Origin of the sequence: Rosenbergiella metrosideri, assembly GCF_022602565.1 — a bacterium.
Lineage (GTDB): Bacteria > Pseudomonadota > Gammaproteobacteria > Enterobacterales > Enterobacteriaceae > Rosenbergiella > Rosenbergiella metrosideri.
Window position 1 is genome coordinate 401,264 of record NZ_JALBCV010000001.1, and the last position, 57,156, is coordinate 458,419.

At 50.2% G+C, this 57,156-nt stretch carries 61 protein-coding genes (2 of these 61 only partly in view); 21 read left to right on the forward strand and 40 right to left on the reverse strand.

Annotation, left to right across the window (positions count from 1 at the left end):
- The 18 genes from nagZ to yceD form a co-directional block, all read right to left on the reverse strand.
- Positions 1–185 carry the start of a beta-N-acetylhexosaminidase gene (nagZ, locus tag MKR94_RS01995; RefSeq protein WP_422047490.1) on the reverse strand. The gene continues 841 nt to the left of window position 1, outside the view, so the window shows 185 of its 1,026 coding nt (coding positions 1–185); it begins with the start codon at positions 183–185; its stop codon lies off the left edge, out of view.
- 46 nt (positions 186–231) lie between these two features.
- Entirely contained in the window at positions 232–1,008 is a 777-nt protein-coding gene (gene thiK, locus MKR94_RS02000) for a thiamine kinase (protein WP_241645215.1), read from the reverse strand.
- On the reverse strand, positions 989–1,612 hold the full coding sequence (gene lpoB, locus MKR94_RS02005) for a penicillin-binding protein activator LpoB (protein WP_241645216.1): 624 nt from the start codon (positions 1,610–1,612) through the stop codon (positions 989–991). Before lpoB ends, thiK begins: the two co-directional genes overlap by 20 nt.
- 10 nt (positions 1,613–1,622) lie before the next feature.
- Positions 1,623–1,988 carry a YcfL family putative periplasmic lipoprotein gene (locus MKR94_RS02010; protein WP_241645217.1) on the reverse strand — a complete coding sequence of 122 codons (366 nt, stop codon included), beginning with the start codon at positions 1,986–1,988 and terminating at the stop codon, positions 1,623–1,625.
- A 17-nt stretch (positions 1,989–2,005) separates the two neighbouring features.
- Entirely contained in the window at positions 2,006–2,356 is a 351-nt protein-coding gene (gene hinT, locus MKR94_RS02015) for a purine nucleoside phosphoramidase (protein WP_241645218.1), read from the reverse strand.
- 47 nt (positions 2,357–2,403) lie between these two features.
- A complete protein-coding gene (locus MKR94_RS02020; protein WP_241645219.1) occupies positions 2,404–3,204 on the reverse strand; it encodes a YchF/TatD family DNA exonuclease in 801 nt (266 codons plus the stop codon).
- Between the two features lie 21 nt (positions 3,205–3,225).
- Entirely contained in the window at positions 3,226–4,203 is a 978-nt protein-coding gene (locus MKR94_RS02025; protein WP_241645220.1) for a DNA polymerase III subunit delta' C-terminal domain-containing protein, read from the reverse strand.
- Entirely contained in the window at positions 4,203–4,835 is a 633-nt protein-coding gene (tmk, locus tag MKR94_RS02030; RefSeq protein ID WP_241645221.1) for a dTMP kinase, read from the reverse strand. Before tmk ends, MKR94_RS02025 begins: the two co-directional genes overlap by 1 nt.
- On the reverse strand, positions 4,825–5,850 hold the full coding sequence (mltG, locus tag MKR94_RS02035; RefSeq protein ID WP_241645222.1) for an endolytic transglycosylase MltG: 1,026 nt from the start codon (positions 5,848–5,850) through the stop codon (positions 4,825–4,827). The genes tmk and mltG overlap by 11 nt, the downstream gene beginning before the upstream one ends.
- Positions 5,851–5,853: 3 nt before the next feature.
- Complete coding sequence (gene pabC, locus MKR94_RS02040; protein ID WP_241645223.1) at positions 5,854–6,663, reverse strand: aminodeoxychorismate lyase; 810 nt, start codon at positions 6,661–6,663, stop codon at positions 5,854–5,856.
- A gap of 64 nt (positions 6,664–6,727) precedes the next feature.
- Entirely contained in the window at positions 6,728–7,966 is a 1,239-nt protein-coding gene (gene fabF, locus MKR94_RS02045; protein WP_241645224.1) for a beta-ketoacyl-ACP synthase II, read from the reverse strand.
- 84 nt (positions 7,967–8,050) lie between these two features.
- Positions 8,051–8,287, reverse strand: coding sequence for an acyl carrier protein (acpP, locus tag MKR94_RS02050; protein ID WP_028685983.1), 237 nt, complete (start codon positions 8,285–8,287; stop codon positions 8,051–8,053).
- 148 nt (positions 8,288–8,435) lie between these two features.
- The gene (gene fabG / locus MKR94_RS02055; RefSeq protein WP_062812019.1) at positions 8,436–9,170 is read right to left on the reverse strand and encodes a 3-oxoacyl-ACP reductase FabG; all 735 of its coding nucleotides are present in this window, start codon (positions 9,168–9,170) and stop codon (positions 8,436–8,438) included.
- Between the two features lie 10 nt (positions 9,171–9,180).
- On the reverse strand, positions 9,181–10,113 hold the full coding sequence (fabD, locus tag MKR94_RS02060) for an ACP S-malonyltransferase (protein WP_241645225.1): 933 nt from the start codon (positions 10,111–10,113) through the stop codon (positions 9,181–9,183).
- Between the two features lie 16 nt (positions 10,114–10,129).
- Positions 10,130–11,083: a beta-ketoacyl-ACP synthase III gene (locus tag MKR94_RS02065; RefSeq protein ID WP_241645226.1), complete on the reverse strand. Its 954-nt coding sequence runs from the start codon at positions 11,081–11,083 to the stop codon at positions 10,130–10,132.
- Positions 11,084–12,097: a phosphate acyltransferase PlsX gene (gene plsX / locus MKR94_RS02070; protein ID WP_241645227.1), complete on the reverse strand. Its 1,014-nt coding sequence runs from the start codon at positions 12,095–12,097 to the stop codon at positions 11,084–11,086.
- A 26-nt stretch (positions 12,098–12,123) separates the two neighbouring features.
- Complete coding sequence (gene rpmF / locus MKR94_RS02075) at positions 12,124–12,294, reverse strand: 50S ribosomal protein L32 (protein WP_048911991.1); 171 nt, start codon at positions 12,292–12,294, stop codon at positions 12,124–12,126.
- 14 nt (positions 12,295–12,308) lie between these two features.
- Positions 12,309–12,830: a 23S rRNA accumulation protein YceD gene (gene yceD, locus MKR94_RS02080; RefSeq protein WP_241645228.1), complete on the reverse strand. Its 522-nt coding sequence runs from the start codon at positions 12,828–12,830 to the stop codon at positions 12,309–12,311.
- A gap of 142 nt (positions 12,831–12,972) precedes the next feature.
- Here yceD and MKR94_RS02085 point away from each other — a divergent pair, with 142 nt between their 5' ends.
- Positions 12,973–13,560, forward strand: coding sequence for a Maf family protein (locus MKR94_RS02085; protein WP_241645229.1), 588 nt, complete (start codon positions 12,973–12,975; stop codon positions 13,558–13,560).
- A 13-nt stretch (positions 13,561–13,573) separates the two neighbouring features.
- Here MKR94_RS02085 and rluC read toward each other — a convergent pair whose 3' ends face one another.
- Positions 13,574–14,533, reverse strand: coding sequence for a 23S rRNA pseudouridine(955/2504/2580) synthase RluC (rluC, locus tag MKR94_RS02090; RefSeq protein WP_241645230.1), 960 nt, complete (start codon positions 14,531–14,533; stop codon positions 13,574–13,576).
- Between the two features lie 546 nt (positions 14,534–15,079).
- Here rluC and rne point away from each other — a divergent pair.
- Positions 15,080–18,034, forward strand: coding sequence for a ribonuclease E (rne, locus tag MKR94_RS02095; protein WP_241645231.1), 2,955 nt, complete (start codon positions 15,080–15,082; stop codon positions 18,032–18,034).
- Between the two features lie 50 nt (positions 18,035–18,084).
- Here the strand turns inward: rne and flgL are convergent, their stop codons facing one another.
- The 11 genes from flgL to flgB all read right to left on the reverse strand — a co-directional run bounded on the left by flgL (position 18,085) and on the right by flgB (position 27,859).
- Entirely contained in the window at positions 18,085–19,047 is a 963-nt protein-coding gene (gene flgL / locus MKR94_RS02100; RefSeq protein ID WP_241645232.1) for a flagellar hook-associated protein FlgL, read from the reverse strand.
- 21 nt (positions 19,048–19,068) lie between these two features.
- Positions 19,069–20,703, reverse strand: a complete 1,635-nt coding sequence (flgK, locus tag MKR94_RS02105; protein ID WP_241645233.1) for a flagellar hook-associated protein FlgK — start codon at positions 20,701–20,703, stop codon at positions 19,069–19,071.
- A gap of 96 nt (positions 20,704–20,799) precedes the next feature.
- The gene (gene flgJ / locus MKR94_RS02110) at positions 20,800–21,708 is read right to left on the reverse strand and encodes a flagellar assembly peptidoglycan hydrolase FlgJ (protein WP_241645234.1); all 909 of its coding nucleotides are present in this window, start codon (positions 21,706–21,708) and stop codon (positions 20,800–20,802) included.
- On the reverse strand, positions 21,708–22,808 hold the full coding sequence (locus MKR94_RS02115) for a flagellar basal body P-ring protein FlgI (RefSeq protein WP_422047484.1): 1,101 nt from the start codon (positions 22,806–22,808) through the stop codon (positions 21,708–21,710). Before MKR94_RS02115 ends, flgJ begins: the two co-directional genes overlap by 1 nt.
- 12 nt (positions 22,809–22,820) lie before the next feature.
- Positions 22,821–23,510 carry a flagellar basal body L-ring protein FlgH gene (locus MKR94_RS02120; RefSeq protein ID WP_241645303.1) on the reverse strand — a complete coding sequence of 230 codons (690 nt, stop codon included), beginning with the start codon at positions 23,508–23,510 and terminating at the stop codon, positions 22,821–22,823.
- A gap of 53 nt (positions 23,511–23,563) precedes the next feature.
- Positions 23,564–24,346, reverse strand: coding sequence for a flagellar basal-body rod protein FlgG (gene flgG / locus MKR94_RS02125; RefSeq protein ID WP_048911981.1), 783 nt, complete (start codon positions 24,344–24,346; stop codon positions 23,564–23,566).
- Positions 24,347–24,358: 12 nt separating this feature from the next.
- The gene (locus MKR94_RS02130) at positions 24,359–25,120 is read right to left on the reverse strand and encodes a flagellar basal body rod protein FlgF (protein ID WP_241645235.1); all 762 of its coding nucleotides are present in this window, start codon (positions 25,118–25,120) and stop codon (positions 24,359–24,361) included.
- A 15-nt stretch (positions 25,121–25,135) separates the two neighbouring features.
- Entirely contained in the window at positions 25,136–26,338 is a 1,203-nt protein-coding gene (gene flgE / locus MKR94_RS02135; protein WP_241645236.1) for a flagellar hook protein FlgE, read from the reverse strand.
- Between the two features lie 16 nt (positions 26,339–26,354).
- Positions 26,355–27,023, reverse strand: a complete 669-nt coding sequence (gene flgD / locus MKR94_RS02140; RefSeq protein WP_241645237.1) for a flagellar hook assembly protein FlgD — start codon at positions 27,021–27,023, stop codon at positions 26,355–26,357.
- Between the two features lie 13 nt (positions 27,024–27,036).
- A complete protein-coding gene (flgC, locus tag MKR94_RS02145) occupies positions 27,037–27,435 on the reverse strand; it encodes a flagellar basal body rod protein FlgC (protein ID WP_241645238.1) in 399 nt (132 codons plus the stop codon).
- Positions 27,436–27,448: 13 nt separating this feature from the next.
- Positions 27,449–27,859, reverse strand: a complete 411-nt coding sequence (gene flgB / locus MKR94_RS02150) for a flagellar basal body rod protein FlgB (protein WP_241645239.1) — start codon at positions 27,857–27,859, stop codon at positions 27,449–27,451.
- A 149-nt stretch (positions 27,860–28,008) separates the two neighbouring features.
- On the opposite strand from flgB, the gene flgA reads away from it, so the two are divergent.
- The 3 genes from flgA (at position 28,009) to MKR94_RS02165 (ending at position 29,465) form a co-directional block, all read left to right on the forward strand.
- Entirely contained in the window at positions 28,009–28,653 is a 645-nt protein-coding gene (flgA, locus tag MKR94_RS02155) for a flagellar basal body P-ring formation chaperone FlgA (protein ID WP_241645240.1), read from the forward strand.
- A 91-nt stretch (positions 28,654–28,744) separates the two neighbouring features.
- On the forward strand, positions 28,745–29,047 hold the full coding sequence (gene flgM, locus MKR94_RS02160; protein ID WP_241645241.1) for a flagellar biosynthesis anti-sigma factor FlgM: 303 nt from the start codon (positions 28,745–28,747) through the stop codon (positions 29,045–29,047).
- The gene (locus MKR94_RS02165) at positions 29,037–29,465 is read left to right on the forward strand and encodes a flagella synthesis protein FlgN (RefSeq protein ID WP_241645242.1); all 429 of its coding nucleotides are present in this window, start codon (positions 29,037–29,039) and stop codon (positions 29,463–29,465) included. The genes flgM and MKR94_RS02165 overlap by 11 nt, the downstream gene beginning before the upstream one ends.
- A 2-nt stretch (positions 29,466–29,467) precedes the next feature.
- Here MKR94_RS02165 and murJ read toward each other — a convergent pair whose 3' ends face one another.
- Positions 29,468–31,006 (reverse strand): murein biosynthesis integral membrane protein MurJ, encoded by a 1,539-nt coding sequence (murJ, locus tag MKR94_RS02170; protein ID WP_241645243.1) that lies wholly within the window; start codon positions 31,004–31,006, stop codon positions 29,468–29,470.
- A 115-nt stretch (positions 31,007–31,121) separates the two neighbouring features.
- Positions 31,122–31,694: a ribosomal protein S5-alanine N-acetyltransferase gene (gene rimJ / locus MKR94_RS02175; protein WP_241645244.1), complete on the reverse strand. Its 573-nt coding sequence runs from the start codon at positions 31,692–31,694 to the stop codon at positions 31,122–31,124.
- Positions 31,695–31,847: 153 nt separating this feature from the next.
- On the opposite strand from rimJ, the gene grxB reads away from it, so the two are divergent.
- The 6 genes from grxB to acpA all read left to right on the forward strand — a co-directional run bounded on the left by grxB (position 31,848) and on the right by acpA (position 37,840).
- A complete protein-coding gene (gene grxB, locus MKR94_RS02180; RefSeq protein WP_241645245.1) occupies positions 31,848–32,495 on the forward strand; it encodes a glutaredoxin 2 in 648 nt (215 codons plus the stop codon).
- A gap of 12 nt (positions 32,496–32,507) precedes the next feature.
- On the forward strand, positions 32,508–33,068 hold the full coding sequence (locus tag MKR94_RS02185; protein WP_241645246.1) for a lipoprotein: 561 nt from the start codon (positions 32,508–32,510) through the stop codon (positions 33,066–33,068).
- A gap of 389 nt (positions 33,069–33,457) precedes the next feature.
- Positions 33,458–34,507, forward strand: a complete 1,050-nt coding sequence (gene pyrC / locus MKR94_RS02190; protein ID WP_241645247.1) for a dihydroorotase — start codon at positions 33,458–33,460, stop codon at positions 34,505–34,507.
- 104 nt (positions 34,508–34,611) lie between these two features.
- A complete protein-coding gene (bssS, locus tag MKR94_RS02195; protein WP_048911964.1) occupies positions 34,612–34,863 on the forward strand; it encodes a biofilm formation regulator BssS in 252 nt (83 codons plus the stop codon).
- An 84-nt stretch (positions 34,864–34,947) separates the two neighbouring features.
- Positions 34,948–36,069, forward strand: a complete 1,122-nt coding sequence (gene solA, locus MKR94_RS02200) for an N-methyl-L-tryptophan oxidase (protein WP_241645248.1) — start codon at positions 34,948–34,950, stop codon at positions 36,067–36,069.
- 82 nt (positions 36,070–36,151) lie between these two features.
- Positions 36,152–37,840 (forward strand): acid phosphatase, encoded by a 1,689-nt coding sequence (gene acpA / locus MKR94_RS02205; RefSeq protein WP_241645249.1) that lies wholly within the window; start codon positions 36,152–36,154, stop codon positions 37,838–37,840.
- A gap of 42 nt (positions 37,841–37,882) precedes the next feature.
- Here the strand turns inward: acpA and trhO are convergent, their stop codons facing one another.
- Positions 37,883–38,941: an oxygen-dependent tRNA uridine(34) hydroxylase TrhO gene (gene trhO / locus MKR94_RS02210; protein WP_241645250.1), complete on the reverse strand. Its 1,059-nt coding sequence runs from the start codon at positions 38,939–38,941 to the stop codon at positions 37,883–37,885.
- Positions 38,942–39,127: 186 nt separating this feature from the next.
- Here trhO and MKR94_RS02215 point away from each other — a divergent pair, with 186 nt between their 5' ends.
- Positions 39,128–39,523 carry a MysB family protein gene (locus MKR94_RS02215; RefSeq protein WP_214216034.1) on the forward strand — a complete coding sequence of 132 codons (396 nt, stop codon included), beginning with the start codon at positions 39,128–39,130 and terminating at the stop codon, positions 39,521–39,523.
- On the opposite strand, the gene MKR94_RS02220 is transcribed toward MKR94_RS02215, so the two are convergent.
- The 3 genes from MKR94_RS02220 to MKR94_RS02230 are packed head-to-tail and all read right to left on the reverse strand — an operon-like array spanning position 39,524 to position 43,912.
- Positions 39,524–39,754, reverse strand: coding sequence for a YceK/YidQ family lipoprotein (locus MKR94_RS02220; protein WP_048911944.1), 231 nt, complete (start codon positions 39,752–39,754; stop codon positions 39,524–39,526).
- A gap of 44 nt (positions 39,755–39,798) precedes the next feature.
- Entirely contained in the window at positions 39,799–42,354 is a 2,556-nt protein-coding gene (gene mdoH / locus MKR94_RS02225) for a glucans biosynthesis glucosyltransferase MdoH (RefSeq protein WP_241645251.1), read from the reverse strand.
- The gene (locus MKR94_RS02230; protein WP_241645252.1) at positions 42,347–43,912 is read right to left on the reverse strand and encodes a glucan biosynthesis protein G; all 1,566 of its coding nucleotides are present in this window, start codon (positions 43,910–43,912) and stop codon (positions 42,347–42,349) included. The genes mdoH and MKR94_RS02230 overlap by 8 nt, the downstream gene beginning before the upstream one ends.
- A gap of 219 nt (positions 43,913–44,131) precedes the next feature.
- Here MKR94_RS02230 and mdoC point away from each other — a divergent pair, with 219 nt between their 5' ends.
- The 5 genes from mdoC (at position 44,132) to MKR94_RS02255 (ending at position 50,576) form a co-directional block, all read left to right on the forward strand.
- A complete protein-coding gene (gene mdoC / locus MKR94_RS02235) occupies positions 44,132–45,256 on the forward strand; it encodes a glucans biosynthesis protein MdoC (RefSeq protein WP_241645304.1) in 1,125 nt (374 codons plus the stop codon).
- A 24-nt stretch (positions 45,257–45,280) separates the two neighbouring features.
- Positions 45,281–46,765: a SulP family inorganic anion transporter gene (locus tag MKR94_RS02240; RefSeq protein WP_422047485.1), complete on the forward strand. Its 1,485-nt coding sequence runs from the start codon at positions 45,281–45,283 to the stop codon at positions 46,763–46,765.
- Positions 46,766–46,891: 126 nt separating this feature from the next.
- On the forward strand, positions 46,892–47,455 hold the full coding sequence (locus MKR94_RS02245; RefSeq protein WP_241645253.1) for a sorbitol dehydrogenase family protein: 564 nt from the start codon (positions 46,892–46,894) through the stop codon (positions 47,453–47,455).
- A 41-nt stretch (positions 47,456–47,496) separates the two neighbouring features.
- Entirely contained in the window at positions 47,497–49,152 is a 1,656-nt protein-coding gene (locus MKR94_RS02250; RefSeq protein WP_241645254.1) for a GMC family oxidoreductase, read from the forward strand.
- 41 nt (positions 49,153–49,193) lie between these two features.
- Entirely contained in the window at positions 49,194–50,576 is a 1,383-nt protein-coding gene (locus MKR94_RS02255) for a cytochrome c (protein ID WP_241645306.1), read from the forward strand.
- Between the two features lie 39 nt (positions 50,577–50,615).
- Here MKR94_RS02255 and MKR94_RS02260 read toward each other — a convergent pair whose 3' ends face one another.
- The 3 genes from MKR94_RS02260 to MKR94_RS02270 form a co-directional block, all read right to left on the reverse strand.
- Positions 50,616–51,776, reverse strand: coding sequence for an MFS transporter (locus tag MKR94_RS02260; RefSeq protein WP_241645255.1), 1,161 nt, complete (start codon positions 51,774–51,776; stop codon positions 50,616–50,618).
- Positions 51,777–51,898: 122 nt separating this feature from the next.
- Complete coding sequence (locus MKR94_RS02265; RefSeq protein WP_241645256.1) at positions 51,899–52,516, reverse strand: 2OG-Fe(II) oxygenase; 618 nt, start codon at positions 52,514–52,516, stop codon at positions 51,899–51,901.
- Positions 52,517–52,586: 70 nt separating this feature from the next.
- On the reverse strand, positions 52,587–54,074 hold the full coding sequence (locus MKR94_RS02270) for an NCS1 family nucleobase:cation symporter-1 (protein ID WP_241645257.1): 1,488 nt from the start codon (positions 54,072–54,074) through the stop codon (positions 52,587–52,589).
- Positions 54,075–54,307: 233 nt separating this feature from the next.
- On the opposite strand from MKR94_RS02270, the gene MKR94_RS02275 reads away from it, so the two are divergent.
- Positions 54,308–55,060, forward strand: a complete 753-nt coding sequence (locus MKR94_RS02275; RefSeq protein ID WP_241645258.1) for an aspartate/glutamate racemase family protein — start codon at positions 54,308–54,310, stop codon at positions 55,058–55,060.
- A gap of 101 nt (positions 55,061–55,161) precedes the next feature.
- On the opposite strand, the gene MKR94_RS02280 is transcribed toward MKR94_RS02275, so the two are convergent.
- Positions 55,162–55,305, reverse strand: coding sequence for a hypothetical protein (locus MKR94_RS02280; protein WP_241645259.1), 144 nt, complete (start codon positions 55,303–55,305; stop codon positions 55,162–55,164).
- A gap of 62 nt (positions 55,306–55,367) precedes the next feature.
- Between MKR94_RS02280 and MKR94_RS02285 the strand changes: the two genes are divergently transcribed.
- From MKR94_RS02285 to MKR94_RS02295, 3 genes are all read left to right on the forward strand, one after another.
- Complete coding sequence (locus tag MKR94_RS02285) at positions 55,368–55,529, forward strand: hypothetical protein (protein ID WP_241645260.1); 162 nt, start codon at positions 55,368–55,370, stop codon at positions 55,527–55,529.
- A gap of 68 nt (positions 55,530–55,597) precedes the next feature.
- Positions 55,598–56,098, forward strand: coding sequence for a DinB family protein (locus MKR94_RS02290; protein ID WP_241645261.1), 501 nt, complete (start codon positions 55,598–55,600; stop codon positions 56,096–56,098).
- A 237-nt stretch (positions 56,099–56,335) separates the two neighbouring features.
- On the forward strand, positions 56,336–57,156 hold the 5' portion of the coding sequence (locus MKR94_RS02295) for an FUSC family protein (RefSeq protein WP_241645262.1). The gene runs 1,144 nt beyond the window's last position; 821 of the gene's 1,965 nt are visible here — the first part of the coding sequence; its start codon is at positions 56,336–56,338; the stop codon falls past the right edge of the window.

Below are 57,156 nucleotides of genomic sequence, written 5' to 3' on the forward strand. Positions count from 1 at the left end.
CCCCCCTCTTGGTCCACCGCGACCACCAGGCGTGTATGTGAGGCTTCACGGATCTGTTGAACGAGATGCGCCAATTGCTCAGGGTCGTGGTAGTTGCGCGCAAACAGGATCACCCCCCCGGTTAATGGGTGTTGCAGTAATTCGCGCTCTTCCGCATCAAGCTCATATTGCTCGACGTCCAACATTAGGGGGCCAGGGGTACTTGTCATGTTTTGTCCTATCGTACTCAATTCAAGAAGGTAAAAGGTATCGCCAGCTCTCTGCCGCTTGCTTTGTCATCGCGGCACATTGGGTTTGTTCGGCCCGCAATTGGAACCAACTGGCTTGTAACAGTAACAACCAGGGTCGCCAGCGTTTGACCTGCGACCGTAAATGCGTGCTCTCCAGCGCAAAGGCATGGGCATAAGCCTCTATCCATGCCTCATAGTGATCGGCATTCTGTAAACACAGGGTGGCGAGTTCCAGCGCAATATCGCCATCCGCGCTGTACTCCCAATCGATTAATCTCAAGCCTTTATCGCTCTGAATGATATTCCCCGGATGGAGGTCCATATGGAGGGGAACGAGACGAAGTGGCTGTGGCTCGCCAAGGCGTTGCAATCGTTTTAATTCCCGTAACCAACGGGGATGACGCTGCCGACAAAGTTGCCAATAGCGCTGCAGTAACGACCATAGCGGCAAACGATAGCCGAATAATGGTTGCTGATGCAGACGGATAATCAGTTGCAATAGCTCAGGATTCTGCGCAGTAAACCGCTCTTCCGCCAGTGGTTCACCCTTAATCCATTCCACCGTCAGACGTCCTGACTGAAAGCCTTTAGGCCTTGGAGCAAGTTGGCTAGGACGGAGCTGACGAAGAATTCGACCTTCACGCTGTCGATTCACAAAAGGGAGCGGTTGTGTGGGTGTAAAGCGGTAGACGTCATTTTGGCTGTCTAGGTCACGCCAGCTATTGCCAGAAAGCCCCGGCAATAGCTGGTAATGAACGTTAGTAATTGGCTTTGCCACTGCCTGTCCAGATAATTTCGCCTGTGTTCACTAACATTAACTGCATTTGTACGCGCGCCGCTTTTACATCGCCGCGAGTTGTGGTGTACAGGACGTATTGCGCATTCAGATTACGCGCAAGACCGATCGCTTTACCGCGAGAGTTCAAGCTATCGTTCGGTGAAATACCTAAGGTCTTCTTCGCTTGCGCCAGCTGCTCAGCTGTCACTAAGCTAAAAGAGGACCCGGATAAGGCTTGATTCAGTGCACTATTAGCGTTATCGCTTTGAATCGAACCATTGGTGCTGTTTTTAATACGGTCAACTAATAACACGCTACCGGAGGCAATCCCTTTAGTACTCACCATTTTGCTTACCAAAGGTTGTACCGTTGCAGGCCAATCGATCGAAGTCAGCTTAGGGGCTTCCGGTACAGGTTGCGGTTGCGTCACCGGTGGCGGGTTCTGTACCGGCGGCGTGTTCTGCCCAGACTTAGTCGTTAAGGGGGGCTGGGTGCTGCCATTACCTTGTTCTACTGGAGCCGGTTTTTGCGATTGATTCAAGACACAACCACTGAGTAAACAAGCGAAGAGTAGTGAGCTGCTATATTTTAAGTATTTAGTCACGGTAATGCCCTCAGAGAGAAATATAGATACGAACCTGACGCGCATTCACGCTGCCAGAGGAAGAAAGGAGTTCGGTCGAACTGTGCGCAGGAACACGCATGAATTGCCGCTTCGTATCGTGTGGGATATCCAATCCTTGTTCATCATACCAAAAATAGTGGTAATGAATGGTGACGGGAACATCACGGTCGTTATAAACGCGCGTGGTTGCCGCGGGCGCTTGATCGCCGTTAATCACCGGCGCATCGGCAGTAATGCCTGCGGAAAGTACCTCAGACCCCATTACCAACGGCTGTGAAATAGTAATGGCGGGCGGTTTACTGCTACAGCCGACCATTCCGATGACAGAGAGAGCTAACACACAAAAAAAGCGCATGGTTCGACTCCGATTGATTAGCGTGTCAGCATCGGTCCGAGGGGTTTTCCACCTACCAGATGCATATGGATATGATAGACCTCTTGGCCGCCATGTTGATTACAATTGATAATCAGACGGTAACCATCTTGTGCAATACCCTCTTCTCTCGCTAGCTTAGCCGCTACCGTCATCATGCGTCCTAACGCGAGTTCATGTTCCGTCTTAACATCGTTAACGGTGGGAATAAGAATGTTAGGGATAATTAAGATATGACTCGGCGCTTGCGGGGAGATATCACGAAACGCCGTCACTAATTCGTCTTGATACAATTTTTGTGCGGGAATTTCGTCGCGAATAATCTTACTGAAAATCGTCTCTTCTGCCATGGTCAATCATTCCTTTAGGTCATCTCGCCGCAACGCAGCGAGTTATATTACAATAGCGTTAAGCGCTCAGGGGCAATATTAAATAATTTAGCAAAGTTTTCCGTAGTTTGCTCAGCGACTTGCTCAATACTGAGACCTTTGACCACCGCCAAATATTCGGCAACATCACGGGTATACGCCGGTTGATTCGCTTTACCACGATACGGCACCGGGGCTAAGTAGGGAGAGTCTGTCTCAACTAAGATTCTATCCATCGGCACATAACGCGCGGCTTCACGGATCTGCTCCGCGTTCTTGAAGGTTAAAATCCCGGAAAAAGAGATATACATCCCCAAGTCTAACACTCTTTTTGCCGTCTCACGGTCTTCGGTGAAACAGTGCAGCACGCCACCACAGCGATCGACATGATTTTCTGCCAATAAGTTGATCGTATCTTCGCGCGCATCACGGGTGTGCACAATTACGGGCTTGTTAAGCTGACAGGCTACGTGTAGATGGTCACGAAACGCTTGTTGCTGAATCGCCCACAGCTCTGGCGTCTTATGGTAGAAATAATCCAGCCCGGTTTCTCCTAAGGCCACCACGTTCGGATCACTCGCATAAGCATGAAGGCGCTCGATATCCCAATCATCGTCAAGATTGAGAGGATGAACACCGCAGGAGAGCACGATCTGTGAGTGGTCAGCAGTAAGCTGTTGTAAGGCAGGAAAGGCGCTAAGCGTGGTGGAGACCGCCAACATAAACTGGACGTCACGCGCCTGAGCGTTACCGATCACTTCAGCCAGGTTCTGATGTTCTTTCTTGTAATCTAAGCCATCAACATGGCAGTGCGAATCCACTAAAAACATAATTCTCTCTATCACTTAATATTAATTATCTAACAGCGTTTCCCACGCCACTAACAGGTCGCTAATCACTAACTCGGTGTTGACTTGCGGGGTTTGCGTCAATAATGCATAGCAGTCACGACACCGCACAATCATCTGCTGCAAGCGATGTTCATCCATGAGCGTCGTTAAATAGTGACTGGCCTCATACCCGTCGACATGCGTTAACCATGCCTGACTGCCACGCTGTAATTTTAGCGCATCGAGCAAAAAAGCCATCAGCCAATAGATTTTTTCACTACTCGGCTCATCGACTAACAGGGGAAGCAACTGCATCGGTTGTCGCGGCAACGCATTGCGTAACGCTTGCGCTAATTGACTTCGCTTTTGCCAACGCGGGGCGTTTAGTAACGTAAGCGCTTGTGCCGGTGCCCCGCCGCTTAAGCGTAGCGCCGTTAATAATGTTTGCTCAGGTAATTGGCTTTCACGCGCTAGCCAAGCTAATCCTTGCGACTCTTCGGGAGCACGAAGAGGGGTTACCACACAGCGACTACGTAGGGTCGCAGGCAATTGACTTAAGTGTGGCGTGGTGAATAAAAACCAACAGTTTGCTGGCGGCTCTTCGACCGTTTTAAGTAAGGCGTTAACCGCCGACTCGGACAACCGCTGGGCCCCATCAATCCATACCACCCGCGCCCCCCCTTGCTGCGGCGAATGCCACACTTTCTCGCAGGCTTCACGGATCACATCAATACCAATAATCTGTTTACCTTTTTCGGCAGCGATCGGATACCAGTCAGGATGGTTATTCGCCAACATAAGCTGGCAACCGTGGCAGTGACCACAGGCTTTATGTCCTTGAGGCGTTTCACATAATAACCAGCGTGCAACGCCCCATACCAAGGCTTCCGCACCCATGCCTTCATGAGCATGCACTATCTGTGCAGGATAGGCCTGTTGCGTCTGATGCTGTCCAATCAGCTGCTTATAATAGGGCGTTAACCACGGAAACCACTGCATTACTGCTGTTCCTTAAGCCAGCGGCGCAAAGTATCTTGTACCGCTTGCTGTACTTGCTGCTGGGGCTGTGTGGCATCAATCGTCAAGATGCTGCTATCACTCGCCGCGAGCGCCCTGTAACGCTGATGAGCACGATGAAAGAAAGCTAATGACTCTTGCTCAATGCGATCCAGCTGCCCTCGCGCACGGGCACGAGATAGGCCGATTTCCGGGGTGACATCAAGATACAACGTCATATCTGGGGCGAAATCGCCTAAGACCGACTGTTTGATCGTCTGCATCATCACGGTATCAAGCCCCCGCCCACCGCCTTGATAGGCTTGTGAGGAGAGATCATGGCGATCCCCTACCACCCAAGCGCCTCGTGCTAAGGCTGGTTTGATAACGGTCTCGACCAGTTGTACTCGTGCCGCATAGAGTAACAGCAGTTCGGCATTGGCGGTAATGCTTTCCCCTTCGATCCCCTCTTTGACTATCTGCCGTAAGGCTTCGGCTAGCGGTGTACCGCCGGGTTCGCGGGTAAAGACAATATCGGTAATGCCGTGCGCGTGTAATTCGCTCACGACTTTATCGCGAACAGTGGTTTTCCCTGCGCCTTCTAAACCTTCAATCACAATGAATTTACTTTTCACTGGTTTTACGCTCATTTTCAACTTTGCGCCACGCTTTGACGGCTTGATTATGATTGGCGAGGGTCGAGGTGAAGGTGTGCCCTCCCTGACCATTCGCAACAAAATAGAGTAAATCACTTTTTTCTGGATGCGCGGCGGCTTCCAGCGAAGCGCGGCTGGGGATAGCAATCGGCCCAGGGGGTAATCCCGGAATAACATAGGTGTTGTAAGCGGTTGGCTTTTCTAAATCACTGCGCGTTAAAACCCCGTTATAGGCACTGCCCAAACCATAGATCACCGTCGGATCAGTCTGCAGGCGCATCCCTTTGCGCAGACGATTGACAAACACCGAGGCCACTTTACTGCGTTCCGCCGATACCGCGGTCTCTTTTTCAATAATAGAGGCCATGGTCACCAGTTGGTTGAGATCTTGATAAGGCAGACCGGCCTCACGTTGTTGCCAGACGGACTGTTGAAGTTTCACCATGCGCTGGCGTGCCTGTTTCAACAAGCTGAGATCGGATCGTTTCGCGGTATAGTAGTAAGTGTCAGGGTAGAAGCCTCCCTCTAACTCGGAAGCTTGAATTCCCAGCGCTTTCGCCACAGTGGTTAACTGGTCATCGGCAAGTTGATGAGTGATCCACGGCGCATTACGTAACGTCTTTAACCACTCTTCAATTCGTTGACCTTCGACGAAACGGACGGGGAATTGCGCTTCTTTGCCGCTGGCTAATAGGGCCAGAAGTTGACGTACCGTCATTCCCGGCGTTAAACGATAGGTACCGGCTTTAAATTTCGATAACTGCGGTTCGACCTTCAATAACCAACCAAACCATGGGCCACGCGGCACAATGTGTTGAGATTCGAGTTGTTGCTCTAACACTAGGCGCCCCGACCCGGCGGGCAAGGTATAAATCGTTTCTTGCTGGATTAATAACGGATGCGCAGCAAAGCGCTTGACCTGCCAGAGGCCAGCGGTTGCCAAGATCACACACAAAATAACTAAGCCTAATAGGCCCTTACTTTTTTTCTGCATAACTTAACTCGCAGTAAATCCTAATTTAATCAGTGTTGCCATCGCCTCACCGGGTTGATATTGCCACTGGTCAATACGGATGACGGGAAGCACGGGCATTAACGCATTACAGATAATGACTTCGTCAGCCTGTTCAAGCGCGGTCGGCGCTTGTCTGACGTGGCTGCAATGGTACCCTTCCGCCTGCAAGGCTTCAATCACTAAGCCTTTCATTATTCCTTCAACGCCACTGTGGGTCAGCGCTGGGGTGTAAAGCTGTCGGCCTTTACGCCACAGAATATTCGCGGCACAACATTCCACCACATTACCTTGAGAATCGAGTACCAAGGCCTCTTGCGCGGCTTGGCGGTCAAGATGCTGCTTGATTAACACCTGCTCTAAACGATTAAGATGTTTGATCCCAGCTAGATAAGGATTCATCCCTAAAGCTATTGGGCTAGTGATGAGGGAGACGCCATGCTGTTGCCACGCAGCATAATGCGAGGGATAAGGTGCTAAAGTCAGAATACGTTGCGTCGCTGTACAGCCTTCAGCACTGTAGCCCCTTCCCCCGCTGCCACGGGTCAAGAGGATCTTCAGCACCCCTAAGTCACTTTGCGATGCCAATGCAGTAATTTCTTGCGTTAACTCATGCCACGCATCAAACGCAATACCCAAGCGCTGGCTATCACGCGCCAATCGCGCCAGATGGTGTGCTAAGTGACGTACCTGACCTGCAACCACCTGTGCTGTGGTAAAACAGCCATCACCGAATTGTAATCCACGATCGAGACTAGAGAGTTGGGATGTGTTAACGCCATTGATTAGCTGCATACAATAGGCCCTAGCGTTGGCAAAAAAAAAGCCCGTCAGACGGGCTTTTTGATGGAGTCAGCATTTAGATCTTACGGAAGATCAATGAACCATTTGTTCCACCGAACCCAAATGAGTTACAAAGTGAATACTCAAGGCCAGAAACCTGACGTGCAGTGTGCGGAACGAAATCGAGATCACAGCCCACATCTGGATTATCCAGATTCAAAGTAGGCGGGATCGCTTGATCACGTAAAGCCAGAATAGAGTAGATCGATTCGACAGCTCCTGCTGCACCCAGCAGATGTCCAGTCATCGATTTTGTCGAACTGACCAACACGTTAGTATCTTGACCAAATACTGATTTAACGGCTTGGCACTCGGCTAAATCACCCGCTGGGGTTGAAGTGCCGTGCGCATTCACATAGCCAATCTGATCAGCGTTCAGTTGTGCATCATTCAACGCATTACGCATTGCTTGTGCTGCCCCTTCCCCATTTTCGGGTGGGGAAGTCATGTGATAGGCATCGCTACTCATCCCAAAACCGACCAATTCAGCATAAATTTTTGCGCCACGGGCTTTCGCGTGTTCGTACTCTTCGAGCACCAACACGCCTGCCCCATCGCCCAACACGAAACCATCACGATCTTTGTCCCAAGGACGACTCGCCGCCTGAGGATTATCGTTGTGTGTTGAGAGCGCACGGGCCGCGCCGAAACCGCCGACACCAAGAGGAGTACTCCCCTTTTCTGCTCCACCGGCTAACATCACGTCAGCATCGTTGTAAGCAATCATACGTGCTGCATGACCAATATTATGAACACCGGACGTACACGCCGTCGCAATGCAGATGCTAGGACCTTTCAGACCGTACATGATGGTGAGATGACCTGCCACCATATTGACGATAGTACTAGGGACAAAGAATGGACTGATTTTACGCGGTCCACCTTTAGTCAAGGCTGCATGGTTCTCTTCAATCAGACCAAGTCCACCAATGCCCGAACCAATGGCGGCACCAATACGGTGGGCATTTTGTTCGGTAACGGTAATTCCAGAGTCTTGCAATGCTTGAACACCCGCCACAATACCGTATTGGATAAACATATCCATTTTACGTTGTTCTTTACGCGAGATGATCTCATCACAATTAAAATCTTTTACTGTTCCTGCGAAACGCGTTGCATAAGAACTAGTATCAAAATGGTCAATCAGGTTGATGCCGCTCTGACCGGCTAGGAGAGAATTCCAGGTAGACTCTACTGTATTGCCGACAGGAGACAACATGCCAAGACCGGTCACAACTACACGACGCTTAGACACGTTCGTCCTCCAGGGAGGGGTATAATTATTCTTCGTGGGACGGAATAAATTTCAGGCGGTCGAGTGACCGCCTGAAGGTGTTCATTAGCCCTGATGGCTATTGATGTAGTCGATCGCTGCCTGTACGGTAGTGATTTTCTCAGCTTCTTCGTCTGGAATCTCAGTATCAAACTCTTCTTCCAGAGCCATTACCAGCTCAACGGTGTCAAGAGAATCAGCACCCAGGTCTTCTACGAAAGAAGCAGAGTTGATCACTTCATCTTCTTTAACACCCAGCTGCTCAGCAATGATTTTCTTAACGCGTTGTTCGATATCGCTCATACTATTTAATTTCCTATCAAAACTCGCTAATGCGACGGTTTTCGTAGTTTATAAAATGTTTAAAAAGATGCAACTACTTCCCTGCTTTTCTGACGACAAATTAGTATTTTTTGTACAATAAATCGCAAAAATAATAATTTGAAGCAGATCAGACCATGTACATCCCGCCATTAACGTGCAAAGTTTCACCAGTGATGTAACTTGCTTCGTCAGAGGCTAAGAAGGCCACAGCGTTAGCAATTTCCTGAGGCTCCCCTAAACGGGCAGCAGGAACTTCTGCCAAAATACCAGATCGTTGCTCTTCATTCAGTGCTCGCGTCATGTCGGTTTCGATGAAACCAGGAGCCACAACGTTCACAGTAATACCACGTGACGCAACTTCTCGCGCCAGTGATTTGCTAAAGCCAATTAAACCCGCCTTTGCAGCAGCGTAGTTTGCTTGGCCCGCATTACCCATTGTTCCGACAACCGAACCAATGGTAATGATTCTTCCCATGCGCTTTTTCATCATGGCACGTAAGACGGCCTTAGATAGTCTAAAAACAGAAGTGAGGTTCGTGTCAAGAATATCCTGCCACTCATCATCCTTCATGCGCATTAATAGGTTATCACGAGTTACCCCTGCATTATTAACTAAAATATCAATTTCGCCAAATTCTGCACGGATTTGTTGTAATACTGCATCGATAGATGCCGCATCAGTCACATTGAGAACCAATCCTTTGCCCTTATCCCCAAGGTAGGCGCTGATTGCTTCAGCACCATTGTCGCTGGTCGCCGTACCGATAACTGTTGCGCCACCGGCGACTAATTTCTCAGCAATAGAACGACCAATTCCACGACTAGCACCCGTAACGAGGGCGATCTTACCATTGAAGTTCATGTTTTTCCTCTTATTCTTTAATCAATGCTGCGCTGAATGCAGCTGGATCGTTAATCGCTGACGATGTTAACGTATCAACAATTCTTTTTGTCAGCCCAGTCAGGACTTTACCTGGCCCTACTTCCACGAGCTGTGTCACGCCTTGTGCGGCGATGTATTGCACGCTTTCGGTCCAACGTACTGGACTGTACAGTTGGCGCACTAATGCCTCACGAATTGCTTCTGCATCCGCTTCACATTTTACATCAACATTGTTGACCACAGAAATTTTAGGCTCGCTGAAAGTGATCTCCCGCAAAGCAACCGCTAATTTATCTGCAGCAGGCTTCATAAGCGCGCAGTGGGACGGGACACTTACCGGCAGCGGCAAGGCTCTTTTCGCACCAGCCGCTTTACAAGCTGCACCTGCACGCTCCACCGCCTCTTTGTTGCCCGCGATAACCACTTGGCCTGGGGAGTTAAAGTTAACAGGGGAAACAACTTGCCCTTGAGCACTCTCTTCGCAGGCTTGACGAATGGCAGCATCGTCAAGGCCAATAATCGCTTGCATCGCACCTGTACCTTCTGGCACAGCTTCTTGCATCAATTTGCCACGCAGTTCCACTAAACGGATCGCGTCAGCAAAGCTAATTACGCCCGCGCAGACCAACGCCGAGTATTCCCCTAAGCTGTGTCCAGCCAACAACGCAGGCTGTGCGCCGCCCTGTTGTTGCCATAAGCGGAATAATGCGACAGAGGCCGCCAGTAACGCTGGCTGAGTTTGCCAGGTTTTATTCAGCTCCTCAGCGGGACCTTGCTGAACCAGTTGCCAGAGGTCGTAGCCTAGAGCTTCTGAGGCTTGCGCATAAGTGGCTTCAATAATCGGCTGCTCAGCGGCTAATTCCGCCAGCATACCCACTGTCTGTGAACCTTGACCGGGAAAAACAAAAGCAAACTGTGTCATAAAAAATACCTGTCAATCAAAAACGAACGAGGGCAGAGCCCCAAGTGAAACCACCACCAAAGGCTTCTAATAAAATCAGTTGCCCCCGTTGAATTCGCCCATCGCGCACTGCTTCGTCGAGTGCGGTCGGAACAGAGGCCGCAGAGGTATTCCCATGACGGTCAAGGGTGACAACGACTTTATCCATTCCCATATGGAGCTTTTTAGCAGTAGCGCTGATAATACGTAGGTTGGCTTGGTGAGGCACTAACCAATCAAGCTCTGAACGATCAATGCCATTCGCTTCCAATGTTTCTTCGACAATGTGAGCGAGTTCAGTCACTGCAACCTTAAACACCTCATTACCCGCCATCGTTAAAAACGACGGTTGATCTTGATGTGCACGGTCTTGGTAACCGAGTGTCAGGAGTTTGCCATAACTGCCATCAGCGTGCAGATGGGTTGAGATAATCCCTTCACTTTCACTCTGTCCAAGTAACACTGCGCCAGCCCCATCACCGAACAAAATCACAGTACCCCGATCGGTCGGATCGAGCGTTCGGGTTAACGCATCTGAACCAATGACCAGCGCGTATTTGACTGCGCCATTCTTGATATATTGGTCTGCGACACTCAGTGCATAGGTGAATCCGGCACAGGCGGCGGCTAAGTCAAAGGCAGGACAGTCGGCGATCGCTAACAGTTGTTGGATCATACAGGCTGAACTTGGAAAAGCATGGCTTGATGAGGTGGTCGCGACGATAATTAATCCGATATCATCTTTATCGACACCTGCCATCTCGATGGCTTTTTGCGCAGCATGGAAACCCATCGTTGCCACATTTTCATCGGGACCTGCAACGCGACGTTCACGGATGCCAGTACGAGTGACAATCCATTCGTCGGTCGTCTCTACCATTTTTTCTAAATCTGCATTGGTGCGGATTTGTTCAGGTAGATAGCTACCCGTACCCATAATTTTGCTAAACATTTATGTTCTGTCACTCCTGGCTACTACAGTGGCTAATTGGCGGGCGACTCGCTGCGAGAGTTGCCGCTGCACCGTCAATATCGACTGCTCAATTGCCGCTAAAAAAGCTTGCTGATTCGCTGCCCCATGGCTCTTAATGACCACGCCCGACAACCCTAATAAAAATGCACCATTATACTTGTCTGGATCAATCTTACTGGTATTTGGTGAAAGCAGTGTTCGGATAAGTCGCCGCCAGATTGACTGGCCACGCCCTGCACGTTGAAGAAAATATCTGACTGCGCCTTCTAACGTCTTCAATGCCACATTGCCACTGAATCCATCACAGACCAAGACATCCGCTTGACCTATTAGTAATTCACTTCCTTCTAAGAAGCCAGTATAACGGATCCCGCTCTGTTGCCGTAATAATTTCGCGGCTTGACGGATAGATTCTTTCCCTTTGCTCTCTTCTTGACCAACATTGAGTAATGCGACCCGTGGCTCAGAGATGGCTAACATTTGTTGGGCAACGACTGTGCCCATCAACGCAAACTGTACTAACATTTCGCTGTCTGCTTCGACATTGGCACCAATATCTAGGATGACAGTCTGCCCATTTAACGCATTGGGTAACAGGGTCATTAAGGCTGGACGACGGATTTGTGGCAGAGGTTTGAGCAGTAATAATGCAATCCCCATCAGCGCGCCGGTATCTCCCGCACTGAGGCAAGCCTGCGCCTTCTGCTCTTTGACTAACTCGAGCGCGAGCCGCATGGAGCTATTTTTACTTTGGCGGATAGCCGATGAGGGTTTGACATCACTGGTGATAACAGACTCGGCGGCAATACAATGCAAACGTTCGAGCACAGAAGAATCTGCTTTAACAAGTAATGGCTGGAGTATGTCGGGGAGCCCGACGAGATAAATCTCTAAGAAGGGGTAGATGCCCAGTGCCTGCAGAACTGCAGGCACTGTCACGTGGGGACCGAAGTCCCCGCCCATGGCATCAACAGCCAGGGTCACACGTGTCAAAGTAATACCTAGCTTCGCGGCCAGAATTACTTAGCAATTACCTTGCGACCACGGTAGTAACCGTCAGCAGTCACATGGTGACGCAGATGCGTTTCGCCAGAAACTTTATCTACGGACAGAGCAGACGTAGTCAGTGCATCGTGTGAACGGCGCATGCCACGCTTGGAACGGGTTGGTTTATTCTGTTGTACGGCCATGGACCTTACTCCTATTACTTACGCTTTAAACTTGCTAATACGGCAAATGGATTCGGTTTTTCTGCCTCTGCAGGCAAATCGCCAAATACCATGTCCGCGTCGGACACTTCACAGTGTTCAGAATCATGTACCGGAACGACAGGTAATGCGAGGATAAGTTCATCTTCGATCACCGCAAGCAAATTGACTTCGCCAAACTCATCGACTTCAACCGGCTCATAATCTTCTGGTAACGCTTCCGCCTGCTCGTCATTGCGAACAGGGCTGAAGAGGTATTTTACGTGGACAGGATGGGTGAACGTGTCATTACAGCGCTGGCAGCATAACGTCACCGTTACGTCAGCAGTCCCCTCAAGGACGGCTAAGCGCTGGCTATCAATGCCGAACGACATGATACACGACACATCGGTGTCCACACTCACCACTGAATCGGCTAAACGTTGTAACGCGTCCGCAACATAGACTCCCTGATAATCAAGGCGTTTTTGTGCAGTACGTTGCAGATCCAGAGTAAGAGGTAATTTTACTATTTGCATAGGGCGCGCATATTAACTTTGTAATGATGAAGAGTCAAAGAAAAAGGCCATTGCCCCGCATCTTTAACCGAGAAATTCGCAACCAGTGCGGCAGATAGTTTAAGATGAGTTGACCTAATTCGCTATAGATTATGAAAAAAATATGCCATATAACCTCGTACTCGCCTCATCATCGCCATTTCGTCAGGCTGTTTTAGATAAATTAGGCCTGCCCTTCTTCAGTGCCGCACCGGATATCGACGAATCTGCTATCCCCAATGAATCGATCGAAGAGCAAGTCTTGCGCTTAGCCCGTGAAAAAGCCTCCGCACTGATTGACCAGTACCCAGACAGTATAATCATTGGCTGTGACCAGCTGGGAAGTTTAGCGGAACGCGTACTCGGTAAGCCGCATACGCCTGAGCAAGCCTTTGCGCAATTACGTGTATCGTCGGGAAAATGTGTGACCTTCCACACAGGATTAGCGGTATATGACGGCGTAAATAATCAGTGGCATCAACGTTTGGAAATCTATCAAGTGTTCTTTAGAGAACTGACCGACGACGAAATTTGGGGCTATATCCACAAAGAGCAGCCTTTACAGTGCGCAGGAAGTTTCAAGTCGGAGGGATTGGGGATCACGTTGTTTGAGAAAATGGCGGGAGATGATCCCAACACATTGGTCGGGTTACCCTTGATTGCGCTATCAGCTATTTTGAGAAAAATAGGCATTAATCCTTTAACCGATTAATGCCCGACGCGGTTTAAGCGTTTTTCTTCTGACGTAAGGTATTCAAGCAGTGTTGAAGCCCTGAATCCAACGGGGCTTCAACCCTTAAGGTTTCACCTGTTGCCGGATGAGTAAAGGTCAGCGCTGCCGCATGGAGGAAGAGACGTGACAGTCCGGTGCTCGCTAATTGTTGATCAAACACGGCTACACCGTAACGATCATCAAAGGCAATAGGATGCCCTGCATGCAGAGTGTGCACCCGAATTTGGTGAGTTCGACCGGTAACCGGACTCGCTTTCACCAGCGTCGCAAAGCCAAAGCGCTCTTCAACCTTGAAGCGTGTCTCAGAAGGTTTCCCTTCGCTGCTGACTTTCACCACCCGCTCACCACTTTGTAAAATATTTTTCAATAGTGGCGCTTTAACGGATTTAAGATGTGATGGCCATTCGCCACGCACTAAGGCAAGATAATCCTTCTGCATGGTCTTATCGCGGAGCTGCTCGTGGAGAGAGCGTAACGCAGAGCGTTTTTTAGCGACCAGCAGAATACCCGAGGTGTCACGATCTAATCGATGAACCAACTCTAAAAAGCGCGCTTCGGGTCGTAACGCCCGTAACCCCTCGATTACACCAAAACTCAGGCCACTGCCACCGTGTACCGCGGTACCAGACGGCTTATTCAATACCAAAATGGCCTCGTCTTCATACAAAATCGCGTCATCCAACTGTGCGACACGGGCTAACTTAGGCGAGACTTCCGGCGCATCGCTTTTAGACGTTCGAATCGGCGGGATACGCAGTACATCCCCGGCAATAAGCTTGTATTCCGGTTTTACTCTTTTCTTATTCACGCGAACCTCACCTTTACGTAAGATTCGATAAATCATGCTCTTCGGAACCCCTTTTAAAAAGGTTCGTAAAAAGTTATCAATTCGCTGTCCGTCGTGTTCCGACGTGATGGCAATCAGCTGTACGCCATTATGTTCTGTTTTCATGCGAATAAGTGTAAAGAGAGTCAAGATTTATCGCCACTCTTTTATTATGCTGACGCGTGCTAATCTCGGGCACCATGCTCTCTTTTTAACCAGCTATTTTCCGGTTTGCCCCTTAAATTGCTTAAATAATAAATAAAGTGATCAACAACGCGAAAGTCACCTTGCTATATGAAGGGGAGCAATGGAATAATGCTGGGGCTGAACGATTGCAGAACTTTGCATCGTAAAGCGACTTAGTTGAATTTTTATCTGAAAAGACAACACGCTGCAATGGCATAAGACGTTTAGTCGATTCAGATAGTTAGCGGGCTGCGGACTGCAGCCTGAACGAGATGGGATATTGCCCTCTGCCCTTAATTCGGGAAGAGATGATCTCTACGGAATTGTGAAACTGATTAGTAACACTTCCCCGACGTTATGCGCTTCTTAAGCGATCGACAGCCGTGAGGCTGACGTGATTGCCTACAGACACGAAGCCATCGGATAACTCGCTCATCGCAGTAATGCCCGCAGCTTTTCAAAAATGATAATGACGAGAACATGTAAATGAAAAGAATGCTCATTAACGCAACTCAGCAGGAGGAGTTGCGTGTTGCACTGGTAGATGGACAAAAACTCTATGACTTGGATATTGAAAGTCCGGGTCATGAACAAAAGAAAGCGAACATTTATAAAGGTAAAATCACTCGTATTGAACCCAGTTTAGAAGCCGCTTTTGTCGACTATGGTGCTGAACGCCATGGTTTTCTCCCCCTAAAAGAAATCTCCCGCGAATACTTCCCTGATAATTACTCCGGCCACGGGCGTCCAAACATCAAAGATGTTTTACGCGAAGGTCAAGAAGTGATTGTTCAGATCGATAAAGAAGAACGCGGGAATAAAGGCGCCGCCTTAACAACCTTTATCAGTTTAGCGGGAAGCTATTTGGTCCTCATGCCAAATAACCCGCGCGCAGGCGGTATTTCTCGCCGTATTGAAGGCGATGACCGCAGCGAATTAAAAGAAGCCCTCTCCTCTCTCGATATCCCTAATGGTATGGGTCTGATTGTTCGGACCGCAGGCGTTGGCAAATCAGCAGAATCACTACAGTGGGATTTAAATTTCCGACTGAAGCACTGGGAAGCGATCCAAAAGGCAGCGAGCAGCCGCCCAGCACCGTTCCTTATCCACCAAGAAAGTAATGTGATTGTCCGTGCCTTCCGCGACTACTTGCGTCAAGATATCGGTGAGATCCTTATCGATAACCCAAGTGTTCTGGAATTAGCCCGTCAACACATTGCTGCGTTGGGTCGTCCTGATTTCACCAGTAAAATCAAATTATACTCCGGTGAAATTCCGCTCTTTAGCCACTACCAAATCGAATCGCAGATTGAGTCCGCGTTCCAACGTGAGGTCCGTCTTCCTTCCGGCGGTTCTATCGTTATCGATACCACCGAAGCGTTAACCGCTATCGACATTAACTCCGCGCGTTCAACCCGTGGTGGCGATATCGAAGAAACCGCCTTCAACACCAACCTCGAAGCTGCGGATGAAATCGCCCGTCAATTACGCTTGCGTGATTTAGGTGGCCTGATCGTTATCGACTTTATCGACATGACGCCAGCCCGCCATCAGCGCGCAGTCGAGAATAAATTACGTGATGCCGTTCGCCAAGACCGTGCACGTATTCAAATTAGCCATATCTCACGCTTTGGTTTGCTTGAGATGTCGCGTCAGCGTCTAAGTCCATCACTGGGCGAATCGAGTCACCATGTTTGTCCACGCTGTAGTGGCACCGGAACCATCCGTGATAACGAATCTTTAGCGCTCTCTATCCTGCGTCTCATCGAAGAAGAAGCGTTAAAAGATAACACCAAAGAAGTGCATGCTATCGTGCCGGTTCAAGTCGCGTCTTACTTACTTAACGAGAAGCGTTCGGCAGTCAATGCCATTGAGACGCGTCAAGGTGGCGTAAAAACCGTTATCGTTCCTGACGACAAAATGCAAACGCCACACTACTCAGTGCTGCGTGTACGTAAAGGTGAAGAGACTCACACGCTCAGCTACCATTTACCGAAACTGCATGAAACAGAGATGGCGCTGCCCTCGGAAGAAGAGACCGCTGAGCGTCGTCGTCCAGAGCAACCTGCACTGGCCGCCTTTGTTATGCCTGATGCACCCCCGGTTGTCAGCGAAACGCAAGCCACCCCTGCAGCAGAAAAAACCGCGGGCTGTTTCTTTAGCCGCTTAGTGAAAGGCATTAAAGCCTTCTTTGCAGGTTCAGACAATGCAGAAAAGCCAGCGACAGAAACCTCTGCCGCCGCGCCAACTGCTTCGACTGCGTCTCAGTCACAAGATAGACAACGCCAATCGGATCGCCGTAATAATCAACGCCGTAATAACAATCGTTATGACCGCAATGATAAGAACGACCGTTCTGGCCGTCAGAATCAAAAAGAGAGCAGCAACCCCGCACAACAAGACGATACGCGTCGTCAGCCAGCGCGTCACTCAGCAAACAACAGCGAAAACACGCCTCGTCAAGAACGCGCACCGCGTCAAGACAATGCTGTCAGTGATGAAGTCCGTCAACAGCGCGAGCAACAACGCCGTGAACAACGTGCTGAGCGTCAGCGTCGTCGTCAAGAAGAGCGTCGCCAGCAACAAGAAGCGCGTAAGCAAGAAACGGCCCCTGAGCAGCAAGCTGAAACGCCTGTTAGCGAAGAAGCGCCACGTGAAGCGAAGGTGATGCCACGTCGTCAGCCTCGTGCGCTGCAACAAAAAGTGCGGGTGGCTGATACGGATACCGCTGCGCCAATCGCCGCGCCACAGGCTGAGCCAACGGGTGACGTCGCTGAAACCTCTACGGCTCGTCAGGCTACGGAGAATCAGGATAACGTTGCACCGCGCCGCTCACGTCGTTCACCACGCCATCTGCGAGTCAGTGGTCAACGCCGTCGCCGCTATCGTGACGACCGTTATCCGCAACAAACCCCAATGGCTGTCACCACCGCTGCTGCGGCACCGGAAATGGCCTCAGGTAAAGTCTGGGTACGTTATGATCTGCCAGTGACTGCTGTCGAGTCAGTCGCAGAGACACCAGTTGACACCGACATCGAGCAGGCCGCTACGCTGCCGATCACCGATGCTGTTCAGGTTGAAACCCCTGTGACGCCTGTTGCACCAACACCTGCCGAGACTGAAACAGCAACAGTGGTTGCTGAACCTGAACCGGTCGTAACAGTTGAACCCGCTCCTGTACAAGATGAGCCTGCGGTGTCACAGCCTGAAGTGGTCGAAACTCAGCCTCTGGTTACGGAACCTGTTATCCCAACAGCAGTTACCGCAGGCCGCCTGGTCGCAACCTCACCTGTCACCAAAGCCGAGGCCCCAGCTTGGGTAGCCGAGCCAGTGAAACAGAGTGATTGGGTACGTCCGGCTTATCATTTCACCGGTAAAGGTGCGGCAGGTGGGCATGCTGCACGTCACCATGCTAGCGCGGACGTGACCAAAGCAAGCTAAGTTAGCGCAAAATAAAACACCCGCGAATTTCGCGGGTGTTTTATTATCTATCACTTATTCATCTGAAACAGCGAGAGTTTAGACATCTGTGTATAGGCGGTATAACTTGCCTGTAACGCCGTCTCTTTCATTTGGTATTCCGAAATGGTCTGTGTCACATCAGCATCCACTAATTGACTCAATTGCCCTTGTGCAAGAATACTCTGGCTAGCACTAATCGAACCTAAGCTTTCCAACTCCTGTAGCTGAGTCCCATTTTCCGACTGCAGCGTCAGAATATTATTTAAGCTATTGTTCAGGCCTCGGTTGGCCGAATTCATCGCCTCCTGAAAATCTTTCATAGCCGAATCATCCGCATCTTGCAGCGGCGTTTTAAGCGCTGCAATAGCCTTATCGATTATCGAAAAGAGATCGGTATCGCCTAAACTGCCATCAGGTTCTAATTTTGGATTAGGGGACGCTGACTGAAAAACTTGCTTACCGGTGTGAGTCAGGGTCATCACCCGCTGATTATCCACTTGCTGCTTAATCGGTTGGTCGCCGCCTTGATAAGTTACCCCTTGAGCGTCCTCGACAAAGGGTGGCTGAGCAGTGTTATAACCAGCAAACAGATAACGCCCACTACTGTCTTGGCTATTAGCAATAGTTAACAGTTGGTTGCGTACACCTTCTAGCTTAACTGCCACCGACTGCCTATCATCATCGTTAAGTGTACCCGTTGCACCATACACAATATCGCTGATCGCCGCTTGAATATTGTCACTAATCGAGGAGAGTGCGGTGGCTTCTGTGTTCATGGTGGTTTGCGCAAATTGCTGCGCCATACTATAACGCTGCTCGGTGCGTTGATGCTGCTGGATCCCTAAAGCTTGCGAAGCGGCAACCGGATCATCGGAGGGTGAAACTACCCGCTTCCCTGAGGATAATCGCTGTCCTGCCGCTAACCAGTCCGCTTGCGCCCGGCTTATTCCCTGCGTTTGTTGTTGGAAAATGAAGGTGGTACTTAATCGCATATTACTGACTCCCTCTCTGTACTAGCTCCGCACGCTGATTAAGGCATCGAATAGCGCACTGGCCGTATTCAACACTTGTGTATTGGCAATGTAATACTGTTGATATTGGGTGAGGTTGGCATATTCCTCATCCAGATTAACCCCCGAGACGGCTTGCTGACGTGCGGTAAGCTGAGTAATGATATTGTCCGATAAGTTCACGGCATTACCATAAGCTTGCGTTTGTGTCCCAACAAAACTGACTGCAGAGCTCCAGGTTTGACTGAAGGTTTGCGTGCCGCCGACCCATTTTTGCGACTGTAAGTCGAGCATCTTCTGAATATTACGATTGTCGCTTTCGCCCGACAGATCCTCTGCCGCAGCTAATTTATTCGGGTCGCTAAAATTTAATGAAAACTGATGGGTTAACTGATTAACAGGCTGGAGGAGGAAACGGTCCTGTTCGCTCGGGCTGCCGCTGACAGTGATCGAGAGTCCTTCGAAATTGAGCGTCGTCCCGTCTGCCGAGGCTTCGACTGGGACGGAGGTATTATCGCTCAATCGAGTCACCTGCCAGCTACCTTGTTGAAAGACCAGCTGATAATCGGAGGCTTGCACCTGTTGAGCATCGGTGAATACCGCACTCATCGAGGCCGTCCCGGTATTCAACACATTTTGCTTAACACCCGGCTGGCCGATACTGAACATCGCTTCCCCTTGCTGACCGTTCAAGTCATAGCCTTGCTCCTGCACACTGTTGATCGCGGTAGCGAACGCTAAGGTTAATTGCCCAAGTCGATTCTGCAACTGATTGAGCTCATCGTGGCGAAAAGCGAGAAGCCCCCCTACCTTACCGGTCTTAAACAGCTTTTCTGGCAGCTCCACTTGACCAGCCAGCTTATCTTGATACCCCAACGTTAGCTGCTCAGGATTGGCGTTCGAGGGCATCGCCTCTAGCGCATAATTTTTGCTGCCACTGACGAGTGTAAAGCCATTGGCAATACTAACGGTCATATTGCCATCCTGCATCGCCACCGTCACCCCCACCTGATCGTTAAGCTCCCGCACTAATTGGTCACGCTGATCGAGCAGATTATTTGGGGCATCACCATTCTGCGATAATTGTGAGATACGTTGGTTTAGGGTCGCAATTTGCTGGGTATAGCAGTTAATAGCAGAGACGGTACTCTGTAATTGCGAATTGATATCGCGCTGTTGCTGGTCGAGCATCGTCTGCGTGCTCGTAAACTGATTAGTGAGCGCTGCAGCTTGCGACATCACCGCTTGACGGGCAGCAGGGTCTGCAGCATTGTTCACCACATTTTGTAAGGTATCGAAGAAGGTTTCTAGCCCGTCATTTAAGGTGCCGCCTTCCAGCGTCATCTGTTTATCAATGGCAGAGAGCTGTGTGTAATGCGCGGACTGCGCGCTACTCTTAGCACTGGCATTGCGCAGTTGACTATCGATTAATGCATCGTATTGCCGTTGAACACCGTTCACAATCGCCCCATTTCCATACCAACTGTTACCACTAAAGGTGTTTTGTGCCTCAGAAATCACCGTAATCTGACGGTTATATCCCGCAATGGTATAACTACTGATATTACTCGCGGTGCTGGTTAACAGTTGCTGGGCGGCACTTAATCCACTCATCGCAGAATTAATTAAACTCGACATAACTTTTCCTTACCCTGATAAACTTGCCAATGTCTTAGCCTGATAACGCTCCAACCTGTTTATCGGCACAAGATAAAAGAGACTTTATAAAGACAATTAAAATAATTCGTTTAGGTTGAGTGTGGCGGTAGGGTGCTGACTGGGTAGACTCTGATTGAGCTGGCGGATAATGGCGATAAGCTTTTGGGCGTAGTGCGGATCCGTGGCGTAGCCTGCTTGCTGTAACGCGTAGGCCCCTTGCTCGGCGCTACGTGCAGAAGTCACTGCCTGATAACGAGGATTGTTTGCCAAGAGATCGCCATAATCCTTTAACGCCTCTTGCCATGAATGATAGACGCGAAACGGCTCGGTAGTTTTTTCTGCCTGACCTCGACGATACTCTGTAGTGAGGGTCGCCGTTGTCGGCCCCTGCCAGCGCCCACCGGCTTTAATACCGAACAGGTTATGACTGGGTTGCCCCCGCTCGGTGGTGATTTGTCGCTGTCCCCAGCCAGACTCTAACGCTGCTTGAGCCAGGATCAGTTTCTCCGGGATACCAGTTTCTTTGCTCACAATTTTCACATGTGGCAATAATCGTTGAATAAATTGCTGCATAGGTTGAGCTAACTGCATAACGCGATCAACTTTTCGTTCCACCAGCTGTGAAAGCCGTTGGAAAAATTGTCGGTCATTATCAAATGGCATCGCACGTTGCCCGGCCTCCGTACTCGGCGGTGTCACAGGCTGCATCTGCTTTTCAATCAATGCCGCTAATCCTAACGGACTAGCGGGTGCCATCTGGGTGATCTGTTGATCATAGAGCGAGGTAAATAGTCGTTGCGAGTCGCTCCCCAGTAAATCCCCTCCGGGCAGGCTTTGCCGCATACTTTTTAGCATCATCTGTAGGAAGATACCTTCCACTTGTCGCGCTACCGTAGCGATATTATCTTGCGGCGACTGCTTCACCGCCCCACGTAAGGTGTTCAACTCATTGACATCCCACCCCGTTGCAATCGACATATCCATTAGAGGATCTCCAATTCAGCATTCAGGCAGCCGGCACTATCCATCGCTTGTAAAATAGACATCAGCTCCGTTGGGGTAGCACCAAGCGTATTCAGCGCAGCCACCACATCATTCAACGATGCGCTGGTATTCACTTTCTGTAGCACTCCCCCCTGCTCACGTAACGAAATATTCGTTTGCGGGGTGACGACCGTTTCTCCCCCGGCCAATGGTGTATCCGGTTGATTAACCTTTGCTTGATTATCAACGGTGACCGACAGATTACCCTGAGCGACGGCACAGCGTTCGATACTCACTTGCTGATTCATAATGACTGAACCGGTTCGCGCATTAATCACAATTTTCGCGCGGGCAGACGGTAGCGTAATGGGTAAATTTAGCAGTTTGGCTAATAGCTGAACTTGGGATGCTTGGGTGGGTGAGACACGCACCGCAACGCTGCCCGCATCCAATGGCTCAGCGGCAGAATACCCACTATATTGATTGATCACATCGGCCACCCGCTGGGCGAGGGAAAAATCGTTACGCGACAGTTGTAAGACCAGTTGATTTTTATCACCAAAATTATTCGGCAATTCCCGCTCGACGGTCGCACCGCCAGTGATCCGCCCACCATTAAGCTGGTTAACCTGCACACTGCTACCACCGGCTTGTGCACCTGCCCCGCCGATCACTACATTGCCTTGCGCGAGGGCATAAACCTGATTATCCACCCCTTTCAGCGGCGTCAATAACAGCGTACCGCCGCGCAGACTTTTCGCATTCCCCATCGAGGACACCACGACATCGACAGTTTGGCCTTGTCGCGCGAAGGCGGGTAGCTTCGCTGTAACCATCACAGCGGCCACATTTTTTAGCTGAATATTGGTCCCCGCAGGCAGTGTAATTCCGAGCTGTGACAACATATTACTCATCGACTGTGTGGTAAAAGGGGTTTGCGTAGTTTGGTCGCCCGTCCCATCAAGGCCCACCACTAATCCATAACCAATCAGGGCATTTTCCCTGACCCCTTGCACTTGGGTGACATCTCGGATATGCAGCGTTTGCGCAAGCGAGGTGGAACTCCAGCACAGTAATCCAATCATGATGATGATTCGCATCCTAAGACTCCCTTACATCGGTGCGATTGTTAAGAAGAAACGCTGTAGCCATCCCATTTGTTGGGCATCATTGATATAGCCGTTACCCACATACTCGATGCGCGCATCGGCAACTGAAGTGGAAAGTACCGCATTATCGGCATTGATGGTGCGCGGATTGACAACGCCAGAGAAACGGATAAATTCGGTTCCCTGATTAATCTCAATCTGCTTCTCACCAACCACCTTTAAATTACCGTTTGCCAGTACGGCTGAGACCGAGACGGTGATTGTTCCGGTGAAGGTATTATTCGCCGAGGCGCCCCCTTTACCGCTGAAATCATTACCGCCTGAACCATCGAAGTTAGCTTTATCGCCGCCCAATAAGCCATTCAACGACCGTGGCACCACACTCAGCCCAAACTGGCTACTGCCTTTTCGTGAGACATTACTGCTAGAACTTTTACTGGCGCTCACATTTTCCCGCAGGATAATAGTTAAGGTATCGCCAATCGCGCGGGGTCTACGATCTTCAAACAGCGGTTGATAGCCGAAATTCATTGGCGCAACAGCTTGAAAGATTGACCCATTCATTACGGGTTGCGGCAGTACGGCAGGTTTGGCTGAGGTATCCCCCTTTACTAACGGAGTATGAGGAATGAGGGCGCAGCCGCTGAGGGCACTCATAGTTGACCACATCAAACCTGTATAAAACCAGCGCATTTTCACCGTTATCTCCTGTCTTATGTTGGGCGTACCGACACGCCCATGGCGGGTTAGAGTTGCGTGAGTCGTTGTAACATCTGGTCTGAGGTACTGATGGCTTTACTGTTAATCTCGTAAGCACGTTGCGTTTGGATCATGGTGACCAACTCCTCAGCAACATTGACATTCGAGGTTTCAACATAACCTTGATAGAGTGAGCCTGCCCCATTTTGGCCCGGCGTACTCTCGGTCGCCGCACCGGAAGCTTGAGTTTCTTGATACAAGTTTTCCCCTTTACTCTCTAACCCGGCATCGTTAATAAAGGTATTTAAGGTCAATTGCCCAACTTGTGCCGGTTGTGTCTGCCCAGCCTGCGTCACACTGACGATGCCATCTTTCGATATAGTGATGCTCAGCGCATCGGCCGGAATGGTGATCCCAGGCTGTACCGGATAACCCGCATTAGTCACGAGTTGGCCATTCTGATCAACTTGAAACGAACCATCGCGGGTGTAAGCCGAACTCCCGTCCGGCAGTAAGACTTGGAAATAGCCTTGACCATTGATGGCGACATCTTTCGCATTATCTGTTTTCGATAAATTCCCCTGAGAGTGCAGACGCTCAGTGGTAACGGGACGAACCCCAGTACCAATCTGTAAACCGGAAGGCAACGTATTTTGCTCTGATGCCTGAGTCCCTGGCTGGCGTAAAGTTTGATAGAGCAAGTCTTCAAATACCGCTCGTGAGCGTTTAAAGCCATTGGTTGAAACGTTGGCAAGGTTATTAGAAATGACATCCATATTTGTTTGCTGGGCATCAAGCCCAGTTTTAGCAATCCATAAAGAACGGATCATGGTCTTTCCTTATCAACTCGTAATGGATAATAATTGGTTAGCCTTTTGCTCATTCTGATCAGCGTGACTAATCTCTTTCATTTGCATTTCGAAACGGCGAGCATGATTAATCATCTCCACCATCGATTGCACAGGATTGACATTGCTCTCCTCTAACACGCCCGGCATCACTTTACCCAAAGGATTAACCGGTAAGCGTGCATCGCCAAATTGGGCAATGGCCTTTGCCGTTGGCCTAAAAAGCCCATCATCCCCCCGCATCACCAGTGACGGCTCGCCTTGTGCAATCTTTAATCGCCCAATCGCCACTGTGGCATTTGGCTGATCGCCAGCATTCAATGCGGTGAGGGTCCCATCCGTTGCGAGGGTTAATTGCGCATGCTCAGGGATGGCAATCGGCCCACCTTCGCCGACCACAGGATGGCCATTTAGGGTCAGGATCCCCTCCGGTGAGATCTGCATATTGCCATTACGCGTGTAGGCCTCGGTGCCATCGGGTAACGTGACGGCAAGCCAGTCATTGGCTTGCAGCGCAACATCGAGTGTCCGTTCCGTGTAATTGAAGCGACCAGCAGACAGATCCGCTGCCGGCGTGGAGGCCGTCACAAAGCTGCGTGTTGCGAGTGAGGCGCCCTCCACTGGTACCGCGCGAAAATTTGCCAGTTGCGCTTTAAAGCCGGGCGTCGACACATTGGCTAAATTATTCGAGGTCACCGCTTGTAAGGCGAGGGTTTGGCTCGCTCCGCTCATCGCGGTATAGATCATCCTATCCATGAATGGCGCGATCCTTTATCGTAAGTTAACCAAGGTATTGAGGATTTGATCTTGCGTTTTTATCGTCTGGGCATTGGATTGATAATTACGTTGCGCAACAATCATATTGACCAGCTCTTTACTCAGATCGACATTTGATGCCTCGAGCGCGCCAGCCGTCATGGTGCCAAAATTACCGCTGCCTGGTGTGCCGATAGCCGGTTGGCCTGAGGATGAACTTTCGCTCCACAGATTGTTTCCCATCGGTTGTAAGCCTTCACTGTTGGTGAAGCTACTGAGGACAATCTGCCCCATCGCCTGCGTGCGTTGGTTCGAATAGCTGCCGATGATCGTACCGTCGTCATTAATAGTAAATCCGGTCAAATCACCCGGCGCATAGCCATCTTGTTTTGGATTACCAAATTGTGTCTCACCCGTGTTCTGCTGGCTGCTGCCAGAAAAATCTAAGGTCAATGCTTGATTGGCTGCCGCCCCATTGCTGCCTTGAATAGTGATTGACTGCATGGCATCGCTCGTCAACTGACCGTTCTCATCAAAACTCATCGTAAAATCGGCGGAAGCTTCACCGGTTGAACTGTCGATGGGATAGACTTGCCATTGATTGTTGGCGGTTTTTACAAAGTAGAGATCGAGTTGGTGGTCATTCCCTTGGCTGTCGTAAACGGTCATACTGCTCTTCGCGTTATAACTGTTCACCTCTTTGGCATCGAACGGCGTCATCGTCGGTAACGCGTCTGAAGAGTTTAGATTGGCCTGCAAAGATCCCTGAGTCGTGGCTTTGGCAGGAAGCTGAGTCGTCGGGATCATAATCGGCACCGGATCCGCGCCCGTTTGCACCGTGGCAGGGGAGCCCGTTACCGGATAGCCCGTCACTTGTAGACCTTCGGTATTTACTAGGTAACCGTCGGCGTTACGCTGCAACTGGCCATTACGGGAGTAATAAATCGAGCCATTACTGTCTTCTAAGCGAAAAAAACCATTTCCCGACAAGGCAACATCGAGGTTACGACCTGTCGCATTGATAGCACCATCGCCAAAATTCTGGATAACCGCAGAGACTTTGGTTCCCAGCCCGGTTTGGCTACCGGCAAACATATCGGCAAAGGCTGCAGTTGAACTCTTAAAGCCACTGGTTGCCGAGTTAGCAATATTATTCCCTATTACATCCAAGTTGCTCGAGGCTGCATTCAATCCACTGACTGCTTGCGAAAAAGACATACTTATCTCCTAATAGTTAAAGAATTTGCTTAATTTGATCGAGGGTCGCGGTACCGTAGGCGCCTAAATTAAGCACTGCGCCGTTGGCAGTAGGGTTGACGCCATAGACCATGGCATAGGTTAATGACGAGGTATGAATCGCTCCTGTATCGTTGGCGGCATCGATACTCACGCTATATTTTCCTGCGGGGGCGGCACTCTCATCTTCAAGCGTGCCGTCCCACTGGAAAGTATGAGTCCCCGCTCCCATAGCCCCAAGATCGAGCTGCGCAATAACATTACCGCTACTGTCTTTAATGGTGGCGGTCACCGACGTCGCGGCAGTATCCGTTACGAATCCGAAAGGTGTCGTCGCTTCTTCTCCCACCAAAATGGCATCGCCAGGTACCATTACGCCATGACCGATGAGTAACGTATTTTGTACCGATTGGTTGGTATTAATTTGTCCAGAGATCGAGGAGAGCGTGGTATTTAAGTTCTCGATCCCCGCCAGGGTATTAATCTGGGCTAACTGGGTGGTTAACTGGCTGTTATCCATCGGATTAGTGGGATCTTGATTTTTCAATTGCGCAATAAGCAGCGTGAGAAATTGGTTTTGTAAATCGGCGCTCGAGTTTCCCGTCGCTGAGGCTGTTGCCGTCGCGCTGGCGCTTAGTCGATTGGCGCTACTGATTTCAGATAACATGCGTCTCGCCTCCTTATTGGCCCAGTGTCAGAGTCTTTAACATCAGGCTTTTGACGGTATTTAATACCTCAACATTGGCTTGATAGCTGCGTGAGGCAGAGATGCTATTTACTGTTTCGGCAACGACATTAATGTTAGGCATTTTGACGTATCCTTTATCATCGGCGAGCGGGTTCTCTGGCTGGTAAACCTGCTTAAATGGCGTGGGATCATCGATAATCCCGGAGACTTTTACACCACCGATACCGCTGGCGTTCATCGGTTCGGTTTTGAAAATTACCTGTTTGGCGACATAAGGCTGCCCCTCGGGGCCCGTCACACTGTCAGCGTTGGCCAAATTACTGGCGCTAACATTAAGGCGCTGCGACTGAGCACGTAACGCCGAACCTGAGATATCGAAGATTGAGAGCATGTTACGGGGTTCCTTATCCTTGGATGGCACTGCTCAGCCATTTGATTTGATTAGAGAGGTAGGTGAGGTCCGTTTGGTATTTCACACTATTTTCTGAGAATGCCACCCGCTCTCTATCCATATCCACGGTATTACCGTCCGCGGAAGGTTGATCGGGAACGCGATACATCAGGTTAATAGGCTGAGAGGGTTGTCTTTTTCCAGCAATGTGACCTGCCGAGGTTAAGCGTAATGGCACGCCCTCGATCCGGGCTGCTGCACCGGATACCGCACGCTTTAGCGTAGCGGCGAAGGGAATATCACGCGCTTGATAGCCAGGCGTATCGGCATTGGCAATATTACCGGCCAATATGCTTTGTCGCTGGGTACGTAACGCGAGCGCTTGACTCGCAAAGTCGAGAGTTTGGTCGAGGCGGTCCATCATAACGTTATCCTTGCTGACTGAATATTACGCAGAATACGTTAATCATTTCAGAACAAATCGTTTGAATAGCCGATAAAACGCCGAGTAATTCCACGCTTGGTGATCGCCGGCCAGGGTTACACTTGTCTCATTTATTGGGGAGGTAAGGCATGAAAGCGCTCTGGATCATAGTAGGTTTGTTCATGGCGACTTGCGCCCACGCCACCCCCTTAGCTGACCAGTTAGTGACTTTCTTCGCCCAACGAGAACCTGACTATGCCAAGGCGCTACACGTGGATATTCTGCAATCACCCTCAACGCCGCTCACCTGCGCCGCTCCTCGCTTTAAGCTACCCAGTAATAGCCGTCGATGGGGTGCCCTGACGCTGACGGCTCGCTGTGATCGGCAGGTCGCTGTGTTACGCGTTAGAGTAAAAGTGATAGGAACATTTTACCGTAGTCAACGCCCGATTAAACAAGGCGCGTGGGTCACCAAAGAGGATATTACGACTGAGGTGGGGCGCCTTGATACACTGCCCGCAAATAGCTGGTTGACCCCCTTACCCTTGCCGTTAATCGCCTTGCAACGGATCGCTTCTGGTAGGGTGCTGACGAAGAACCAATTTCGCCAACCTTGGGTCGTCAAGCAAGGTGAAACGGTTCCGATAACGTTAACGGGCAAAGGGTTTCAAATTGCGGGACGTGGCACTGCATTAGACAATGCCGCAGTCAATCAGTCCCTGAGAATACGACTGGATAACGGCCAATGGTTGACCGCCACCGTGAACGAACACAAAGAGATTATCGTGAAATAATCACCGAATAAAACTTATCAAGTTTTTCGTTATCTCGCCGATAAACAGAGTGAGCACCTCTTATTATGCTTTTTTTTTACAAGGACAGCGTATGACAATCGAAAAAATGCCAGGTATTACGGGGATAGGCAATGATCTGGTCCAAGGACAAACGCGCACACGCACCCTGTCCGCCGGCCAGCAGTCGCCCCCAACCCTGACCGCCGATAATCAAGCTGATAGCGTCGATTTGAGTCACTCTCTCTCACGCTTTACGCAGATCAGCTATAACGATATCGATAATCAAAAAGTGCAGCGATTACGTCAAGCCATCGCTGAAGGCACTTATCAGGTGGATGCCGGTAAGATTGCCGATAAACTACTGGCCGCCGCTAAGGGAGACTATGATGCCTGATCGTTACGGTAATCTTAGCGCCGTGCTGAACAGTCTGTATCATGTGCTAGCCTCGCTAGGTCATCTAATGAAGGAAGAGCAGCAACAACTGATGGCGGCTACACCGAATAGCCGTCGTTTGATCAGCTTGAGCGAAGATAAGCAGGCACTGTTGGTGACCTTGACCTTTGTGGAACAGCGACGGTCCGAGTCAGAGCGCGCGTCAGCATTAGCGCCACCCTATTCGGAGCACCCGCCACTGGCCGCAATGTGGCAGCGTATTGAGCCGCTGGCACAGCAGCTTGCCGAACAGAATCAACACACAGCGTTAATGCTGAACCAGCAGCTGGCGTGGACCGAACAGGTGCTCAACGTCCTCCAACCACTGCAAGCCCAGCATTTTTATGGACCGGATGGTCATCCGGTCATCAATCGATAGGATCAGCAGACACTGCGACGGGAGAAATCCTTCACACGAAAACCCAGCAGCAGCAGCGTGGCAAAAAAACTGATACCGCCCGCAGCACAGACCGCTGCCAGACGCAGTAACCGCTCAAACATTAGGCCTTGGCCCCATGCTGGCATATACAGCAGCACACCATACAGTACGGCGGCCATCACCCCCACGGCGACGATCAAGCGGGCTAAAAAGATGCCCCAGCCTGCTTGCGGAATGAAGAATTTTTTCTTGCGCAGTTGCCAATAGAGTAACGCTGCATTGAGGCAGGCGGCCAAACCGATAGAGAGCGACAAGCCCGCATGTTTCAGTGGCCCAATAAAGGCTAAGTTCATAACCTGCGTCATAATCAGTGTCATGATCGCAATCTTCACTGGCGTTTTAATATCCTGACGCGAATAAAAACCAGGCGCTAGTACCTTCACCACAATTAAGCCAACCAAGCCAATAGAGTAAGCAACCAGTGCGCGTTGGGTCATCGCGGCATCAAAGGCAGAAAACTTCCCATATTGAAACAGTGCGGAGGTCAAAGGACCTGCAAGAATACCGAGTGCCACCGCACTCGGCAGTGCCAGTAATAGACAGAGACGTAAGCCCCAATCCATTAAGCGGGAATACTCATCGAAATTACCGCTCGAAAAACTCCGCGACAGTGACGGTAACAAAATTGTCCCTAAGGCCACCCCCAGTACGCCCGAGGGAAACTCCATCAAACGGTCGGCGTAATACATCCACGAGACGGAACCGGAAACCAAAAACGAGGCAAAAATAGTATTGATGATCAGCGAGATTTGGCTGACGGATACCCCTAAAATCGCTGGCCCCATTTGACGTAAGACCCGCCAGACGCCAGCATCCCGTAAATTAATTCGCGGTAGCACTAACATACCAATTTTTTTCAGGTGTGGGAGCTGATAGCCTAACTGTAAGATCCCGCCGACCACTACCGCCCACGCTAGCGCCATCACCGGTGGATGGAAAAAGTGTGATCCAATCAGCGCAAAGCCAATCATACTGATGTTCAGTAACGTGGGCGCAAAGGCTGGGACCGAAAAGCGGTTCCAAGTATTGAGGATAGCGCCCAGTAAGGAGGCGATCGAGATTAACAAGATATACGGAAAGGTAACCCGTAATAACGCGGTGGTCAGTGAAAATTTATCGGCCGTATCGGCAAAGCCAGGAGCGGTCACATAAATCACCCAAGGCGCAGCGATAATCCCGGCAACGGTCACCAGTGCAAGAACGAGCGTTAATAACCCTGCCACATAGGAGACGAAAATTCGTGTCGCCTCCTCACCCTCTTTACTCTTATATTCGGCGAGGATAGGAACAAAGGCTTGCGAGAATGCGCCCTCAGCAAAAATTCGACGCAATAGATTCGGTAATTTAAAAGCAACAAAAAAGGCATCGGTCGCCATCCCAGCACCGAAAACACGCGCCACAATGGCATCGCGCGCAAAACCTAGCACCCGCGAGAACAGTGTCATGGAGCTCACGGCCGCTAATGATTTAAGTAAATTCATAAAAGAAAAACATCCTGAATAATCGACAATTTAGGGTGACCCACTCGGATAATGTTGGCTAGTGTACTGTCATTCCTAGAAATAATCAGTTCCGATTGTTACAACCGATGACCACCTAGCCAGTCGGGGTGATCAACGCCGTGAGAATATGGTCTTCCCATCGTCCGTTTATCTTTAGATAATCGCGGGCATATCCCTCTTTTTCGAAACCTAACCGCTGTAATAGTGCCCCACTACGCTGGTTACGAGGCATATAGTTGGCCATAATCCGATGGAGTTGCTGCTGTTTTTGTAGATAGGGAATGATGGTGGACAAGCCCTCAAACATCAGCCCCTTACCTTGCTGCGAGGCGGCGAGTGAATAGCCGAGATAACAAGCCTGAAAACAGCCGCGGATCACCTGGCTAAAATTGGCGACGCCCCATACTTGTTGCTGGTTGGGGTCCATTAATAAAAAGTAAAAGGCTTCGCCCTGCTTTTGTTGCATCCCCATCACCTGAAGACGCGCTTCCCAGCCGCGATGCTGGAAGTAACTTTCGTCGCGTAACGGCTCCCACGGTACTAAGAAGTCGCGATTTTCTTGATAATAATCGGTCAATAACCAACTGTCGCGGTCTGCAACGGTTCTGATATGCATTGAAGAAGAATTCAGTGATATTCTCGGGCTAGATGAACGATAGCCAAACATAATGTCTCCAAGGAAACCCACTTTGCGCTGATTATTTGCTAATTGTCGCAACGAGTAAAGTGGCACGCCTCATTTCGCTGTTTGGCAGAACCCACCGGCTGGCGTACAATTATTGTCACTAGTAGATTGATTCCCTTAAGAATAGGACTGACTATGCATCTTTATGTTTATGACCACTGCCCGTTCTGTGTGAAAGCGCGGATGATTTTCGGTTTAGATCAGCAACCGGTTGAAGTCTCTTTCTTATTGAATGATGATGAAGAGACGCCCAATAAGCTGATTGGGAAAAAAATGTTACCTATTTTGGTAAAAGACGATAATAGTGCGATGGGCGAAAGTTTGGACATCGTCAACTATATCGAGTCGCTTTCCGCGACGCCTCGCCTATCCAGTCAGACCTCTGAAAAATTGGCTCAGTGGCTCACGGAGGTAGGGACTTATATCAATAAACTGCTGTTGCCTATTATGCCAACTACCGACTTTGCGGAGTTCACCACCTCCTCTGCTCGCGACTACTACTCGGCAAAAAAACAGGCTTATATTGGCGACTTCGGCCCCTTGCGCGAACAACGTGCCGATTTCGTTGCAAAAATTAATCATGATTTAACGCGCTTGGTCGAAATTATCCAGTCGCCGCACGCGGTCAACGGCACGCTCTCCTATGATGATATTCATCTCTTCCCGTTACTACGTAACTTGACCTTGGTCGAAGAGATTGATTGGCCTACGCCCGTCGCCGCCCTACGTGATTCGCTTTCGACTCAATCCGGTGTTCCCTTATTATTCGATTTAGCCCAGTAGAGGTTTATTGCCATGCGTAAGTGTCTTACCCTTATGGTGTTCTGTTGCAGCCTGGTGTTAGCTGGCTGTGATCACTTGGCATCCTATACGCTAAGTGAACAGGAAATTAACCAGAGCCTGAGCAAGCATGCAGCATTTGACAAAGATATTGGTATCAATGGATTAGCCAATGCGCATATCACCCTAAATACCTTACACGCTGAAATAGGTCGCGCGGCGGCGAACCAAGTGGTGCTATCAGGACATGCCACAGTCGATTTTGCTTCGCTATTTGGTAAACAAAACGCCGATCTCCAGCTGAAAATGAGCGCAGTGCCGGTCTTCAATCGTCAGCAAGGTGCGGTCTACCTGCACGATCTCACTATTCTTGATGCACAGGCTCAGCCGCAAAAAGTTCAAGGTATCGTCGACGGTCTCAAACCGATATTGGCAACCTCTCTGCGTGATTACTTTACCCAACAACCAGCATGGGTATTAAGCAGCGATCGTTCAAAAGCCGAAGCTCTCGCTAAGAAATATGCGACGGGTATTGAAGTGAAACCGGGGGAGATAGTGATCCCTCTCGCGCCTTAACTGCAATAAATGCCTGCCCAGCCGGGTAGGCATTCCCTCTTCTCCACCCTTTTTGAGAGCGTTTCAAGGCGATAACCCCCGTTTCCATTGCCTCCGCGCGACTTATTCTTTACCACGTTATCCCCTTTCTTGCTTAATCAACGCGCGTAAGGTTAGACGAAGCCTATCAGAACGACTTTTTATACCGGGATAATAACTTTTACCGATTAACATCACCTATGGAGACGACTATCGTGCCGTCACGCTCGTTCACTCTACGCTATTTCCCTCTGACGTCGGAGTAACTCACCGCATTTGAAAAAAAAGAGTGCAATCTGTGGCGCTGCCCATTATCCTTGGTTCCCGGCCTGAACGCCCTAATTGTTGATACTTTAGCCGGAGCCTTGCTGATGAAATCCCCTGTAAACACGCTTACCCTTCGTCGTCCTGATGATTGGCATATCCATCTGCGTGATGATGCTATGCTGAACACTGTCCTGCCTTACACCAGTGCGCATTTTGGTCGAGCCATTGTGATGCCGAATCTGGTACCGCCTGTGACCACCGTTCACGCTGCAGAACAGTATCGTCAACGAATTTTAGCCGCACTGCCCGCTAAGCATCACTTTACCCCTTTAATGACGTGTTATCTGACAGATAGCCTATCTGCTGACGAAATTGAACGGGGCTTTACGCAGGGTGTCTTTACCGCAGCAAAACTGTATCCGGCCCATGCGACGACTAACTCCAGTCACGGCGTGACCAGCATCGATCATATCGCTGCAGTGCTCGAACGTATGGAAGCCCTCGGCATGCCATTATTGATCCACGGCGAAGTCACCGCTGCCCATGTCGATATTTTTGACCGTGAAGCGCAATTCATCGATCAAGTGTTGATTCCGTTACGTCAACGCTACCCTGCGCTACGTGTCGTAATGGAACATATTACCACCCGTGATGCGGCGCAGTATGTACAGGAAGGCAATGAGCTATTGGCCGCAACTGTGACCCCACAGCACTTGATGTTTAACCGTAACCATATGCTGAGCGGTGGGATTCGTCCGCACCTCTACTGCTTACCGATTCTCAAGCGCAACATCCACCAGCAAGCTTTGCGCGATGTGGTCTCAACCGGGCATTCACGTTTTTTCCTTGGCACAGATACTGCGCCGCACGTGCAGTCTCGTAAGGAATCAAGCTGCGGATGCGCCGGCGTTTTCAATGCACCCACCGCCCTAGCCGCCTATACCAGTGTATTCGATGAGCTTGGCGCCCTAGAACATCTTGAAGCATTCTGTTCTATTAATGGCCCTACCTTCTATCGACTACCGGTCAGCGAGCAAACCATCACCTTGCAGCGTCAAGCGTGGACCGTACCTGAACAGATCGCGTTAGGAAATGAACAGCTTATTCCATTCTTAGCGGGCGAAACGCTACAATGGCAGGTCCTCGCTGAATAATCAGCAAGGCGTAAAATCCATGCTATACTTTATCCTCCTGTGTAACGAAACAGGGAACTTGTGACCTCAGTCTTCACTTATGTTTGACGATTATGGAGGTTAAGATGGATAAAGAAAATAATGTGATCCAAACACATCCGTTAGTCGGTTGGGATATCAGTACCGTAGAAGACTATGATGCGATGATGATTCGTCTGCATTCGGTCTCTTCGGACCAACAAACAGAAGAAAACGCCGACATCGGTCCAGCTTATTGGATCACGACGGATGTGGCTAGGCAGTTTATTTCTCTACTCGAAGCGGGTATTGCTCGTATTGAAGAGTCAGAGAGCCAGCCAATCAGGGCAAAGCATTAATCATCCAAGGCACCTTAGGGTGCCTTTTTTTGTCTCCTGCCGCTCGACTCTGCTATGCTGCAAAGAAAATAGCGGAGCAATGCAATGATTTACGATGTCATTATTGTCGGAAGCGGGTCAGTCGGCGCTGCAGCGGGCTGCTACGCGACCATTAACAACCTCAACGTCTTAATGATCGATGCCCATCACCCTCCCCACCAGCAGGGCTCACACCATGGTAAGACGCGTTTAATCCGCTATGCCTATGCCGAAGGCGACCAGTATGTACCGCTACTTCAACGTAGTAAGGTACTTTGGGAGGCGTTAGAAAAAACTGCCGCCACCACGCTTTTTCGACGCAGTGGCGTACTATCTCTCGCGCCAATCGATAGCCCACTGGTTCCACAATTACTTGACAGTGCTAAGACCTGGTCAATCGATGTCGAAGCGCTCAGCGCCGAAGATATTATGCAACGCTGGGAAACCTTCGTTATCCCAGCGGAATACCACGGCGTAATCGATAAAGACGCCGGGTACCTTTACAGCGAAAAAGCGGTTGAACACTGGATCCGCCTTGCGCAAGAGCAAGGCTGCGCACAGCTGTTTAATTGCCCGGTAGAGTCGATAAGCCACTATGATGATCTCTATCGCGTGACCACCGCCGACGGAGACTATACTGCACGAAAGATTATCGTTACGGCTGGCAGTTGGGCGAAAAAGCTGCTTCCCGAGTTGCCGATCACCCCGGTACGCAAGGTCATGGCTTGGTTCCAATCCGATGGCCGCTTTAGCCACCAGACCCACTTCCCAGCGTTCACCGCTCAGTTAACCGATGGCAGCCAATATTACGGTTTTCCTGCTGAGGATGATCAGCTAAAAGTGGCGCGGCACGATGGCGGCCAACCGCTTAACGATGCTACAGAGTGCCTGCCCTTCGGTCACTCTCCGTCCGATGGCAGCGAATGCTTCAGCTTCCTAAAGCAATTTTTACCGGGTCAGAGCGCGTGCCTATTCGGACAAGCCTGCAGCTACGATAACTCGCCAGATGGTCACTTCATTATCGACTACCTTGGAGAGGATAAAACCGGGTTGGTCATCAGTGGCTTGAGTGGCCATGGGTTTAAATGCGCCCCGGCACTGGGCGAAATCGCGTGTCAGTTCGCACTGGGCAATGATATTGAAACAGTCATCTCTCCTTTCCGCTTAAGCCGCTTCGCAAAAAGTTAATCCGCCTTCATTGATGTCATCAAAGCGTCACGCTTAATCCGTATCGTGACGCTAACTTTTCTTGTTAGCACAAGGACATCGCATGAAGTCGAAGAATCAAAACGCCCCCACTCCTGAAAATCCACAACGTCGTCGACTACTGGCGGGAGCCTCTGCACTGGGGGTCAGCTCTACCCTCCTCCCCCTCGGTAGCGCCAAGGCTAGCCAACCGCAAGGGGCGTCTGCACGTCCGCTACATGAGTATTCCGCACCAAAACAGACGGCGCTGCTGCGTGAACACGTTAAAAATATTGTCGTCATTTACGCCGAAAACCGCAGCTTTAATAATCTGTTTGCAAACTTTCCTGGCAGTCAACAACCCCTTAATCAACTCAGTGAACAGGCCACGCGCCAAGTTGATCGGGACGGATCGCCACTCCCGCATTTACCGCCAATTTGGAAAGGGATGGTACCGGATCCTCAAATCGTCAATCATAAGCGTTACCAAATTGATCAGCAGGCGGAGTATCTGACTAATCTGCCCAATAAACCTTTCGCCTTGCAGGGTGATGATCAGGAAGCGCTGCCACAAGGGGTAATCACCCGCGATTTATGGCATGTGTTCTACCAAAATCAGATGCAGATTAACGGTGGTAAAAATGATCGCTTTGTCGCTTGGGCCGATTCTGGTGCCTTGACCATGGGCTATTATGCCAACAGTGCCTACACTATGCGCTTATGGCAGCTGGCGCGCGAATACACGCTCTGTGACAACTTCTTCCAAGGTGCATTCGGCGGATCGTTTCTCAATCACCAATATCTGGCCTGCGCGCAAGCCCCTTTCTACCCAGAGGTTAAGACATCCCCTGCCAAAGGATTAATCGCTGAATTGATGAGCGATGACCCTACAGACACACGGTTAAAACCGCTGGCTGACTCGCCCGCCAGTGCCTTAACCGGCATCCCAAAATTCGGGCCGAGTCAAATTACCCCAGATGGCTACGCCGTAAACACTATGCAACCGCCGTTCTGGCCCTCTGCCAGCCGCGATCCACAGCGTCCCGATTATGCCGATGCCAGTAAGGCCAACGTACTGCCCGCGCAAAAGCACCCTCATATTGGCGATAAGTTAACGGCAAAGGGGATTGATTGGGCATGGTATGCCGGTGGCTGGCAATTTGCGATTGACGACCAGAAAGACAGCACGGATTTCCCTCCTCGTCCTGATTTCCAGCTGCATCATCAACCGTTCAACTATTTTGAGAACCTTGGCCCGACTCATCCGGCCGCCAGAAAGCAACATTTACGCGATGGTGGATTGGGTGATTCCCCGACCACTAACCATTTTCTGGCCGATATACAAGCGGGTACATTACCGCCAGTAACCTTCTATAAACCGCAAGGCAACCTGAATATGCATGCGGGGTACTCTGATGTCGAAGCCGGGGACCGTCATATTGCGCATATTATTGACCAATTACAGCGTGGTCCGCAGTGGAAAAATACGGTAGTGGTGATCACTTTTGATGAAAATGGTGGCTGGTGGGATCCTGTCGCCCCACCGAAAGGGGATAGATGGGGACCGGGTTCACGTATCCCGGCGTTGGTGATTTCACCTTTTGCACGGCGCGGACATGTGGACAATACGCAATACGATACCGGATCGATCTTGCGGTTTATCAGTCGCGTACACGACCTACCGTTACTGAACGGCTTAACCGCACGCGATCACGCATTGATGGCACACGGCCATCAAAAAATGGGCGACCTAACGGCCGCCCTGCAATTTTAGTGATCGTCCGACGTAAAAGCCCCTGCTCAGCAGGGGCAACCCTTAGGCGTCGTCTTTATTGATTGGCGTTGGCAGGGTCATCCGTAATAATCCTCGCGACTTATTGAAGATTTTATTACTGGTTTCACGACCTGCACGGCGCTGGCGTTGCTCTTCAGGGGTCAACGCTGACTCTTCCAAGCATTCAGGGCTACAACAGCCACGGTATTTCACTGCGCACTCATCACATTGAATAAACAGGAGATGACAACCATCGTTTAGGCAATTGACGTGGGTATCGCAAGAAGCCCCGCACTGGTGACAATGGGCCAAGACATCATCGGAGATACGCTCACCCATCCGCTCATCAAAGACAAAGTTTTTTCCTTTAAAACGTACCGGTAGTCCTTGCTCACGTGCTTTACGGGTATATTCAATAATCCCGCCCTCAATATGATAAATATTACCGAAGCCTTGGTGTTTCATGTACGCACTCGCTTTCTCGCAACGGATACCACCGGTGCAATACATGACGATCTTCTTCTCTTTTTGCTCTGCCAGCATCTCGACGGCCATCGGCAATTGATCGCGGAACGTATCGGCGGGGATTTCCATTGCGTTGTCGAAATGGCCCACCTCGAACTCATAATGGTTACGCATATCGACAAAGACAGCCTCGGGGTCGTCAAGCATAGCGTTAACTTCATCGGCCTTCAGGTAAGCGCCGACATCACTGGCATCGAAACTTGGATCGTCAATACCGTCCGCCACGATGCGCTCACGAACCTTCATCCGCAATACCCAGAAAGACTTCCCGTCATCATCCAGAGCGATATTCATCCGTAAGCCATTGAGCGCAGGATCGAAGTCGAAAATTTGCTGCTTCATTGCCTCAAATCGGCTAGCAGGGACACTGATCTGTGCGTTAATCCCTTCCGCCGCGATATAGACTCGCCCAAACACTTTTAGGTTGAGGAATGCTTGATAAAGCCGGTCGCGAAACGCCTGCGGATCATTGATGGTGAAATACTTATAGAACGAGACAGTGGTGCGCGGCTCGGTCTCCTCCATTAAACGCTGTTTTAACTCTTTATTCGAGACAAGGTTATGTAACACTGGCATGGTGTTCGTCCTGTTTAGGGGGATTGAAAAGGTGCCTATGATACCCGATAGCCTCATGCTTCCCAAGAGCCTATCCGCACTTCATTCAGGAAAAACTGAAAAGTAATAAAAATATGCTGTGGGTCCCTCAGGCTAAAAAATATGTTCTATGCTTCATCTATTCCCACAGTGATTGAGGTTACGACAATGGATTTATTCACCACCTTAGACGAAGCAATCAGCGTTGCAAAAGAGACTTTCCTGGCCGATCACCCTGAGGTGGACGAGTTAAGCGCCTCGGTAAGCCAGTTTTCATTACAAAAATATGTGATGCAAGACGGTGACACCATGTGGCAGGCGGAATTTGCCGATCAAGAAGAAGCCCCCAGCGAATGTCTGCCGCTTTACTTCGATGAAGCCGCACAAGCGATCTGGGATAACGAGTTTGATGAAGACGAGATTTTAGCCGAGTGGCAACCAGAGAATACGCTGCACGAATGGGACGAGGGTGAGTTTCAACTTGCGCCACCCACTGATACCGAGGAAGGTAGAGCCGCTGCCGAAGAGTGGAGCGATGACAACAGCGACTCTGAGCGCTGGTAATTACGGATAATCACCGTGCTTGGCATCAATGGGTAACATAAAGGTGTCAACAATCAATGAAAGCGGTAGATCAAGAATGGTCAAAAAGCGCCAATAGCCTTGGCGCAAATCCCACTGCACCCCGGGGTAATACTGATGCCCCGCTCCCTGTCCCGCGACACTTCGACTGATAATACTGCCGCAGCCCGTGAGCATAACAATCGACAGCACAATACAAAGTCTTTTTATCATAACAGTGTAAACCCATTAAAAAAGGCGGCTAACGCCGCCTTTTATCAGTTAGCTTGTAAAGCGTTAGGGTTAAATTCGACTTTGGCATAACTGTCGTGCCATTGACGATATTTATCCTGCTGCTGCCACAAGCGGCTATGTAATCGCGCTAAGACCACCGGATCGCTGATGGCCAGCAGGCGCTGATTGGCACTGCTTTTTTCCGGCGATTCACTCAACAGTTGGTCGATCTGGCGCTCACGTGCATGATCCAGCAGATCACTTTGTAGGTGACGCGCCGTCGCGAGCGCAGTGGCTAATGCATTGAAGGACGGATGGAACAGCGCATGCATAAAGCCATTCTCTAAGACGCGTTGGCGGTTAAGCAGCACGTAGTTATCCGTATCAATCAGCTCTTGTGGCGTCTCAAACTCTTCAGGAATTAAGAACAGTTTCGCGCGGCGTGAAGCTAACCCTACGGTTGCACGGCTTGAGATTACCGACACAATTGGGGAAAGAATAAGCGAGCCTACAATTGGCGCTAACCACCACAGGAAGTTAAGATCCAGATAGCCCATGCCAGAAGCCCAGACAATCCCTAACAACATCTGAGAACCATGACGACGGAAGGCTTCGCTCCACGGCGTCGAGTCATCGTCACGCTGCGGGGAGTCCCATACCGCTTTTAAGCCCAAGAAGGCGCTTACCACAAATAGGGTATGAAACAACATTCTGACCGGTGCTAAAAGAACTGAGAATAGCATTTCCAGAATCAGCGAGATAAAGACCCGAACAAACCCGCCATACGGCTTCGCACCCTTACACCAAATCAACAACACACTCAGCATCTTTGGTAAGAAGAGTAACACTAAGGTGGTAGAGAATAGCGCAATCGCTAATTCTGGACGCCAATGCGGCCATACTGGATAGAGCTGACGCGGTTGTAAGAAGTAGGTCGGCTCGACTAAGGAGTGGACGACCTGCAGCGCCGTCGACAACGCCAAGAACATAAACCACAACGGTGCAGACAGATAAGACATCACACCCGTTAGGAAGACCGCACGGTGAACTGGGTGCATCCCTTTCACCATAAACAGACGAAAGTTCATCAAGTTACCGTGACACCAACGGCGATCACGCTTCAGTTCGTCCAAGAGGTTCGGTGGCAGCTCTTCATAAGAACCAGGCAGGTCGTAGGCAATCCACACCCCCCAGCCCGCACGGCGCATTAATGCGGCTTCAACGAAGTCATGCGACATAATTGAACCGGCAAACGATCCCTCACCCGGTAGCGGGGCTAAGGCACAGTGCTCGATAAACGGCTTCACCCGAATAATCGCATTGTGGCCCCAGTAGTGAGATTCGCCGAGCTGCCAGAAGTGCAGCCCCGCTGTGAAGAGTGGCCCATAGACGCGGGTGGCAAATTGTTGACAACGTGCGTACAGCGTATCCATCCCCGAAGCTTTCGGAGATGATTGGATAATTCCTGCATTAGGGTTAGCTTCCATCATCCGGACGAGGCCAGAGAGGCATTCACCACTCATCACACTGTCGGCATCCAATACCACCATATAGGCGTAGTTTTGGCCCCAGCGGCGGCAGAAGTCATCGATATTACCGCTCTTACGCTTCACACGACGACGGCGACGGCGATAGAAAATTTTCCCCGCTCCACCCACATCACGGACCAGTTCCATCCACGCTTTTTGCTCGGCAATCGCGATATCGGCATCATAACTGTCGCTTAGAATATAAACGTCGAAGTGTTCGCTATTACCGCTGCGCACTACCGATTCCCAGGTCGCACGTAAACCGGCGAATACCCGTTGTACATCTTCGTTACAGATAGGCATGATCAATGCAGTACGGTTCTCGGGGTTCAGCGGCTCATTACCCACCGTGCCGTAAGAGATACTGTATTTATCTTTACCGATCAGCAACTGTAAGAAGCCCATTAGCGCGGTCCAAAACCCGGCGGAAACCCAGCAGAACAAAATGGCAAAAAGGAAGAGAATCCCTGTCTGTAGCACATAAGGGAGGATTTGCAGCACCGCCTGCTTCCAGTCCGGTGTGAACAGTTGCATCGGGTCAATTAAGGTCCAACCTTGATAAGGCAGGATGGTTTTCATGTACCAGGTGGCAACAATCGTCTGCGCTAAGGTAAGCAGTAACAGGATATAGCGACGAATCGTGCCGACAACCCGCCATTTCTCTTCAGCGTTACGGGTTGGTGCATCTTGCAAACGCTCGCGTTGCTTACGGGATTTACCCCGTATTGTGCGCCATGCCCGCGTAATCGGATTAGTTTCCCAGCTATCTGGAGACATCAATGCGCGACGCACCGGCGGCATCGCCTTTAAGGTGGTGCGATGTAAATCATCTTCAGCAAACTGAGCATCGTTATCGGTCGCCTCTGACCACGCCATCTTCACACGCGATGAGACGGAGGCCAGTGCCGCATCCTCGTCACGATCGCTGGCGGTGACATCGTTGCCCAATGTGTGATGGAAGTCTGCAAAGCTATCTGATGCGTTCTCAGAGGCGAGTAGCGAAGACTGCTCTGCCGCATCAAGCGGCAGAGTGTCAACATACTGTTTAGAGTTAAACGTTGATTTATTCATTGGCAGGTAACTGATAGCTCCACGTTTCGGTCAATGGTTTTTCGTTGCTGGTTAACGCAGCACGCATCTCGGTCACTTGTTTCGGATCTTTCACGCGTAGACGTAAAGTCAAACGCCAGCCTTTAGTTACTGGATTATAACGTACGTTTTGTTCAACGATTTCGCCATTTTTGCCGATGCTCACTTCTGGAGCAACCTTCGCATCGCTAGACATCTTGCTAAGGTTTTTGCCCACGAAGTCGACTAAAAACGCAATGCTGCCATCAGGTTGACGTACTAGATTTGACTGCTTGACATCACCCGTTGAGCGCAGGGTATCTTGAACCCAAGCGATATTGTTGTCATGCAGCGCAGACTCATCACGAGTAAAGTGCAGGCGATAGTCAAATTTCATCTCTTTACCGGCTTCCGGTAATTTCTCCGGGCTCCAGAAAGCAACGATATTGTCGTTCGTCTCATCGTTGGTGGGAATTTCAACAAGCTCGATATGGCCTTTGCCCCACTGGCCGATAGGCTCTACCCATCCGCTAGGACGTTGGTCGTAGCGATCGTCAAGATCTTGGTAGTGGCTGAAATCACGATTACGTTGCAGCAAACCAAAGCCTTTTAGGTTCTCAACTTGATAGGTGCTGACCCCTAAGCGACGCGGATTGTTGATGGGACGCCAGATCCATTCACCGTTGCCGTTATGAATTGAGAGACCATCAGAATCATGTAGCTCATTACGGTAATTCACCACTGGAGAAGGTTGATTCGCTCCAAAGAGGTACATGCTGGTCAGTGGCGCGATCCCTAACTTAGTGACAGTGTCACGAAGGTAGACCCGGGACTGTACATCAACCGTACTCTCTTTGCCTGGATGAATAATAAAGCGGTAAGCGCCGGTCGCACGTGGCGAGTCAAGCAACGCATAGATGGTAAGTTGTTTAGCGTTGGCCGTTGGACGTTCAATCCAGAACTCTTTGAATCGCGGAAACTCTTCCCCCGCTGGCACGGCGGTATCGATGGCGAGGCCGCGCGCCGACAGGCCATAAGTTTGGCCTGCGCCAACCACACGGAAATAACTCGCGCCTAAGAAGGAGCTGATCTCATCTTCTTTTTTACGACTATTGAGGGGGTATAAGACTTTAAAGCCTGCGAACCCCAGATTTTTAAGGGTATCGGCGTCGTGCGGAACTTTACCGAAGTCAAAGAGGGTAGGATCGTATTTTATTTCATGTACGGTGGAGGCCGTGACTTCATTTATTTTAACCGCTTGGTCAAAATACATTCCTTCATGATAAAACTCGAGCTTAAAAGGCGTGTGGAGTTTAGACCAATAAGCTTTATCACGTTTAAATTGAATTTGTTGGTAATCTGCATATTTCAATTCACGGAGTTGTGAAGGCAAATTACTGTTTGGAGCTTGATAGCTTTTCTTCGCTAACGATTTAGCTTGCTTTGCGACATCTTCGATACTAAATGCCCAGCTATTGCTCGTGTAGAGTGCGACAAGTACCGCTGCGCCAACCCATTTGAGCTGTCGTCCTTTATATGTAGTATCTTTCTTGATGAGCACATCGCCCCCTTAAAAATGTGTACCTAACTGACTGAGCTTATAATAATTGATTCCCAAGCATTCTGACAGTCATCTTCGAGTTATAGTCTCTTTTTATTAGCTATACTGGATTTTTCGGATAGTTTTACGAAACCCGATTCCAGCCAAGGTTGTCTGATATACTTAATTTAATCTTAGCCGTAATCGTGCAAATTGCACCCTAGACGATGAGTATAGATGATGTCTACCCAACCCCCACAACGTGAATATTTTCTCGATTCCATCCGCGCCATTTTGATGCTACTGGGTGTTCCCTTTCATGTGTCGCTGATTTATTCTTCACAGCATTGGACAGTTAATAGCCCAACTTCATCGTTCGGCTTGACCCTCTTTAATGAGTTTATCCACTCGTTTCGGATGCAAGTGTTTTTCGTCATCTCCGGTTATTTCTCTTATATGCTTTTCTTACGTTACTCGCCACATCGCTGGTTAAAAGTGCGACTTGAGCGGGTCGGTATTCCTTTTTTAGCCGCAATACCATTAATCACGTTTCCGCAATTTTTACTATTAAAGAATGTTTCGGATAAATTTCCGCAGTGGTCTCACTTCACGCTGTATGAAAAATATAACACCCTGTGTTGGGAACTCATTTCCCACTTATGGTTTTTATTAATTCTCTGCTTATTAACGATGATCGGATATCGGTTATTTTGTTTCCTAAAACAGCGGACTGAACAGTGGCAATATAAAGAGATTGGCTGGTGGCAGGTTATTGGCGGCTTAACCCTCAGTATTCTGGTCTGGTGCCTATTACGTCGCGTGTTGCTATTCACTTTACCGCTGGTGATGAAAGATGCATTAATGAATATCGTGGTAATGCAGGTCCTGTTCTATTTACCTTTCTTTATGCTGGGCGCGCTCGCGTGGCAGATCACCTCGTTAAAAGCACTGTTTATCAAACCCCATCCATTACTGTGGATCGGCACGATAGTGGCCTTTTGTGCCTACCATTACAACCAACACAACAGCTCGGGTGATGGTTGGCTCTATGAACTTGATGCGCTAATCTCGATGGTAATGGGGATCTGTATGCTCAATATCTGCTTTAGCAGTGGCTACCGGTTATTAAATATTCATTCACCCGCTGTCAGTTACTTGGTCAATGCCTCACTCTTTATCTACTTAGTTCACCACCCGTTAACCTTGGTCTATGGCTTATATGTAAGCCACACAATCCATAATAATTACCTTGGGTTTTTTACAGGATTAGTGATGGTTTTTGGCGTATCATTTATCCTTTACGAAATTCATCTACGCATTCCTGTATTGAGATTCCTCTTTTCAGGCAAAAGCAATAATAAATAAGTCGTATTTAACAAGGTATAATGAATGGAACCCTGTTCTGCAGCAAAAGCTGGGCAAGTTAAAGCGGTGCTGACCTCACCCGCCAAACTGATGACTGAGAGTTTAGCGGGTATCGTTACTGCATTAGCGCTGATCCCAGAAGTTATCTCGTTTTCTGTTATTTCTGGTGTCGACCCGAAAGTCAGTCTTATCGCCTCCTTTGTCATCTGCTTAACCCTCTCTTTCATCGGCGGTCGACCGGCGATGGTCAGCGCGGCAGCAGGCTCTGTCGCCTTGGTGATTGGCCCAATGGTGGCTGCCCATGGCGTGAACTATATTTTACCGACGGTTGTGTTAGCCGGGGGAATGCAAATTCTGTTTGGTTGGCTAGGTTTGGCGAGAATGATGCGCTACATTCCGCAATCAGTGATGACCGGCTTTGTGAATGCATTGGGTATCCTTATCTTCATGGCCCAAGTCCCGCATATCATCGGCCACGGACCGATGGTCTGGCTGTTCTTTGCGATAACACTCGCTATCGTCTTAGGCTTACCGCGACTGTTTACCGCCATTCCTGCCCCGCTTATCGCTATCATCCTGTTGACCGCGGTGGTGGCCTATACCGGTATACATTTACCGAATGTTGGCGATGAAGGGAGCATGTCGCCCGGATTGCCGGGTTTCAACTCCCTCCAGGTCGCCCTTAATTGGCAAACCTTAAGCATTATCTGGCCGGCCGCGATCAGCGTAGCCTTGGTCGGACTGATGGAGTCGCTCTTAACCGCCAAACTGGTGGACGAGCTAACAGATACTCCCTCAAATAAGCATCGGGAGTCTTGGGGACTAGGTATCGCCAATATTTTGGCGGCTTTTTACGGTGGCGTCGCCGGTTGTGCGATGATCGGCCAAACCATTGTCAACGTCGAGCTGGGTAAAGCCCGCAGTCGTGTGTCTACCGTGGTCGCCGCCTGTGTGTTATTGCTGTTAGTGAGTGTATTAAGTCAGGTTATGGCGAAAATACCGATGGTAGTGCTTGCCGCCATCATGGTGATCGTCTCAATCAAGACAGTCAATTGGCATAGCTTACAGCCTAAAACACTGCGTCGGTTACCGGTCAGCGAGACCCTGATCATGCTGTTTACCGTACTGATTACGGTATGGACCAGTAATCTCGCGCTTGGGGTCGTAGTGGGGGCGGTATTTGCGACACTCCTTTTCGCTCGACGGATCAGCCATATTATTGTGGCTCATCGTTCGCTATCCCCATCGGGTGAGCGTGTCACCTATCAGGTCCAAGGCCCGCTTTTCTTCGCGAGCAGCAATGATCTTTATGAACATTTCGATTATGCTAATGATCCTAAGCAGGTCGTGATCGACCTCTCCGCCGCGCAGGTGTGGGACGCGTCAAGTGTCAGCGTATTGGACTCCATCGAACATCGTTATCAGCGTCACGGTTGCGAAGTGACCTTAGTCGGGCTTGCCGGGCGCAGTGAAGCCATTCATCAACGCGTATCGGCGCATCGTCAGTAGTCCTGCCGAGCGGTAAGCCACAGGCTTACCGCTGCCTAAACTAATCCTCAATCATTATAATGTTTTTACATTCAAGACGCATTTCACTATATTATGTGAACTTTATCACATCCCGTTTTGAAGACCATGATTCCGAACTCACCACACTCAGATTGTGACACCACTGGTACCGATACCAACCGTCGTCGATTCTTAAAAAACTCGCTGATAGTCACTGCAGGCTGCTTCGTTACCTCGCTTCCCCTTAGTGGGCTTGCCCAAAATACCTCCCCGACTGGAGACCCTTTGCGGGCGTTTATCCAGGTCACGCAGACCATTACCGAACACAAGCACGTCAATGCTGAGTTGGCCGCACACTTCTTTAATGCTTTCGTTAAAAAAGTGCCTGAATTTGCCCAGCAGATCACGCCGTTAGTGCAACTCACGCAAGCGGGCATGAGCGCCGCAACCTTTGCTGTAAAAGCCAAAGCCGCGGGCCTACTGGGACTGCTGCAACAAATTATCACGGCATGGTACACCGGCACTGTGGGCAACGATTACCACGGTGTTCTAGTCAGCTACCAACAAGCGTGGATGTATCACACCGTCAGTGATGGATTAGTGGTCCCTACCTACTGTGGAAATGGCCCCCTATGGTGGACCGCGCCAATTCCTGATGCGAACAGCACCGCGGTGATTGACGCGTTGTAATCCCTCATTCTTAGACTGCATAAAAATAAAAATTAACTATCATGAAAAAACCAGAATTTACTGCAAGCGGCGATGTGAGCGCCGATGTTGTGATCGTCGGATCCGGTATTGTCGGCGGTATGATGGCGGACCGTTTGGTCGCGCAGGGATACTCCGTATTAGTGCTCGAAGCAGGGCTGCGTATCACCCGTGCCCAAGCGGTAGAAAACTGGCGTAATATGCCGTTTGCTAACCGTGCCGGTTCGGACTTCCAAGGCCTGTACCCGCAATCGCCGCTCGCACCTGCCCCGCTCTATTTTCCACCGAACAATTATGTCAACGTCACCGGTCCCAGTGCGGGTAGCTTTCAACAAGGCTACTTGCGTACCGTCGGCGGCACGACTTGGCACTGGGCGGCTTCTTGCTGGCGTCATCATCCGAGCGATTTCGAAATGCAACGCAAGTACCAAGTTGGCCGCGACTGGCCAATCTCTTACCAAGAGTTTGAGCCTTGGTATTGCGAAGCGGAATATGAGATTGGCGTAGCGGGTCCCAATGATCCTGCAATGCAATCCCCTGCTGAACGTAGTCGCCCCTATCCGATGGAGATGGTACCTTTCGCCCACGGCGATAACTATTTTGCCAGCGTGGTTAACCCACACGGCTATAACCTTGTGCCGATTCCACAAGGTCGCAGTACCCGTCCTTGGGAAGGCCGACCTGTCTGCTGTGGTAACAACAACTGCCAACCTATCTGCCCTATCGGCGCAATGTATAACGGTATACATCATATCGAGCGGGCTGAACGCCAAGGCGCAATCGTGCAGTCAGAGTCCGTGGTCTATAAGATCGACACCGACAGTCAAAACCGCATCACTGCCGTGCATTGGCTGGATAATCAAAAAGCCTCGCATAAAGCCACGGCAAAAATGTTCGCTTTGGCTTGTAACGGTATAGAGACGCCACGTCTATTACTGCTGGCGGCTAATAAAGATAACCCGACCGGTATCGCTAACAGCTCCGATATGGTCGGCCGTAATATGATGGACCACTCTGGTTTCCACTGTAGCTTTTTGACTGAAGAGCCGATGTGGCTCGGTCGTGGCCCAGCGCAGAGTAGTTGTATGGTCGGCCCGCGTGACGGGGACTTCCGCCGGAATTACTCAGCGAACAAAATGATCCTTAATAATATTTCACGGGTGGTTCCCGCGACAAAACAAGCCTTAGCAAAAGGGTTGGTCGGTAAAGCCTTAGATGAAGAGATCCGTTACCGCTCTACCCACGGCGTTGACCTGTCGATAAGCTTAGAGCCGTTACCGGATCCCGATAACCGTCTTACGCTCAGTGCTGATCGTAAAGATGCTCACGGTCTCGCTTGTCCTGATATTCATTATGATGTCGGCGATTATGTACGCAAAGGTGCCGAAGCGGCCCATGCCCAACTGCGTCATATCGGTTCGCTGTTTAACGCCAAAGAGTTCAACATTACCACCAGCCTCAATGCCAATAACCACATCATGGGGGGGACGATCATGGGGGATTCCGCTAAGAGTGCGGTCGTCGACAGCAACTGTCGTGCCTTCGATCATGAAAACCTTTGGTTACCGGGAGGGGGAGCAATCCCTTCCGCCAGTGTAGTCAACAGCACCTTGACCATGGCGGCGCTAGGATTAAAAGCGGCCCATGATATGGCTCAACGTTTGAAGGGGGGCGTATAATCGTGCGGCTTAATAAAACAGTGGCGTGGATATTGACCCTGATGGCAACCTCCCCTTTCGCCTACGCGCAAACCGAGGCTGATGCAGGCGCTGCGTTAATTGCTCAAGGCGAAAAAGTCGCCATCGCCTCTGACTGTCAGGCTTGTCATACGGCACCGGGCAGTAAAACAGCCTTTTCAGGGGGCTATGCCATCGCTTCACCGATGGGGGCAATCTATGCAACCAATATCACGCCATCGGCACAAGGCATTGGCGGATACAGTGAGGCACAGTTTGCCAAAGCGATCCGCGAAGGTATTCGACCTGATGGGGCACATCTTTACCCAGCGATGCCTTATACCTCGTATCATCTTATGACAGATGAAGATGTGCAGGCGCTCTATGCCTACTTCATGCACGGCGTGAAGCCTGTCGACCAAGCTAATACGCCGACTAAGCTCCCCTTCCCGTTTAATCTTCGCTTTAGTATGGGAATATGGAACGCACTTTTCGGTAGCACTGACAGCTATAAAGTGGATGAGAGCAAAAGCGCAGAATGGAATCGAGGCAATTATCTGGTTAATGGGCTTGCCCACTGTGACACCTGCCACACCCCACGTAACTTTATGATGGCAGAGAAACACGACCAGCCGCTGGCGGGTGCCCCCTTAGGCAGTTGGTACGCCCCGAATATTACCTCTGACCCGATCAGCGGTATTGGCGGGTGGCGAGAAGACGAATTAGTCAGCTACCTAAAAACCGGCCGCGCCGAGGGGAAAAACCAAGCCGCTGGCGGCATGGCAGAAGCGGTTGAGCACAGCTTGCAATATCTACCGGATAGCGATCTGAAAGCGATTGCCGTTTACCTTAAGGGCACCGCCCCTATTCGTACCCCAGGGGAAACGGCACCGGCGTATACTTACGGCAAGCCAGTCAGTGTCGAGACGGCGATCCGTGGTGATGCACCGAATAATGCTTATAACGCCCTCGATAATGGTGCTAAGCTTTTCAGTGGTAACTGCGCCAGCTGTCACCAACCGGATGGCGCTGGCAGTCCAAATCAGGCTTATCCGTCCCTTTTCCATAACACGGCGACCGGCATGATCCACCCCGATAATCTCGTTTCGGCCATTTTATTCGGGGTACGGAGGACCACTCAGGATCATGATGTCTTAATGCCCGCCTTCAGCTCGCCGACCTATGTCGATCAGTTGACCGATCAGCAAATTGCCGATATCAGTAACTATGTTTTACATCATTACGGTAATCCGCAGGTAACGATTGAAGCGGGTGATGTAGCTTGGATGCGTAAAGGAGGACGTATGCCTTTCCTCGCGGCTGCGCAACCTTATATGGTGCCAGGTATTGCCGTAGGTATTGTGGTGGTGATCTTAATATTAATTGGGCTGCGATTACGTCGTAGTCGCCAAAAACATAAATCTTGATGATCTTTCCCGGCCCCTAAGGGGCCGGGAAGCGTAAAACTATTGCTTCAGCCGTAATGAGAGTAAGAAAATAATCAGTCCCATGACCGCTAATACTGTCCCTAACCAAGCCGTTGACACCCAACCCAAGCCTGCATCAATCACAACACCTCCTAGGAAAGCGCCTAACGCATTAGCCATATTCAGCGCCGAATGATTCATCGCTGCCGCTAAGGTTTGTGCGTCACCGGCGACATCCATCAAACGAATTTGTAGTGAAGGGATCAGCAGCCCTGCGGTACCGATCAAGAAGGTCGCCAAGAAGCCTGTCACGACATATTTCGATAGGAAGCAGAACAGCACCATAATGGCGATATTCCATAACAATGACAGACCGATGGTTTTGCGCACACTCCAATCGGCAAATTTACCGCCTAAGGTGCTACCAGCAATCATCCCAAGACCAAAGGCAGCCATTACCCAAGGAATTTGCGCCTCACTCATCCCCGCATGGTGAATCATCGTCGGCGTAATATAGCTGAAGACCGCAAACATCCCACCGAATCCGGTCGCGCCGGTTAGTAGGGTTAACAGTACTTGCGGCTTTTTAAGCGCCGTCAGTTCTCGTAACGGGTGAGCTGAATGATCCCCTTGGCTGAAAGGCACATAGCGAATGATCATGAGCAATGAGACGACCGCACAGGCGCCCACAAACCAGAAAGCGAGCTGCCAGCTTAAGTGATGGCCAATCCATGATACCGCCGGTACGCCAAGTAACGTTGCAACGGTTAAGCCCAACATCATACGGCCAATCGCTTTACCCCGCTGATGCGCCGGCACCATCGAAGCGGCGACCAGCGAGGCTACTCCGAAGAATGCACCGTGCGGTAGCCCGGTGATAAAACGCATCAAGACAAAGGACAGATAGCCTGGTGCAAGGGCGCTGGCCACGTTACCTAAGGCAAACAGCCCCATCAGGGCGATCAATAAACGCTGACGTGGCATGCGTGAAAACAGCACCGCGATCAGGGGTGCGCCCACCACCACGCCCAGGGCATAACTACTGATGGCATCGCCCGCTCGGGTGATAGAACTGTTTAATCCATGCGCCACGTCCGGCAACAATCCCATGATAACAAATTCGCCGGTACCAATGGCGAAGCCACCGAGGGCTAGTGCCAGCTGGGCTAATCCAAGATGTTTAGTTTTCGTTTGTGACACAACGACCTCATTCAATGACTGTGTGAAAAAGCAGGGCATATTTGCCACATAAAAAAAAGCAAGCCACTAGTATGGCATGTGGATCACATTTCTGAAAATTAAGTGGGATATTTTGTCCTGGACTAGCTGTAAAAGTAGTCTTGCCCATAATGCCGAACAAACCATCCGGTTAGCGCCATTCGCTCGACTTGCGTCGGTAATACTTCGTGTAAAATTTGTTCTGATAGGAAACAGATCATACTGCCCGCCACGGGTTCGATAACCTTTTTCCCTTCTGGGAGATGTAAACAGAGTTGACCGCCATTTTCGGGCTGCCAGTTTTGATTGATATAGAATATCAGGGTGACGGCACGGCGCTTATCTTGGGCGAAACAGTCATAGTGGGGCTTATAAAATGCTCCCTGTGGATAGCGAGAAAAGTGCCCCTCGAAGCCATTTAATCCCAAATAGAATTCCTGATTCAGCAGCTGCCTAATCTCATCGACTAGCGAGAGGTAGTACACCACTGCAGGATCATTTTCACGCGGGTCAATCCAACTGATACTGTCCGAACGAATCGCTTCGTTGATAATATTCTTTATGCCTTGGCCAATCCCTGCTTGCAAGAAGGTCCGTTTATGACAGAGATCGGCTAAGGCTGTTACCCATTCGCCGGGGATAACATTTTGTTGGTAATACCAACCTTGCTCACACAACTGCTCAATAAGCTTATTCGAATTAACCATAATCCACTGCGACATCCACAACCTAAGGGATGCGCAGTATACCTTCAGTTTCGATTAGGCACTATGTCTTCGCCGCAAAGTATCATCATTCTTTGCCGGTAACCAAATTGCTGGATAAGGTGGTGGACTGAGGTGCAACGGCTTCACGTGGATGCAGCATAAAATACGCCGCGCCGGCAATGCCTACGCCAATAAACCAACTGAAATTGGCGACCGCGTGTAAACTTGGGATAAAGCTTATCACCAAGCCAATGACAACCGCAGGCACTAAGGCGGCAATGGCGCGAAGATTGACACCCCCTTGATACCAATAGCGCCCATTTTTAGAGGCATTGAACAGCTCATCGACCTCAATTTTACCGCGCTTGATCAGGTAGAAATCGCACAACAAAATCCCAAATAAGGGTCCGATAAAGGCACCCAATACATCTAAGCTATAGTGAATCAGTTCTGGCGATTGGAATAAATTCCAAGGCGTCAGTAACACTGAGCCGACCGCGGCAATCATGCCCCCCATACGAAAGCTAATCTTTTGCGGGGCGCAGTTAGAGAAATCGAAGGCAGGCGAAACAAAGTTGGCGACGATATTGATCCCGACAGTTGCGGTCATCATCGTCAACAGCGCCAAGGCCATCACTAAGCCATTGCCTGTGTGGGCCACGGTCTCGATGGGGTCAGTGATCATCTGGCCATATAGACTCTTAGTGCCAGAAACGATAATGACTGTTATCACGGAGAATAATAAAAAGTTAAACGGCAGCCCCCAGCGATTGCCCCGGCGAACCTCTTTCATTGATTTGCTGTAACGCGCGAAATCGCCGAAATTCAGTAACGGGCCAGAGAAATAGGAGACCACCAGCGATACCGCAGTGATCATCTGCCAGGTTTGTTGTGAAGTGCTTAGGGATTTTTCGGAGAGCGTCAGAGAAATCCCCTGCCAACCCGTTTGTGAGATAATCCAAATGGCCAAGGCAAGCATCACGATATAGACCGCAGGTCCGGCAATATCGATAAAGGCCTGAATGGTACGCATGCCCCGCCAGAATACCATGGCCTGTAAGCACCACATTACCGCAAAACAGATCCAACCCAGTGCAGATAAACCGACAAAATGCGGCACAGTGAGCGGCGTAAGGCTTGGCCAAAACTTCAGTAACACTAATAGCAGTGCATTGGAGGCGAGCCAAGTTTGAATACCGTACCAAGCGAAAGCGATCAATCCACGGATTACCGCCGGAATGTTGGCACCGAACACCCCGAAGGCCTGACGACAGACCACGGCGTAAGGCACGCCAGTCAGTTGACTGGGTCGAGCGACTAAATTGGCGGCCACCTGCACAATACAGATTCCAACCAGAAGACAGAGCAGCACCTGCCACCCTGCTAAGCCCAAAGCAAAGAAGCTGGCCGCCACCATATAGCCACCCATGCTATGGATATCCGACATCCAGAACGAAAAAATATTGTACCACGTCCAATGTTGATTACTGACCGGAGCCAGATCGTCATTGGTCAATCTTGGGCTATAACTGGCCGGGTAGGAGTGTGGTGTTGTCGAATCTTGCTGCGCCATAGTGCCATCCTCGTGAACGAAATCGTACTGATAACCTTAGGCTGCAAATAACATACCAATTATTATTTCCTTGAAACAATGATTTCATTGCCACTGACAGCGCCTGCTACCGCTTGATTCCAGCCCTGAGGTTGATATAAATAACCGCTTGGTGTAATTCTAAGAGATTCATAAGTGTGCAGTGACACTCTCATTGCACAGTGACTGTGCAACCCTTTTTCACTGGAGCCTTTATGCGTCGCCATCGTATTCAACTGATCAACCCTAACACCAGTCAGGCCATGACCGAGACTATGGCACACACCGCCCGCGCGATTGCAGGGTCGCGTGTCGAGATCGAGGCGGTATGCCCCAAAGAGGGCGTCCCGTCTATCGAGGGACATTTCGATGAAGCGGTCGCCACATTAGGAATTTTGCAGCACATCAGAGAGGGCGAGGATCGCGGCGTCGATGGCCACATTATCGCTTGCTTTGGTGACCCAGGATTACTGGCGGCACGCGAACTGGCTAAAGGTCCAGTGCTGGGTATTGCCGAGGCCGCCATGCATGTCGCCAGCTTAGTCGCGACCCGTTTTTCGATTGTCACCACCCTGCCGCGTACGGTAATTATTGCTCGCCACCTCTTACACCGTTATGGCTTTCAGGATCACTGTGCGGCCGTGCATGCGATCGATCTACCGGTGCTAAGCCTAGAGGACGGGAGTGGCATGGCACAGCAGAAAGTCCGTGACTTCTGTTTAAACGTCAAACACCAAGATAATGTCGGTGCGATTATTCTTGGTTGTGGAGGGATGGCTGATCTGGCCGCCGAACTCAGTGAGACATTACAGATGCCGGTGATTGATGGCGTCGGCGCAGCGGTCAGCTTAATGGAATCGCTGTTAAATCTCGGCGTCACCACCAGTAAATGGGGGGATCTCGACTTTCCACGCAATAAGGGGATTACCGGCCCCTACGCAAGCTGTTTAACCCGCCCATCCCCCTAAGACTGTTTTTGCGTGGCAGCAACCATCACAGGCGTTGCTGCCGCATAATCGTTACAAGTCACTTCCAGCGGATTACCACTGAGGTCATGAAAATAGACTGACTAGGTTAACTGATGATCGACCACCCTATAGTCGAGGGTAAACTGTGCTAATCGTGCCAGCAGCGCGGGGATCTTCGTCGCCTGAATGGCGAACGCTATGGTATTTTCGGGAGTGACGGCAGACCGCTGAAAAAGCGACAGCACGCCGCGCCACTGCGGATCACATAGGGACCGCCCTCTGCGTACCAGTCAGCAAAGGCCTCATCGTGCTGGAAGCCCAACAATTGCTGGGACCGCTGCGCCGCCGCAGGGAGATCTTCGACATAAACGTGCACGTGGTCTATCGCATCAAGCATCATTTTTCTGCTAAAAAAGAGAGCTTGCCGCAGGATCTATACGCTTGTACGTTACTGCGCACGTCTGGATAAAATGCCCCTCGCTTTCTGTGACGGGCTGATGAATAATCTAGTCCTCATCCCTTTAGGTGGAATCCCTTATGGCAAGCTTTAGTATTTCAACTTTACTCGCCTTTAAACGCTGGGCCGATCAGCAAACCTTAGCCGCTATCGCCACAATCGACGACTCGCTATACGCCGAACAGAAAAAAATAATGATCAGATTGATGAATCATATTTATGTTGTTGATGCGATTTTCAAAGGTAATCTACAAGGTATCGATCACGGTTATCGTGCGCTAAACACCGTCGAGACCCCTACAGTGACCGATCTGGCCCGCGACATGGCAGCATGCAGTGAGTGGTATCTCTCCTATGTCGAGCAGTGGTCTACCCCTACGCAACCCATCACCTTTAACTTTGTTGACGGCGGACAGGGGGCGATGAGCGCCATAGAGATGGTTGAGCATATGTTGCACCATAGTAGCTATCACCGAGGCGCCGTAGGATGGCTGATCGCCCAAGCGGGAGGCATCCCCCCCAAAGATGTACTCACTGTCTTTCTGCGTGACCATGCCTCACTGCCTGAACTGTCGGTCTAAGGGTTCGCCGAAGGCATTGAGTTGGCGTTACGATAAAAAAAATAAATCGCCACAAAAAATTCTATTTTTTTTGATGGCGATCAACCTTTCACTTTTTCACGAAAAGCGTAATATAGCTTTCACGCCCATTTGTGGAAACGCCACCATGTTTTCAACAGTCTAGTTACGCTCCCTAATGCAGCCTTGTCAGTAGGCATCACCCCTTTTTCTAAATTTTATTTTTAGATTATAAAAACAATGCATAACTCACTTTTTTACCGGCTTCGCTTTGCCTGTAAGACCACCTGTGCGCTGCTGTTGGCACTGGCGTTAAGTTTTATTCTGGAACTCGATACCCCTAAATGGTCAATGATGACGGTCGCCATTATCGCCGCCTCTCCTGCCTTTGCCAGTGGTGGCGAACCGATGAGCGGCGTATTGCGCTTTCGCGGCTTCCTACGCTTAATTGGTACTGCAGTCGGCTGTATCGGCGGCGTGCTGATCATGACTTTTTTTAGCCGCGTCCCTCTGTTATTACTGCTCGCCTGCTGTACTTGGGCGGGATTTTTCTCGTGGCTATTTACCGTCGTGAAACAAGAGATCAGTTACGCTTTTGGCTTAGCCGGGTACTCGGTCTTTATCATCTTAGTCACGGCGTGGCAGACCCCACACGACGTGCTGCAAATTGCGCTCTATCGCTTCTTTGAAATTACCTTGGGTCTACTCTGCCTGATATTCTCTGATCTACTGTTCCTGCCCCGTTCGGTAAAACGCACTATCGATCAACGGGTTGCGGAGTTACCCAATAGCTGCTATCAACTTTTGTCCCACTGCTTCACCAATGACGAGACACCGCACTTCGAAGACCTGTTCCGCGCTCACCTGACTCAAGCGAAAGCCCTGCAAGCCATGCGCCAGACCTTGCGCATGGAATCCTCACATTACTCCGTAATGATGCATCGTCGTCTAAAGGGGATTAATGGGATCCTCTTTCACCTTCTGACCTTGACCTACGAGACACAGCAATACTTCCAGCAACGCCCGGATAAACGAAATAGCCATTGGTACTTTTTATTTCA

What these genes read in the sequence shown, in the direction of transcription:
- MKR94_RS02010 (WP_241645217.1), bottom strand. Translation starts at nt 1,988, where the DNA reads ATGCGCTTTTTTTGTGTGTTAGCTCTCTCTGTCATCGGAATGGTCGGC.
- hinT (WP_241645218.1), bottom strand. Translation starts at nt 2,356, where the DNA reads ATGGCAGAAGAGACGATTTTCAGTAAGATTATTCGCGACGAAATTCCC.
- MKR94_RS02020 (WP_241645219.1), bottom strand. Translation starts at nt 3,204, where the DNA reads ATGTTTTTAGTGGATTCGCACTGCCATGTTGATGGCTTAGATTACAAG.
- MKR94_RS02025 (WP_241645220.1), bottom strand. Translation starts at nt 4,203, where the DNA reads ATGCAGTGGTTTCCGTGGTTAACGCCCTATTATAAGCAGCTGATTGGA.
- mltG (WP_241645222.1), bottom strand. Translation starts at nt 5,850, where the DNA reads ATGCAGAAAAAAAGTAAGGGCCTATTAGGCTTAGTTATTTTGTGTGTG.
- pabC (WP_241645223.1), bottom strand. Translation starts at nt 6,663, where the DNA reads ATGCAGCTAATCAATGGCGTTAACACATCCCAACTCTCTAGTCTCGAT.
- acpP (WP_028685983.1), bottom strand. Translation starts at nt 8,287, where the DNA reads ATGAGCGATATCGAACAACGCGTTAAGAAAATCATTGCTGAGCAGCTG.
- fabG (WP_062812019.1), bottom strand. Translation starts at nt 9,170, where the DNA reads ATGAACTTCAATGGTAAGATCGCCCTCGTTACGGGTGCTAGTCGTGGA.
- fabD (WP_241645225.1), bottom strand. Translation starts at nt 10,113, where the DNA reads ATGACACAGTTTGCTTTTGTTTTTCCCGGTCAAGGTTCACAGACAGTG.
- MKR94_RS02065 (WP_241645226.1), bottom strand. Translation starts at nt 11,083, where the DNA reads ATGTTTAGCAAAATTATGGGTACGGGTAGCTATCTACCTGAACAAATC.
- rpmF (WP_048911991.1), bottom strand. Translation starts at nt 12,294, where the DNA reads ATGGCCGTACAACAGAATAAACCAACCCGTTCCAAGCGTGGCATGCGC.
- yceD (WP_241645228.1), bottom strand. Translation starts at nt 12,830, where the DNA reads ATGCAAATAGTAAAATTACCTCTTACTCTGGATCTGCAACGTACTGCA.
- MKR94_RS02085 (WP_241645229.1), top strand. Translation starts at nt 12,973, where the DNA reads ATGCCATATAACCTCGTACTCGCCTCATCATCGCCATTTCGTCAGGCT.
- rluC (WP_241645230.1), bottom strand. Translation starts at nt 14,533, where the DNA reads ATGAAAACAGAACATAATGGCGTACAGCTGATTGCCATCACGTCGGAA.
- rne (WP_241645231.1), top strand. Translation starts at nt 15,080, where the DNA reads ATGAAAAGAATGCTCATTAACGCAACTCAGCAGGAGGAGTTGCGTGTT.
- flgL (WP_241645232.1), bottom strand. Translation starts at nt 19,047, where the DNA reads ATGCGATTAAGTACCACCTTCATTTTCCAACAACAAACGCAGGGAATA.
- flgK (WP_241645233.1), bottom strand. Translation starts at nt 20,703, where the DNA reads ATGTCGAGTTTAATTAATTCTGCGATGAGTGGATTAAGTGCCGCCCAG.
- flgJ (WP_241645234.1), bottom strand. Translation starts at nt 21,708, where the DNA reads ATGGATATGTCGATTGCAACGGGGTGGGATGTCAATGAGTTGAACACC.
- MKR94_RS02115 (WP_422047484.1), bottom strand. Translation starts at nt 22,808, where the DNA reads ATGCGAATCATCATCATGATTGGATTACTGTGCTGGAGTTCCACCTCG.
- MKR94_RS02120 (WP_241645303.1), bottom strand. Translation starts at nt 23,510, where the DNA reads ATGCGCTGGTTTTATACAGGTTTGATGTGGTCAACTATGAGTGCCCTC.
- flgG (WP_048911981.1), bottom strand. Translation starts at nt 24,346, where the DNA reads ATGATCCGTTCTTTATGGATTGCTAAAACTGGGCTTGATGCCCAGCAA.
- MKR94_RS02130 (WP_241645235.1), bottom strand. Translation starts at nt 25,120, where the DNA reads ATGGATAGGATGATCTATACCGCGATGAGCGGAGCGAGCCAAACCCTC.
- flgE (WP_241645236.1), bottom strand. Translation starts at nt 26,338, where the DNA reads ATGTCTTTTTCGCAAGCAGTCAGTGGATTGAATGCAGCCTCGAGCAAC.
- flgD (WP_241645237.1), bottom strand. Translation starts at nt 27,023, where the DNA reads ATGTTATCTGAAATCAGTAGCGCCAATCGACTAAGCGCCAGCGCGACG.
- flgC (WP_241645238.1), bottom strand. Translation starts at nt 27,435, where the DNA reads ATGCTCTCAATCTTCGATATCTCAGGTTCGGCGTTACGTGCTCAGTCG.
- flgB (WP_241645239.1), bottom strand. Translation starts at nt 27,859, where the DNA reads ATGATGGACCGCCTCGACCAAACTCTCGACTTTGCGAGTCAAGCGCTC.
- flgA (WP_241645240.1), top strand. Translation starts at nt 28,009, where the DNA reads ATGAAAGCGCTCTGGATCATAGTAGGTTTGTTCATGGCGACTTGCGCC.
- flgM (WP_241645241.1), top strand. Translation starts at nt 28,745, where the DNA reads ATGACAATCGAAAAAATGCCAGGTATTACGGGGATAGGCAATGATCTG.
- MKR94_RS02165 (WP_241645242.1), top strand. Translation starts at nt 29,037, where the DNA reads ATGATGCCTGATCGTTACGGTAATCTTAGCGCCGTGCTGAACAGTCTG.
- murJ (WP_241645243.1), bottom strand. Translation starts at nt 31,006, where the DNA reads ATGAATTTACTTAAATCATTAGCGGCCGTGAGCTCCATGACACTGTTC.
- rimJ (WP_241645244.1), bottom strand. Translation starts at nt 31,694, where the DNA reads ATGTTTGGCTATCGTTCATCTAGCCCGAGAATATCACTGAATTCTTCT.
- grxB (WP_241645245.1), top strand. Translation starts at nt 31,848, where the DNA reads ATGCATCTTTATGTTTATGACCACTGCCCGTTCTGTGTGAAAGCGCGG.
- MKR94_RS02185 (WP_241645246.1), top strand. Translation starts at nt 32,508, where the DNA reads ATGCGTAAGTGTCTTACCCTTATGGTGTTCTGTTGCAGCCTGGTGTTA.
- pyrC (WP_241645247.1), top strand. Translation starts at nt 33,458, where the DNA reads ATGAAATCCCCTGTAAACACGCTTACCCTTCGTCGTCCTGATGATTGG.
- bssS (WP_048911964.1), top strand. Translation starts at nt 34,612, where the DNA reads ATGGATAAAGAAAATAATGTGATCCAAACACATCCGTTAGTCGGTTGG.
- solA (WP_241645248.1), top strand. Translation starts at nt 34,948, where the DNA reads ATGATTTACGATGTCATTATTGTCGGAAGCGGGTCAGTCGGCGCTGCA.
- acpA (WP_241645249.1), top strand. Translation starts at nt 36,152, where the DNA reads ATGAAGTCGAAGAATCAAAACGCCCCCACTCCTGAAAATCCACAACGT.
- trhO (WP_241645250.1), bottom strand. Translation starts at nt 38,941, where the DNA reads ATGCCAGTGTTACATAACCTTGTCTCGAATAAAGAGTTAAAACAGCGT.
- MKR94_RS02215 (WP_214216034.1), top strand. Translation starts at nt 39,128, where the DNA reads ATGGATTTATTCACCACCTTAGACGAAGCAATCAGCGTTGCAAAAGAG.
- MKR94_RS02220 (WP_048911944.1), bottom strand. Translation starts at nt 39,754, where the DNA reads ATGATAAAAAGACTTTGTATTGTGCTGTCGATTGTTATGCTCACGGGC.
- mdoH (WP_241645251.1), bottom strand. Translation starts at nt 42,354, where the DNA reads ATGAATAAATCAACGTTTAACTCTAAACAGTATGTTGACACTCTGCCG.
- mdoC (WP_241645304.1), top strand. Translation starts at nt 44,132, where the DNA reads ATGTCTACCCAACCCCCACAACGTGAATATTTTCTCGATTCCATCCGC.
- MKR94_RS02240 (WP_422047485.1), top strand. Translation starts at nt 45,281, where the DNA reads ATGGAACCCTGTTCTGCAGCAAAAGCTGGGCAAGTTAAAGCGGTGCTG.
- MKR94_RS02245 (WP_241645253.1), top strand. Translation starts at nt 46,892, where the DNA reads ATGATTCCGAACTCACCACACTCAGATTGTGACACCACTGGTACCGAT.
- MKR94_RS02250 (WP_241645254.1), top strand. Translation starts at nt 47,497, where the DNA reads ATGAAAAAACCAGAATTTACTGCAAGCGGCGATGTGAGCGCCGATGTT.
- MKR94_RS02255 (WP_241645306.1), top strand. Translation starts at nt 49,194, where the DNA reads ATGGCAACCTCCCCTTTCGCCTACGCGCAAACCGAGGCTGATGCAGGC.
- MKR94_RS02265 (WP_241645256.1), bottom strand. Translation starts at nt 52,516, where the DNA reads ATGTCGCAGTGGATTATGGTTAATTCGAATAAGCTTATTGAGCAGTTG.
- MKR94_RS02270 (WP_241645257.1), bottom strand. Translation starts at nt 54,074, where the DNA reads ATGGCGCAGCAAGATTCGACAACACCACACTCCTACCCGGCCAGTTAT.
- MKR94_RS02275 (WP_241645258.1), top strand. Translation starts at nt 54,308, where the DNA reads ATGCGTCGCCATCGTATTCAACTGATCAACCCTAACACCAGTCAGGCC.
- MKR94_RS02290 (WP_241645261.1), top strand. Translation starts at nt 55,598, where the DNA reads ATGGCAAGCTTTAGTATTTCAACTTTACTCGCCTTTAAACGCTGGGCC.